Genomic DNA, 57,671 nt, shown 5'->3' on the forward strand with positions numbered 1-57,671 from the left:
TGCCAAAAACTTAACTGTGGTTTTTCTCTCATTTTATACTCAACATTTCATTAATTATTATTATCTGAGTTTATCTCAGCCACTATGCATCATTCTTTTGATAAAAAATACTGAAAAAAAAAGCACACGAAAATGGTGTGCTTAAACAAAACGTATACAAGGGGAAACAGTAATCATTCACTACATGCTTCTGATGTTATAGTAATCTTAAATGCTGTTTTACAACAATAGGCTGCATACGTATTCAAACATTAGAGCGGGGAGTAATAGATCGTAGTAACCACATTAGCTATGTGATTATTTCTACTCGTTAAAATAACACGCAGTAGTTGGCCACCTCCCTGCCTATAAAGGAGATCGTCTATATAACTAAGATTGAGGTGTAAAATCTGCAGGCGAAAAAAAACCAGTCATAAGACTGGTTTTTCTAGCAAAAGCTAATGTGGCGGACGCGGCAGGAGTCGAACCTGCGACCGCCTGGTTCGTAGCCAGGTACTCTATCCAGCTGAGCTACGCGTCCGCGGTCTAAAAATTTCTTTATTCAGCCTTAATAGTAGCTGCTCTTCTTAAATAAACCACTTTCTGCGAAGAAAAGAAAGTGGCGGACGCGGCAGGAGTCGAACCTGCGACCGCCTGGTTCGTAGCCAGGTACTCTATCCAGCTGAGCTACGCGTCCGCAATAAAGTTGTTTTTTACATCGTTACTTAACCGATACACAGCCATTAAATAAAATTAATGGCGGAGAGGGAGGGATTCGAACCCTCGATCCGGGATAAACCAGATACTCCCTTAGCAGGGGAGCGCCTTCGGCCACTCGGCCACCTCTCCAGTGGGTGCGAATATTAATGGATCTTAAAAATAAGTCAAACGATTTTTACCCTTTTATTCGTCTTTTTGAATTGTTTGGTGACAAATCAAACAACAAGTGTACTTTTCAGACAATTCTTTTATAACTTGCGCTACCTAATTATTAAATCACCCAGCGCTTAAAGCAAAAAAAACCGGCTAGTCGCCGGTTATTTCTAAACAATTTATTTATACATTGCCTGTAGATTCATCATCGCCTTTTTCAGCTTGAATACGCATGTATATTTCTTCTCGGTGAACTGAGATTTCTTTCGGTGCATTAACACCAATACGCACTTGGTTACCTTTAACTCCTAACACAGTTACAGTAACTTCATCACCAATCATTAAAGTTTCACCAACTCGGCGCGTTAATATTAACATTATATGTTCCTTTATTTAAAAATTGACTTCCACTAAACTTTTACAAACACCTACTAACTATAAAGTTAGCTTAGTTTTTAACTAAACGCACGAAAAATAATAATAAAGTTTGTAAAAATAGTGACTTATAGTAAAGGTTCTACATAAAAGTACGATGTAAGCAGCGTACGCCTTGTGTAAGAAATGGCTCGTCTATAAGTACAGAAATATTAATCTCTGAAGTTGAAATTAACAGTATTTCGATGTTTTCATCGACTAAGGCAGTAAAAAGCTTTCCTGCTATGTCCGCATGAGATTTCATCCCTATACCAACTACTGATAGTTTAACAACCTTATCCTTGTATTGAATAGCCCTAATGCTGTTTTTTTGTGTCATTTTATGTAAAAGATCATCAATTTTACAATAATTTTGTTGAGAAACTGTAAATTTAACATTGCTGTTACAAGTACCTGGCATTGTCTGTGTAATCATATCAAGCTCAATGCCAGCCTCACCCAAAATTAAAAATATCTCAGCAACTGATTGTTGATCTTTAATTCCTTGAACCTCAACTAGCACTTCTGAATCTTGGTGAGCAATATTTGTTACTGCTTGTCTATTAAACGATTCAGACACTAAGGCATCTTCATTCATTACTTGGGTTCCTTCTCCAGGTTTAAAGCTACTTAAAACTCTTATAGGCATATTATGACGAATGGCATATTCAACCGCTCTATTTTGCAATACTTTAGCGCCTAAGCTTGCCATTACATACATTTCAGTAAAGGCTATTTTCTCTATTTTTTTAGCTTGAGGTTCAACACGAGGATCTGCGGTATATATTCCATCAACATCGGTAAAAATTTGGCATTCAGACGCTTTTAGTGCAGCAGCAATTGCAATGGCTGAAGTGTCTGAGCCACCCCGCCCTAAAGTGGTTACATTATTATCATCATCTTGTCCTTGAAAACCAGCGACAACAACCACCTGCTCTTGCTCTAGTGATTGTAACAATCTTTTATTACACACAGACTTAATCCGTGCACGACCAAAATTATTATCAGTACTTATACCAATTTGATGAGCCAATAACGAAACAGCTGAAAAGCCACGTTTAATCAATGCAATTGTAAGTAAAGCAATACTTACTTGCTCTGCTGAGGCGAGGAGCATATCCAACTCGCGAGTTGCGGGTTGTTGATCTATCGAAGTTGCTAAGGAGAGTAATCGATTAGTTTCACCAGACATTGCTGATAAAACGACCACCACTTGGTGGCCTTTTCGGCGAGTTGCAACAATATGATCAGCAACCGCTTCAATACGAGAAAGGGAACCTACTGAGGTTCCCCCGTATTTCTGAACAATAACAGCCATTACAGAATAACCATCACACTAGTTAAAGAAAAAAATGCGAGTGATTAATGTCATATAGACTTGCCTAAGACAGTTTGTCAGTTAACCAAGGAGTTACGCTAGCAAGCGCTTGGCCAATATTTTCTGGTTGGCTACCGCCAGCTTGCGCCATATCAGGGCGACCACCGCCTTTACCACCAACTTGCATAGCGACCATGTTAACTAATTCACCCGCTTTAACCTTACCAACAAGATCTTTAGTTACACCAGCAATTAAGCCAACTTTTCCTTCATTGGCAGTCGCTAACATAATAATAGCTGAACCCATTTTATTTTTAAGCTCGTCCACCATACCGCGTAATGCTTTAGACTCAACACCGTTTAGATCAGCAATAAGTACTTTGAAGCCATTAATATCTACTGCTTGGCTCACAAGATCAGAGCCTGCTTGTGCTGCTAACTGCTGTTTAAGTTGATTAATTTCTTTTTCTTGTTGTTTACCACGGCTAATCAATTGCTCAACTTTATCAGTAACGTTACTAACATCAGACTTCACCAATGCTGCAATATCAGTTAAAGACTGTGATTGTTGCTCTACAAAAGTTAATGCACTGTTGGCAGTTACTGCTTCTATACGACGGATCCCAGCGGCAATACCAGCCTCAGCAGTAATTTTAAATAAACCAATATCACCCGTACGCTCAACATGTACGCCACCACAAAGCTCAGTAGAAAAACCACCTAAGGTAACTACGCGTACTTCATCGTCGTATTTCTCACCAAATAACGCCATTGCGCCTTTTTCTTTAGCATCGTCAATCTGCATTAACTCGGTTTCACGTAATAAATTACTACGGATTTCTTCGTTAACCATTTGTTCAACTGCTTTTAATTCGTCAGCGGTGACACCTTCAAAATGCGAGAAATCAAAACGCAATTTATCAGCTTCGTTGAGTGAGCCTTTTTGAGTGACATGCTCGCCTAACACTTTACGTAATGCTGCATGTAATAAATGCGTTGCCGTATGGTTTTTAACAATAGCGGCACGGCGCTCTTTATTGATGCGCGCTTTAACACGTCGATTTACGCCTATAGCAACGCGAGCAATACCTTTATGAGCAAAAGCATTACCTAATTTAACAGTATCATGAACTTCAAATATACCGTCATCAATTTCTAATACACCCGTGTCGCCCGCTTGACCACCCGATTCAGCATAAAATGGAGTTGAATCAAGAATAACCATACCTGGTTCATCAACAGCCAATTCATTTACCGACTCGTCGCAATTAAATAGTTCAACAACCGTTGCTGAGTAATTATCTGAGGTATAGCCTTTAAATGATGTTTTATGATCAGACTTTAATTGTTCGTTATAATCGGTACCAAATTGACTGGCTTTTTGCGCACGTTTTCGTTGTTCGCTCATCGCGAGATCAAATCCGTCTTTATCAATTTGTATATCTCGTTCGCGAGCAATATCTGCAGTTAAATCTGCTGGGAAACCATACGTGTCATAAAGTTTAAAGACATCATCGCCCGCGATAGTATCGCCAGATAAATTCGATAAGATGTCTTCAAGTAACAACATGCCGCGATCTAATGTACGACCAAATTGTTCTTCTTCAATGCGAAGCATTTTTTCGATAATGCTTTGTTGTTGAACAAGTTCAGGATAAGCATCCCCCATTTGAGTCACTAATGACGAAACTAATTTGTGGAAAAAGTGCCCTTTTGCTTCTAATTTATGACCATGGCGAATAGCACGTCGAATAATACGGCGCAGCACATAACCACGACCTTCGTTTGATGGCATCACACCATCAACAATTAAGAAACTACATGAGCGAATATGATCGCTAATAACACGTAAAGATTTATGCGCTAAATCATCGCATGAAAGTAATTTTGCGGTATCTTTAATCAACGCCTGAAAAATGTCTATCTCATAATTACTATGCACATTTTGCATGATCGCTGAAATACGTTCTAAGCCCATACCTGTATCAACAGAAGGCTTAGGAAGTGGAAGCATCTCACCGTCACTTTGACGATTAAATTGCATGAAAACTAAGTTCCAAATTTCAATGAATCGATCACCGTCTTCCTCTGGAGAGCCTGGAGGACCACCCCAAATTTCTTCACCGTGATCATAAAATATCTCAGAGCACGGACCACAAGGGCCAGTATCACCCATTGACCAGAAATTATCAGATTCATACTTTTTATCAGCAGATTTATCACCGATACGAATTATTTTATCAACTGGAATACCAATTTCGTCTCGCCAAAAAGCAAACGCTTCTTCATCGCTTTCATAAACAGTTACTAATAGTTTATTTTTGGGTAAGCCTAAAACCGTAGTTAAAAACTCCCATGCCATACGCATAGCGTCTTCTTTAAAGTAATCACCAAAACTAAAGTTACCCAACATTTCAAAAAAAGTATGGTGGCGAGCGGTATACCCTACATTTTCTAAATCGTTATGTTTACCACCTGCGCGTACACAACGTTGAGAAGACGTTGCACGATTATAACTACGCTTTTCAGCACCTAAAAAAACATCTTTAAAAGGCACCATTCCCGCATTTGTAAATAATAAGGTGGCATCGTTTCCGGGAACTAAAGAGCTACTTGCAACAATTTGATGCTGTTTGGCAGCAAAGAACTCTAAAAATGCTTGGCGAATTTCAGCGGTGCTTTTAATCATGTAATATCCAAATAATCTATTATGTAATCGGTAAAAAAATAAGGCGCAATAGACTCATTCTGTTAACAACAGATTTATACTCTGTCAAACCTTGAGTTAGTCTAGGTTCAATACTGTCATGATCTGATCAGGAGAGAAACCACGATATTGAAGAAAACGCATTCTTTTTGCCTTTTCTTTAACGGCTGCTTGGTAGGCTTTATTTTTTGATAAAGCATTACGATCATCATTTTCATGAACATAATAATCAACAAGCGGCGTACTAAAACGCTTATTATACGCAAGCTCAGCTTGAAGATACCAATCAATTTCATCATTTTTATTAAGTTCATTAATAATCGTGGAACAAACGCCCTTTTGATTGAGTTCATTTTTGATGTATAACCAACCAAATCCTTTGTCAACTCTAACTCTTAGAGTACTTTGAGCAAACCGTTCATCACTCAAATAATCTTTTTCTATAAGGTAAGCTAAAACGGGTAAAATTTCATCGCTAGCAAAATCTTTCTTCATTAGCTTTTGATGCAGTTCTTTATGGGAATGTTCGCGCCTTGATAATAAGTCGACAGCACGATGTAGAATTTCTTTTTTCATGAACGAACTAAAAGTTAATCAGATTTATTAATATTGAAGGCTATAGGATAAAGGAATTTAACGTCAGAGTATATCTAGGCGAATAACTCTAATTGCTGGCTACTCATCTCATTGGAAAAGCCTATCGTTAAACCAACTAAACGAATACTTCTATTATTACTTCGCGCTATTGCAGTTGCGAGTAATTTTACAAACGTAGTTCTATCACAATGCAAGCTTTGCTGCTCGACAGTGGTTTGATTAAAGTCTGAAAACTTTAATTTAATGCCTTGGCGAACAATTTGCCTTTGTTGGTGTTTTTCTAGCCGCTGTTCCAATTTAGGAAAAAGCTGATTAATCACAGAAATACACTCGTCTTCTGAGCTAAGATCTTGAGCTAATGTAGTTTCTATGGCTAACGATTTTCTTTGTCTACTCACCTCAAGTTCACGGCTATCTTCGCCAAAGCTTCGTTGGTATAAAACATTAGCAAATTTTCCAACTACAAACTGCAGTTCAGCAATAGAGCTTGCTCTTACGTCTTGGCAAGTTTCAAAGCCTTTATTTTTAAGTTTTTCCGCTGTTTTAGGACCAATACCAGGGATTTTTTTTAATGCTAGAGTGTCAACAAATGCCGATACAGACTCTGGCGCTATAACACATTGACCATTGGGTTTATTTTCATCGCTCGCTATTTTTGCCAAAAATTTATTAGGTGCAATACCCGCCGATGCTGTTAGCTGTAATTCATCATAAATTTGTTGTCGAATTTTCTGTGCGATTAAGGTTGCGCTACCACCCAACAAGGTTGAATTACTTACATCAAGGTAAGCTTCATCAAGAGACAGTGGTTCAACAATTTGAGTGTACTGTGAAAAAATCGCCCTTATTTTTTGGGAAACTTCTTGATAAACGGACATGCGCCCATTAACAATTAACAAGTCAGGGCAAAGTTGCAAAGCTCGCTTTGAAGACATCGCTGAGCGAACGCCAAATTGCCGTGCAATATAATTGCAGGTACACAAAACACTTCGCGGACCTGAACCTCCTACGGCTAAAGGAATATTACGATATTCTGGAAAATCACGCATTTCAACGGCGGCGTAAAAACAATCCATATCTATATGTATTATTTTGCGCATTTTCTCTCCAACATGACGTTGAGTTGCATCAGTCGACACAACAACTGTATATAACAACAGTTAATTTATCATATTAAAAGAAAATAGCAATCTAGTGATATATTTTTAATTAAATGAGGCTTTTGTTGTTGCAGCAAGTTTAGAAATAATGGCGATATTCTAGTTTGTATTCTTGAAAGTCGTATTGTTCGGTAAGTTTGTTTTCTACTTTATGGTAACTTGCTGAAAGCCTTAAGCTATGATTGGTCGCCAATTGCCAACTTTGTTGAATGCCTACTCGTGTACGCTCCGTTTGATCAAATAAAAACTGATAGTACTGCGCATCAATAAGTAACCCAGCATTTTGCCAATTATATAGAAAACCTATATTTATTCCGGGTGCTAGTGAAATAAAACTGTCTAAGTTTTTGTTAAATTCAACTCTTGCAGTGCCTAATAAATAAACATAACTGTTATCAATAGGCTGGTAGCTTACACCGCCGCCGCCAGAGCCTTGGGTAATTAACCTTTCTTTACCATTTGTCCATTGTTGCTCGAGGCTAACATTAGCTTTCCATGACCATGGCTTAAAAAAGTCATTTCTGGGAGTTAGCGAAATAATATCGAGTAACTCTGCTTTTTCTAATTTTATTTTGTCATCGTGATAAACACGCACAATAGCATTCACCATATTCAACGACATGCCAGAGTAATAACCCGCTAACGGATCAAGTAAGTCATGGTAACTGCCTCTGTATTGTAATTGTAAATATGATTGCTCATCTCGTTGTCCTGCACCCAAGCCCCACATGGTGGTTTTGTGCCCTTTATCAGGCCTTGCTGGAACAATATTATCTATGGCTATTGTTACGGGATTTTTGCTCATGTGTCTTAACAACAAAAAGCTTCTTCTTGTTACTGCTTGTTGACGACCATTAAAAGTGTTTTGATAACGTAAATACCGATAAGCACTATCGACAATTAACTGCTGTTTGTTAGAGGTTAAAGTTGCAAACTGCTGGCTTGTTAATAAGTTTTCATCTTCTGATAAAGCGAGCACTAATTGGCGCTCAGTATCAGATAATTGTAATAATTGATTTTCTAATTCCGTTAATATTGACTGTCTGTAAAACACATCATCAACGAAGCCTGCATCGTCAACAACACGAATTGTATCAAGTGGCATAGTCGTTACTGGGAAATTATCGACTAAATTAAATCCCGGTCTTGCAACATCGAGTAGTTCTAATAATCGAAACGAGCAATTTTCGTCAAAGAAGTAATAATCAAAATTTACCCCTTTTAATTCCCACATGTGCGCTAACATAGTGTTGATTTCATCTTGAGTTAAATTAAGCCGATACTCCCATAAATCTCTATTTTCTAATTGGTTGTATTCTTTAATTTTCTCAAAATATGGGTTCGCAGCAAAATTGCCTGGATAACCGCCTGTTAAGCCTCTTGCAGCATAAAGAAAACCTTCATCGCCATCTGGTACTGTGGCACCAAAATTCAGTGCGTAAGATAAATAAGTAGAGTTTTTTTCTACATTATCAGGGTCAAACCTTAAAAAAGTATGCCCATACATTGATGAAGGACTATTAAGTTGTGCAGCAGCAAAAACTAAAACAACAGAGGTGGTATTAAGCTGTTCGCGCCAGTCATTATATTCACGACATTCTTGTGTGTTAACACGTTCAACCTCTTCGGCTAACCCCTTAACATTGTCTAAGAGAAAATTTGTTCTAGCAGGGTATTTACATTGGATCTTTACTTGTGTTTTAAGTGCGCTTATTGTCGATAACAGCTCATTTTTAGGGTTAATGGCGCCATCTGTCGCTAAAAAGAAACTATTGTCGTCGACATAACTGATTAAATCACTTTCAGAGGCTTGGGGTTTGATATGTAGTAGCGCCAACCATGGCTCACTATTAGCTAGTGCATTAATTGTTAGAAAGTCTTGTGCATTGCTCGCTTTGCTCAAAACGGTTAGTAAGAAAAAAATCGCTAAAGTAGACTTCATTGTCATCATCAGTAAATTAGGAGTAAGCATGATTTTTTATTGAGCTCTGAGCCCAATAAATTAGATATAATCAAATAAAAAAGGCTACCGAATAGCAGCCTTTATTTCAAAAATAATAGACGACTAAGCGGTGTACTTAACTAGTGCTTTATCATTTTTCATTAAAGTAAACATAGTGCTAACAACATGTTCAGTTGTTACATTTTCTGAAGGGAAAATAGAATTAAAGTTGTTATGTAATGTAGATTTAAACAATGCACGATCTTCTTCTTTTACGCCTAAAGAAACAGCTACAGCAGTTAATGCTTCACCGTCGCCACGCGCAACATCTTCACTAAACTCATCCATAATCATGCTTACGTCAACCATTTCCTTACCGCCGTAAGTCAATGTGCCTTTTGTTGAACAACCATTTGTACCGAACGTCATACCAAAAGTATTGTTACCAGTAGAACCGTTAGTTGTTGCAGCAAGCACATGGCTAGGAGTGCCTGACTGTCCTTTAAAAAGCATATTACCCCAACCACACGTTTGGCTACCTGGTGCATCAGCAAGTACCGAAGTCGACATTAATAAAGTTGAAGCAATTAGTAATTTTTTCATAGTAAATCCCTATAATATTTTATAAAACTTATACTTACCAATGTAAGTACCTGTTCGATTTTAATATAAATAGAGCGTTAACTCTATAGTGTTTTAGCAATTACTATACTTTTTATTCAATACTTTTCATTGTACTCGCACATACAAAAGCTCAGCTAAAAAAAACAATTAAGCTATTGATTTTTAATAAGTTGTGGAGTATAAAACCGACTAAGGCATAATTTATTGTGTTTCATTCTATCAAGGGTTATTTTCTGCCAAGAATTCTTAATATTCGTAGGAATAAATTTATGATGTCCATATAAAGTGCAGCGGCGCTGTCGATGGCATTATCGTAAGTTTTTGGAATAGCATTTGCTCTGGCCCAATCGTAGCCAATATAGCCACAAAATATTACCGCGACTATCCAATCGAGAATGCCGTGATGAGTATTAAAGATAAATATTTCAATTAGCTCTACAACAATCACACACAATAGTGCAATGGTTAAACCACCACTTATTTTCTTAAAAAAAGCAGGGTACATAGAGCCTAATAACATCATCACAAAAGTAACCATACCTGTAACTCTAATGGCTTCTAAGACAATATCAGGATTGTATTGGCTCACCACAAGGTTGATGATTAATCCAAAAGGCACTACAACAAAGTTATAACCAATAAAGCTCACTACAGGACTTTCAGATTTACTGAATAAATAAATCCCCAAAAAACACGAAGCAAAATATCCGATAAAAAATAAAATAGGATTAACACTACTAATAGACTCTACGGGAATATTTTCAACCATTAACCAATTTATGGCGAAGCCCCAGACCAATGTTAAACCTATCACTAAGTTATAAACTGAACCGCTAATTAGGGTATCGCTAGTTTCCCTTCGATCGAATACGTTTACTTCCATTTTCATTTCCTTATATACTAAAAAATTAACTTACTGTTACTGGTCAATATCAAGTTTGTCGATTAATGATGGATATCCCCAACCGTTAACGCCAACCTCAACGTGCTCGCCAGTTAGAAACTCGTACATTGTGGGTGCTAATGAGCCATTTTCTTCAATATTCAGTGGCACTGGATTATCGCCTATAGGTGTTCCCCAAAAACCGATAAAAGCATCTTTTTCAAAATAACTTTCGCCCGCATGTCGCCCTGGCACTTTTGTATTAAAGCCCATACCTAATTTAGGAAATAAGTTCACCGTACCTGCACGATCCTCGGCATATATATTAACAATTTGGTTAACTGAGTCAGGACGTTGAGTGATCATAGTGAGTTCTCGCCATTGCGAAGTATTGCACCAAGAATCCACCTCATTTTCTTTAGCTTTATTAATACACTGATCAACTAATCGATAATGGTCCTTCAACATTTTCTCTGATGGCTTTTCGCGATACTTATTAACAGAGTTTACCGCTAACAATGCTAAATCCTTACCTGATAAACTGGCGTAGAATAACTTATCCGCTACTTTCTCTACCGTTTCATCAACTCTGACTCCATCACGGTAACCAATGAGTCTTACCTTGCATTTTTCAATACTGCATTGTTGCTCTCTTACTACCATGTAATCTAAAGAATCTTTTAAACGCTCAACGGTTTCAGTAATAACATCTATTTTTTTGTCTGTTTTTTCATTCACGGGTTTCCAATGTATAAGCTCATGGTAAACAGGCTGAACTTGCCAACCTAACGCGGCATTAAAAAAATCAAACATCATATTACCGCCTGCAGTAGAAGCGACAACCACGTCAATATTTCTATTACTGGCATAGTTAAGTGCGTTAGTTATTTTAGGACCTTCGCCCTCATCAGAAGAAATTTTCTTTACTAATATGGGATAACCTAAATCTTCTGACAAAGCCTGAAATACAACTTTTTCAGGGTTTAACGATTGGTAGATTGGGGCTAAACCATGATCGCCTGCCATGCCCCATAAGGTATTGTGGTAAATTCCTGCGCGTTTATAAGCTTTTTCTGTTGCGCTTAACCAATAGTCCAGACGATTTAACTCCCCTGTTGGCATAATAACCTCATCACTGAACGGCCCAGCAAAGTGCGCAAAGTGATCAGGCCAAGGGTTATAAATCAAGGTAAAGTCAGGCATGCCTAAACTGTCTTGCTTAGCTAGCGCTTCAATGGCTTTTTCTATTTTCCATTTTTTAGTTAATTTCGTGAAAAAATCAAAATAAGACATTTGATTAAAACTTTTAATATCTTCAATCAACTTATCTCGATTAACTCTCAATTTAACTTCTTCATCGGCTCGTTCGTTAAGCTCTTTTATACAACGTTTTTCTCCGTAATCTCGTTGCACCTCCCCTAAACCTAAATTGACTAATCCATCATAACTAGTATGTGCATTCCAATCGTATTGAGCATTACAGTTCAGCGTATTAAGATAAACAAGGCGATCAAACATAGTTTTCACTTTGTTTTTATCAAGTAGACGATCAAGCTGAAGCGCATCATTACCGAAAAAGTAATAAGCCCTGTCTTCTTTTCTATCAATAAAATGAAAATTAGGTACGCCCGTCCCCGAGTCGCCAGACACTTTAGCGCCTGTTTTTATAATAGGTAAATTACGAACGCTAATAGTCGGCGTTGAAGAAATACCAACGCGCGCAATTGAGGTTGGATAATTTTTATATAATTGCTTAAAAAACGGCAAATAAGCACTATCTTGATAATTTTCATTAGCCAGCAACGAGAGAAATTGAGTTTGTTGGTTAAAATTTTCAGTCGCAGTAGCTTGTTGTTGCTTATGTTCAATAGCCACTCGATTAATAAAAGGCTTACTAGCGTCTACAAGACCCTCAATTAAGCCTTGCTGTAACCCGTCAACGGTTATTTGCACAGCATATCGGCGATTTTGTTGAGATTGTAAAAACGTCACTAAAAGTGATGGATTATCAGTAAAAGTATCCTGCATCCATTGGTTTAAACTCTCTTCACGCTGTGTTTTAAAAACAAATTGTCGGTAAGCTTTTAATACATTTAAGCGCACAAAATCGATTAAAGTAATCGTTAATGCTTGTGCTTTATTATTTATTTTATGCTTATGTTCTGCTTTTCCATCTTCGACAATAGCTTGTAGCATGGCTTTCATATCGCCTTCATCCATGCCTTTAATAGCTTGTTCAACAATGTTAATCACTATGGGTTGGATTTTGTTGACTAAAGCTAAATCTTTAGCGCTTTTTGTTAAGTAAGTGTATTTATCAGGCAAATTATCCATGGCTTGCCAGTGACCAATATTGACTAAAGCATCATAAATAATAACCATAGAGGCAATAAACTGGCGATCTGTTTTTATGCCTCCTGAATGACCGTTTTGTCCACTTTCTTTAGCGAGAACATCACTTTCTTTACCTTGTTGATATAAGCTATGTTCATAACTTTTTAATGTTTTTTCATCATAAACACTGCCAAGATATTCTTTAAATTCATCATCTTGGCTTAAATGATTATAACGATCATAATAGCTATAAAGAAAATGTCCTAATGGTATAGCATAACTAGGATTGCTGAGTTGGCTAATCACACGCTTTTTAACATCTCCTTCTAAAGGGAGCGTTAAAATGTATGCATCAAGCGAGACACCGGCTATTGTAAAAAGGGTTGCATCGCGAGTAAATTTTGACGAAAAATGCATAGAAGCGACGATTTCATCTCTCATTATTTCACTCGCATTAAAAATGCTACCAATAATAGGTGTATCGCCTAGTTCAGCATGACTAGTACAGCTTACTAACATGAGTAAAACTACGGTGTTTTTTCGAAAATTACGCAAATAACTTTTCATAACGTCCTTATTAAATATGCGCTTGGCAATGAAGATTTAAAATCGAAGGGCAAAACTTATCGGTTTAATAACATATTAAAAAACAAGCAAGTATATAATAAACGAATAAATAAGTCTGGGAAGTGTTAATCAATACAATAACGATATCCATTAATTTTTTAAAACCATTAATGGATAAATCGAAAATAATAACGGTTAAACTGAGTGCTTAACCGTAGGAAAGTTAAATATTTTTAATGGATATTTGCTCTTCTTTTAAAGCAGCAATACGTTCGCGTTCTTGTCGTTTTTCACATGGATTGTCACAATCACACGCTTTCTCAATACCCACAGAAGCTAAACCACCACAACTCCCCGCTAAGGTTTTACTTTGGAAAATATAACCAACGGCCATTGCCATTACTACCACAAGGAAAAAACCTAAAGTGACCATGAAAATCATCATTTTGAATAAGCCTACTATTTTATCTACGGGGTTAACGTCAAATACAATCGAATTTTACCGCGAATTCTTCTTTAATGCCATTAACAGTTGTAGAAATTGTGTAACAATGACGAAAAGCATTACACGTTAAAGAAGGTCGACATGGTAAATCTTATCAGCACAATTAAAAACACCATTGAGAGTGCAGAGCAAGAGCATATTGATTTACCTTTTTCAGTATATTCTTCGGTAAAAGAACAAAAGTTACTCAATGTCCCTATCGTCAAACCGTTATTAATTCTTGTGTTAAGTGGTAAGAAAGCATTAGGCAAGCAAAATGAGTTAACATGCCAAGCAGGAGACTTTATCTTTTTGTCGGCGAATCCTGCGTTAGATATGCGCAATATTCCTAAAGACAACGAATACTTTGCTCTTTTAATAGACTTTGAAGAACAAGACTATAAAGGACTTCAAAAAGTGTCCGACAAAAAACACCATTACTGTGTAGGCAAAAGTACGCTTACTTTAGAAAGATGTTTACAGCAATTTGTTGAAAGTTCACTTTGGGCGCCGAAAGCATTGTGGTCGTCACGAAAAAGAGAAATTATAACCTTGCTATGCCATATAGGTTATCACGAAGTACTTTCTTTAATTGATAAACCAACATTAGTGCAGCAACTGCATGATTTATTTATAGAAAAATCATTACAATGCAATCAAGAAAGCCCTCTTACTATTGGTAATATTTGTATTGATTTAGCAATGAGTGAATCCACTTTACGCCGCAAGCTTAAAGCGCAAGGCACCAGTGTACAACAGATAAAAGATCAGGCGAGACTAGGTTTAGGCTTGCATTTATTACAAACCAGTCATTATTCAATTGGGCTGATTGCCCAAAAATGTGGTTACCTTTCTCAATCACGCTTTTCCGATCGCTTTAAAAAACTATTTGGTTTAACGCCCTCTGAACTTAGAAAAACCAAAATGATGGGTTAGGGCGAAAACTTGACGGTTTTAAGCCTTTAAAAACCAATATAACCCGCTAATATATTATTTATAAATTTTTACATTTGATAAAACAATAAGGATTATTATGCGTTACACACTTACATTACTTTCAGCCTTATCGCTTAGCCTCTCAAGTTCTGTATGGGCAGATTCATTTACGTTATCTAGTACTGATATTACACAAGGAGAGCTTATGACCAAAGCACAGGAATTTGAAGGCTTTGGTTGTTCAGGTGAAGACTTGTCACCTCACCTTAAATGGTCGAACGCCCCTACAGGGACCAAAAGCTTTGCCATAACGGTTTATGATCCTGATGCACCAACAGGTAGCGGTTGGTGGCATTGGCAAGTCGTTAATATTCCTGTGTCAGTAACAGAAATAACTGCGGGATCAGGCAACACTCAAAATAACAGTATGCCAGTCGGCAGCCTGCAAATAGAAAACGATTATGGCAGTAGAGGTTACGGTGGCGCTTGCCCTCCTAATGGGCATGGTGTCCATCATTACCGTTTTACTATTCATGCACTTTCTGTAGAAAAGCTCGATTTGCCTGAAAATGCCTCAGGTGCTTTAGCAGGTTATATGATTAATGCTAACACGATAGAATCTAGCACGATAGAAGCGTTATACATACGAGATTAACTATAACGGACGTCTATAAAATGTAGTCTATAGAGGTAGGTTACTGATATTTATTAATATTAATTATTTACCTCGCTTAAGGCTTAATTTTACAGCAATACTTTTCATTTCTCCCTTCTTTAACTTTCATCCTATTTAACTATCGTCATAATTTTGCAATAACCACCGACTAACATTTACTTTCTACTCAGTCATTCAAATTTACCACATTTACTATACAAGCAATGACAAAAGCGATTATTAATTATGGAGTAATACTTAGATGAAAATTCTCGAAAAAGAACTAAGTTGGTTATCTTTTAATCATAGAGTATTGCAAGAAGCACAAGATGAAAGTGTGCCTTTATTAGAACGGTTCAGATTTTTAGGCATTTACTCAAGTAATATGGATGAGTTTTACCGAGTAAGAGTCGCGAGCGTTCGTCGTAAAGTATTATTATCAAAAAATAAAATACAAAAAAATCACGCCCTAAGTTTATTCGATAAAATTCAAAATAAAGTGATTGCTTTACAGGCCATATTTGATGAAACCTATTTACTATTGCTTCAACAATTAGATGGTGAAAACATTCACTTGATCAATGAGATGCAGTTATCTCACTCTCAACAACTTTGGTTAGAGCAACATTTTAACGATAAATTACGTCGCCATATTTTTCCGTTAATTTTAAATGACAAAGTGAATTTAACCGATCATATCAATGATGATGCAACCTACCTTATGGTGTCTATGTGTAAAAATGGTGATGAGCAATACGCACTCGTTGAAGTACCGAGTAACAATGTTCCTAGGTTTGTTATTTTACCTGAAAGTGAGGTAACTCAAAGCTACGCCGAAACTAACACTGAAAAGGACATTAGTATTATTTTGCTCGACAACATTATTCGCCACAGCTTAACGCAAATATTTAGCGGATTTTTCGACTTTGACAGCATTCATGCTTACTCAATGAAACTGACACGCGATGCTGAGTTCGACTTAAGTAACGAGTTTAGCCAAAGCTTATCGGAACAAATGTCATCGAGTTTAAAACAACGCATTAACGCTGAGCCTGTCCGCCTAGTTTACGATAAAAAAATGCCTAAGGTTATGTTAGAAAAATTAACACAACAGCTAGCAATAAGCTCTAATCAAGGCGTCATTTCTGGAGGACGTTATCATAGCTTTAAAGACTTTATCGAATTTCCAAGTATTGGCGATGCCAGATTAGAACATGAAAAACTCCCTTCATTAGAGCAACACGATTTTACGCGTTATAACAATGCGTTTTCAGCGATAAAAGCTCGAGATATATTACTCTACTACCCTTATCATAAGTTTTCATACTTCACAGAATGGTTACGCCAAGCAGCCTACGATCCTAAAGTAAGTAAAATTGAAATTTCCTTGTACCGTGTTGCAAAAAAATCACGTGTTATTGCCGCACTTATTGAAGCCGTTAAAAACGGAAAAGAAGTCGCGGTAAATATTGAGTTACGCGCTCGATTTGATGAGCAAGCAAACCTTCATTGGGCGGAAGTACTTTCTAATGCTGGCGCGAATGTCACCTTTGGTATTTCCAGTTTAAAAGTACATGCTAAAATTTGTTTGATCAGCCGCAAAGAGCAAAATACGATCGTACAATATGCCCATATTGGCACGGGAAATTTTCATGAAAAAAATGCTAAAATTTATACCGACTTTAGTCTCTTTACTTGCCAAAAAGAAATTACTGATGAAGTCGCACAAGTATTCGAATTTATAAAATACCCTTATCTACCTTTTACCTTTAATCACCTAATTGTGTCGCCTGTTAATGCTCGCAATGCTATAGAAACTTTAATCGATGCAGAAATAATAGCAGCGAGTAATCAACAACCTAGTGGTATTATACTAAAAGTGAATAATTTGGTAGATCGCTGCCTCATTAAAAAACTTTACCAAGCCAGTAATGCTGGCGTTAAAATTCAGCTGATTGTTCGCGGAATTTGTTCTCTCGTTACCGGCATCGCTAATCAAAGTGAGAATATCAGCTCGATAAGCATTGTTGATCGCTACTTAGAACACCCAAGAGTGGCTATTTTTGAAAACGAAGGTCAAAAAAGCGTGTATATCTCTTCTGCTGATTGGATGAGTAGAAACTTAGATCAGCGCGTTGAAGTAGGTTGCCCGATATATGATCCGGTCGTTAAACAAGAAGTAATTGATATTATCAATATTCAACTAAGCGATAATACCAAAGCAAGAGTGGTCGATACTGAGCAGAGCAACCAGTACCAAATTAATAATGAACAACCTAAAATACGCGCACAAATTAGTATTTATCATTACCTCAAAGCTAAAGAGTTGGTCAAAGTATCACAAACCTTAAATGTAAGCATATTAAAGCCTCAAGAAGAAGTGGAGCCTAATTTAACTTCGATAGATGAAGTACCCCCTGTGCTTAAAATGATTAAAAATTTGGCGACTTCGCATTATGAGTAACAATGCCTTAATACTTGCTAAAACCAAGCAATTGTCTGTAACCGAACAAGCCAAACATTTAGTCGCGATCGATCTAGGATCTAATAGCTTTCATTTAATTATTGCACGAGAGCAAGATGGCTGCCTACAGGTACTGCACCGACAAAAACAATCTATTGCTATTGCGGCAGGTTTAAATAGTGCTGGCTTTTTAAGTGATGAAATTATTGAAAAAGCGGTTGATTGTTTACGTGAATTTAATTTAGCGATTACTGGATTACCCTGCTGTATTAGCCGCATTGTCGCCACCTATGCTTTAAGAACAGCAAAAAATATTGAGTATTTTAAAGAAAAAGCACAACAAGTACTTCCTTATCCTATAGAGGTTATTTCTGGCAAGCTTGAAGCTGAATTAATATACAAAGGTGTTGCTCATACTCAACCATTACACGGCACTACATTTATTATCGATATTGGTGGCGGAAGCACTGAGTTAGTGGTTGGTCATAAATTTTCAATTTTTTTAGCTGATAGCATGTCAATGGGCTGCATTAGTTTTCAACAGCAGTTTTTTTTAAATGGCGAAATTACCGCGACAGCCATGAACAATGCACAACTTTACGCTACACAGCAATTAACAGGCATTGCTGATCGTTATAGAGTAGCTAATTGTAAAGTAACGCTTGGCACTTCGGGATCAATTAAAGTCATAAGCCAAGTTATGCTTGAACTCTATGGTGATAAAAAAATAACCTTTAAGCGATTGAAGCGCTTAGTTAAGCAGCTTATTCAATGGCAACATTGCGACAATATCCCATTGCATTCATTAGAAGATAACAGACGGCCTTTATTGGCAGGTGCTGTCGCTATTTTATCAAGTTGTTTTAATCTGCTAGGTATAAAACAAATGCACTTTAGTTTAGGCGGCTTACGCGAAGGGGTTTTGTACGATTTAAGCCAATCTAGAACAGACATTGATACCCGTGAAAGAACGATTCAAAACTTAAGTCATTTGTATCATGTTGACCAAGCATTTAATCAAGGTGTTTTACAGCAAATTATTTTCATGAATCAGCAGTTACCTCAAAAGAAGTTATTAACTCAGGATGAACTTTCGTTTTTAACTTGGGCGGCACAATTACATGAGATTGGCATTTCAATAAACTCTAAAAAAAGACAGCGTCATAGTGCATATATTATTAAACATAGTGATATGCCCGGTTTTAGTGAAAGTGAACAACTAACAATTGCACAACTGGTTCGTAATCACCGAGGTAAAATTAAGTTTAAAAATCCCCATAACGATGCTGAAAATAAACAGAAAGCTATAAATACAGTACGCATTCCTTTATTAACTCAACTACTGCGACTTGCTATTATTTTTACACATGGTCGCGTACAAAGTCAGATCACACCTATAACAGTCAATCATATAACAAATTCTGACGACGATGAACGTCTTGAAGTTAACATAAATAGTCAAACACATTTGTTAGACACTTTAATCGCAGAGGTCGAGGTACAAGCAAGAATAGGGTTAGTTTTAATTATTAAGTAATCATTAAACCACTTTACAGTGTTATGCTTGCTGCCATAAGTCTGCTTTAATTTTAGAAAAATGCTGCCAGTTGTCATTGACTATCAGTTGACTAATCGCAAGAGCAACATCTGGCCAAGGTTTTAATAACTTATTGCTAGTGCAGCTTAGCCATGAATTTATATGTGCTACTGATAGCTCATCCACTACGCTTGCATACGATAGTTGACGCAAAGCTAGCGCGTTTGAATGCTGCTCCATCTGCCCGCCCAATGCTTTAGTTAATATGGGCAAACCAAGGTGTAAACATTCACTAACAAGCTCAAAACCTGAATTACAAATGACCCCACTTGCCGCTGATAAATCACGCTTAAAGCCAATATAATTGGTTTTATACACGGTTACATTAGTATATTCCCCTTCTTCATAATCGGGTGAATAAAAGATAAACTCATACTCGTCTATCTCATTTAATAAGCTAATAACACCTTGCTGATCTTCAAAAGGCAAGTAGACAATAATATGTTTTTTTCTTTTGCTCGCTCGAAGTTGTGTATCAATAATAGGGGGAAGAATGTTGTCATTATAGTCACTCCAGTGCAGCCCGATACTTTTTTTTGCTGGCGCGAAATTTTTTAAAATTAATCGACTAATAAAGCTGTCACCAGCTAACGGAGTTGCGCTGCCAAAAGCATACTGATGACCAATACCTATACACGGCTTATTTCGCAGTTTAGCAGCCCAAGCCGTGATGGGTTCAAAATCTGTAATCACCAAGTCATACAGGCTTAAATCTAAACTAATCACATCCTTGATATAACTGATAATATTATTAGAAAGTAATGATTTACTATAACTTACCTCCCCGTTTTCACTGATAAAAGTTAACCCCCGCCTATGGAGATACTCTCCAAATTCTTCCATATCAAATAATTGAGACTTATCTCTACCAGAAAAAAGATAGGTAATTTTTACCCCTTGTTTAAGCAATGCCCGCGATAAAATTCGTGAACGAGAAATGTGTCCGTTCCCCGTGGCTTGAATGCCATACAAAATGTGGTTCATATCAGATAAACTCCATGCGAAATAATAACGCCCAAAAATGCGCCAGCGATGATATCTGTTGGAAAATGTACACCTAGAATCACCCTGGAAGCTCCTACCGCACTTGCCCATAAATATAATAGATAAGCCCAACTACCAAAATGAAGTGTGCACAAGGTTGCTAGCATAAACGCTGCCATGGTATGCCCAGAAGGAAAGCTAAAATGATCTGATGGGGTAACTAAACTTGAAAAGTGTGGAATAATTTCAGGAGGCCTACGTCTTTTTAAACTATTTTTTAACAGCAAATAAAGACTACGTTCAATGGCAAAAGCCGTTAATATTAACACGAGAAAGTCATTCGCATCACTCCCGCCAAAGAGTAAGTAAACACAAGGGAATAATACCTGCAAGTAACCATCACCACTGCGTGACAATAAACGAACAGTATAAATAAACCCTTGATAGTCACGTGATTTCATACACCACAAAAGTAATTGCAGGTCACGTTTATAAGCAATATTAAGTGTGTTCATATAGCCACGTTAAGTGACTTATATGAACAAGGCATGACAAAAAAATGTCAATTTAAATAATACTAATCGCTGCGCTTATCAAAGGAGAATTGTGCAACTTGTTCAGCACGACCAGAGCCATCTCGTGGAGTGGTAAAAAATTCTACACTCAATTTATCTTGTTGGTTATCTAACTCAACATGCGCAAAGCCCCAAACAAAGCTTTTTGACCAAAGCAATTGATATTGTGGGTATCGCTTAGCTTGCTGCTGGGCAAATGGCGTATGTTTACCGCGCATTTTGGCTGCAGCACCACTAATAATAAGCGGTAACGGTGGTCGTTTTTTAGTTAAGTTTAACGTAGAACAATCGTCGGTTAGCAACTCTAAGTCATGCTCATGTCCTGCAATATAAGCATCTGCGTATTCACATAACGAAGGCAATAATAACTTTCTTAGCACATGCCCTTCGCTGTATTTACTGCCACCAATGGACCAGAGAATATGATGCCCATAAACAACTTTCCATTTGGCCGTCGAGTCTTTTAACCCTTTTGCCAACCATGCGAGTTGCTGCTCATCTTCGTTTTTAATCGGTAATTCGTGCTGTTCAGGCTGCTCTAATTCAGCGGTGCCATTTTTTAACGCGGGAGGTAATTCGCCTTCACTGCCATCAGGATTAAGTGGTACTTCATAAAACACTTGTCCAGACAGTAACATATTGGTATCTAGGACAAAAAACTCAACATCATTGCCTTTCTCGCCGATTGTATAGCGATAATATCCTTTTTCATCCAACGTGAAATTTTTCTGCTCTTTCATCCATTGTGTTTGCAGTGCAACCCCATGACGAGAGGTTTTCCAATCATGATTTCCCAAAGCTGAATACATCATTAAATCGGGGTTTTCGTCAAACAAAGGTACTAATGGCGAAAGGATCAAATCATCCATACGCTTTTGATCGTCTTTACCATCATCATCACCTGCACCATCAGGGTAAATATTATCGCCAAGTTGAATCGCAAAATCACAAGGTTTATTGCGACAAACTTCAGTCATTGCTATACCAACAGCTTGTGCGCCACCTTGCTCTGTAGCAATATTGGTATTGGGATACACATAAATAGGTGCGTGATCAAACTCAGCCTCAGGGCGGTGTTCTTCTAACCAATCCTTTTTTTCTTTGGCTATAAATTCCTTTTTATTTCTCGGATTTTTTATATGCTTTTTCTTTGGGTAATCGACATGATAGCCTCCATCACCAAAAGCTAGGAAGTTAATATTTTGCGTTCTGCTATGCTTGCTATCATCTACTGAAGGCGTACTACTGCAACTGCTAAGCACAGCTAAACCCAGTAAGCTTAATGTCAATACAGTTATGGTGCGTTTCTTTAAAATTGCACTATTATATTTTGTAATATGTTTCATATTTAACTCATTTTAGAAATAGATAAAGTTAGTCCGCGATTAACGGACTAACTTATGCTCTTAATTATTCACTTTAACTTGCGAGCAACTACAGTGAAGTGATGGTTACACCGAGCTCAAAGCTGCGACCGTATTCTTCATATTGGTAGTTGTATTGAGAGTCACCGTGATATAAATAATACGGTTCGTCATTCATATTAATGGCGTTAAAATAAAATTGAATGGTATTGTTTAAGTAATATTTGGCACTAAAGTCGATCTGCATATGCGCATCTTGATACACATCAACATCGTTATCTTCAAATTGGAAATTCTCACTTTTATAGGTTGAACTCAATCGTAAGCTAATCGTGTTATTTTCAAAACCAACCATAATATTACCAACAGTATCAGCTTGGTTTGGCAGTTTTTCGTCTGCATCAACAAAGGTGCCGTTAGCCCCTAATAATAAGCCTGATTTGAACGTTTTATTCCAAGCAAGCTCAACCCCAGTTAATGAAGCACTACCGCCATTTTGAGGCTGAATCACTTCTTCAAAACCATCCCATTGACCGTTATCTTGTACTTCTTTTTGGAGAATATAATTTTCAATATCTTTATAGAAAAGCCCTGCCGATAACACACCAATATCACCTGGGTAATACTCTAAGCTTAAATCAAGGTTATTAGCCTGATAAGGTTCTAACTCTGGGTTGCCAACTTCAGCTTTGCGCTCTACAACAAGTTGTCCATTATCTTCACTTAATTCAGTTTCAATTAATTGATAGGCCGCACTATCACCAAAGGTAGGGCGAGCAATAGTTTGCGTAAAAGCAAAACGACTGATTAATTTTTCACTGAAACTATAACGCACATTTAAACTAGGAAAAAAATCTGAATAATCTTTCTCGCCCTGCCAAGGTGATATATTGACTATTTCATCACCATTACCCGCAGGGGAATCATCGACAATTAAATCAACTTTATTACCTGTTGTACTAAAACTTGTATCCTCATAGCGAACACCCGTCACGATATTCCAGTTATCAATATCAAAGCTTACCATGGCATAAAGTGCTAATACGTCTTCATTACTTTTATAGCTGTTGGCCTTACTTTCAATATCCGACTCTAATTGGTTTATATCAAAGTTGCCCATATTGGCCAACACGTAATCACTTAACTGGTGTTGTGATAACCCAGCACCGAATTGCCCTAAAGCATAATCAACTTCTCCGCTGTTAAATAACTGCGCTGTTACGTCATTTCCAGAGCTATCGGTAAATCCGCCATCATAGATTGTTGAGTCATTTCGCGTATTTTTTTCACGACTTCGATATTTGCTACCAAACTTCAGTTGACCATTATTATTTTTCCAAACAAAGTCTTTACTAATGTCAACGGCAAGGGTTATTTCTTCGTCTTCAGCTAAATTATTCGCATATAACACCTCGTCAAAATCAAAGTTGGTTAAGTCTTGTGAAGCGGTTGCCAAATTAAGTGTAGGTACAGGGCCTGAACTTAAGTAACCTAAATCTAAATCTTTAGCGGTAAAGGTACTATCAATACGATCAGGCTCTTCTTCACTTGCCTTTGAATAACCTAAACTATATTCAATTAACCAGTCGCCTAACTGATTTTCACCTCCAGTAATAACAGAAAATATTTCCTGAACCTCATATCTGTCTTTTGTGTCACGATCCATTTCCGCATCATAAAATTGCGCACTTGTCAGCGTATTTGACGTTAAATCAATTTGACCTTTATCGTATTTGAACTGATTTCTTAAGCGATATTCATCATCTGAAAACTGACTATAAAGTGTTCTCAAATAATATTTATCCGTTGCAGAGGTATATAAATCAAAATTCAATGCTGCGCCTAAACGCTCTCGTTCAATGGTATAAAGACGTTGCTCTATTTCTTCAGCGCCGAAAGCTTCTACATCATCTCCAGTGTTGACATCTTCATATTCAAACTCACTCCAACCACCATCTGTTTCCATGTTTTGCGATCCAAAATCACGCTTAAACCAAGAAACAGCACCGGCTACCCCTAATTGATTACCGCCTGAAAGTTGAAAAATATCGGTATAACTGCCAGAAAGTTTAGGGCTTGTTTCAGAGACCATTTCATTGTGGGAGGCTTGTGCAGTAAAGCTATAGCTTCTGCCATTTCGATCAAAGGCTGATAAACTTTTAACCTCAATAGAACCACCAATCGCACTTGCATCCATATCAGGTGTTACGGTTTTACTAACTTCTAGTGAGGAGATTAATTCGCTAGGGATAACATCTAACGCCACACTACGAATACCTGCTTCAGGCGATGGTACATTCAAACCATTAATCGTTACGTTATTTAAGTTTGGATCAATGCCTCGAATACCAACAAAACGCCCTTCGCCTTGGTCACGTTCAATAAATATTCCTGGCATGCGTTGTAATGCCTCTGCAGCATTTTGATCGGGTAATTGGCCAATACCGTCACTACTAATGACAGAAACGACTTTGTTTGAATTTTTCTGGCGATTAATCGCACTCGCCTGTCCGGCTCTTTGACCATAAACAATAATGTTATCTAATTCTTTTTCATCTGGAACCGATGCACCAATAACATAATTTTTCGAAATCACTTCGCCATCAATCACTGCAATTTTTTGTACAACATCTGGACTACCGATGTATTTAATCACTAAGGTATATTCACCTTCAGGCAATTTAGCAAAACGAAAACTACCATCTCGCTCACTTACTGTGGTTAGTCCTAACTCTTTGATTTGGACCTGAGCACCTTGAAAGTAAACTTTATTAGTTGCGTCAGTCACTCGGCCTTCAACAACGCTATCAGCCCATGTATGCGATGTTGTTAATAATGCTAAACTGCCAACTATTGCCAAGGTTGTTTTATTCAGTCGAAAATCAAAACGGTTAAAATTTGTTAAAGAAAATTTCATGCTACTTAATGCTCTCATTTTATTGTTAGATTTTTTTCATCAGTAAAAACAAGATATGTTCCTGTTAAAAACCAACGAGTAAAATAATGTCGGCGTTAAAGTAAATAAACAATATGACAGCGCGATGAACGCAAGATGACTGCAAGGTGACACAAAGATGACAGAGTGACCATTCACTAGCTCTTAGGATTGGGAGTAACGACGTTGTGAGGTGTTTTAACCAGCGCAAGTGAACAATAACTTAATGCGATAGGTAATCAAGAGAGTAATGCTTGCCGTGAACAATAATGTGTTCACGGCTAAACTGAACTATGGCTTTTATAATAATCCTTACTTTAAATAAGGCATAAATTTTTCAGTGACTTGTTCTCTAAAACCATCGTCTGTTTTAGAAATAATATACGCAGCTACTCCATGTTCTGTAGCAAATTGATAAGCTTTGTCTTCCCCCATCACCATCATAGCGGTAGATAAACCATCAGCTGTCATTGAAGATGGATGAATAACGGTTACTGACACTAATTTATGATGAATGGGTTTGCCCGTATCAGGATCAATAATATGAGAGAAACGTGTACCGCTCTCTTCAAAATAATTACGGTAATCGCCTGATGTTGCCACTGCATTATCTTTAGGAACTAAAATTTGATAAACACTTCGCTCATTACTCATGGGTTTTTCAATAGCAACATGCCACAACTCTCCCGAAGATTTAAACCCCTTAATGCGCATCTCACCACCAATTTCTACCAAGTAATTATTAATGCCGCGTTGTTCAATAAGTTCTGCAACCACATCAACACCATAGCCTTTGGCTGTAGTAGATAAGTCAACGTACAGCTCAGGAATAGCTTTGGTGAGCTTGTTGTCATTTAACGATAAATAGCGCAAACCGATTTTCGCTTTAGTGCTAGCAAGTAACTCATCACTCGGCACGTTATCAGGTCTATGCTCAGGCCCAAACCCCCAAAGGTTAACTAGCGGGCCAACTGTAACATCAAGCTTACCTTGGCTAATTTTTCCAATCCGTATTGATTCTTTAATCACACGTTGCAACCCTGTCGAAATTTCTACTGGCTCAGTTGATGTGTTTTGATTAAATAACGACAATTCAGACGTAGGAATGTAAGTCGACATTTCTTGGTTAATTTGTTTGAGTATGCTGTCGATATCACTTTGTAATTGATCAATTTGTATCGAATCGTCTTTAACAACGATTTTGATATTATAAGTCGTTCCCATAGTACGTCCCTGAAGAAGCACTTCTTTTTTACTAGGGTCTTTACTAGGAAAACAAGCAGTTAAAAATACTGTAATGGCAATAAAGAAAATGGCATTCAATTTATTCATCTTTAAATCTCTTAAAAGTTTTATTTATCTAAATATTTTCAATTAAAAAACACTTAGATAAATAGAATAATAAAAACAATAAAGGCGACCTAAGTCACCTTTATTTATAATGTTCAGTCTTTCGAACTCAGGAAAGCATATTTGCATTTAGCTGCAACATGCTGGCTTTAGTTCAAGGAGAATGCGCGGAGTTGACGGTAGTCAATAAGCACAATCGACGCAAAAATTAAACCAGCGGGCAAGTCTAAATCAAATATTAGCCACCGAAGTCATCCAGCATGATATTCTCGTCTTCTACACCTAAATCTTTAAGCATATGAATAACAGCTGCGTTCATCATTGGTGGACCACACATGTAGTATTCACAATCTTCTGGTGCTTCATGATCTTTTAAGTATTGCTCATGTAACACGTTGTGGATAAAACCGGTTAAACCGTCCCAGTTATCTTCAGGTTGTGGGTCTGAAAGTGCGACGTGCCATTCGAAGTTATCATTATCAGCGGCAAGGCCGTTGTAATCATCTTCGTAGAACATTTCGCGTAACGAACGAGCACCATACCAGAAACTCATTTTACGTTTAGATTTTAAACGTTTGAGTTGATCGAAGATATGAGAACGCATTGGCGCCATACCAGCACCACCACCGATAAAGACCATTTCGTTATCAGTCTCTTTAGCGAAGAACTCACCAAATGGACCTGAGATAGTTACTTTATCACCAGGTTTTAGACTGAAAATATACGATGACATTTTACCAGCAGGTAGATGTAACTTTCCAGGAGGCGGCGTAGCGATACGCACGTTAAGCATAATAATGCCTTCTTCTTCTGGGTAATTAGCCATTGAGTATGCACGTAATGTATCTGTGTCTACTTTTGACTCTACATCGAAGAAACCAAAATGGTTCCAATCACCTTTGTACTGTTCGTCAATGTCGAAGTCGCTATATTTAACATGATGCGCAGGCGCTTCAATTTGAATATAACCACCCGCTTTAAACGGTACTGACTCGCCATTTGGAATTTTAAGCTTAAGTTCTTTGATGAAAGTTGCTTTGTTATCGTTAGAGATAACTTCACATTCCCATTGTTGAACACCGAAGATCTCGTCTTCTACTTCAATTTCCATGTCTTGCTTAACAGCAACTTGACAGGCTAAACGACAGCCTTCTTTGGCTTCGCGTTTTGTAATATGCCCTTCTTCGGTAGGAAGAATATCACCACCACCTGAATGCACTTCAACACGACACTGGCCACAAGTACCACCACCACCACACGCTGATGGAATAAATATTCCTTGGTCAGCTAATGCGCCTAACAGCTTACCACCAGCGGCAGTTGTTACTGCTTTTTCTGGATCGCCGTTAATATTAATCGTTACATCACCACTTGATACCAACTTAGATTTAGCAAATAAAATCACTAATACTAAGGCAATAACTATCGCAGTAAACATCGATACGCCGAGTATAATTTCCATCGACTTTTCCTTATTTATTTATCTAAATTGTTACAGTGAAATACCACCGAAAGAAAGAAAGCCGAAAGCCATCAAACCAGCAGTGATAAACGTAATTCCTAAACCTTTCAAACCGTCTGGTACGTCAGAGTATTTCATCTTTTCGCGTAAACCGGCTAATAGCACAATAGCAAGTGCCCAACCGATACCAGAACCAATACCATAAACAACACTTTCACCAAAGGTTAAGTTTTTCGCTACCATGAAAGACACGGCACCAAAAATTGCACAGTTTACGGTAATTAATGGTAAAAATATCCCTAATGCTTGATAAAGCGCAGGGAAGTATTTATCTAATACCATCTCTAAAATTTGAACTAAAGCAGCAATTACACCGATAAAAGTAATAAAAGACAAAAAGCTTAAATCAACTGATTCATTAGGGTCAGTAATGCCTAAAACAGCATCAAGAGCACCCGGTGCCAGTATTGCTTGATAGATAACTTGGTTCATTGGAACAGCTAAACCAAGTACCACAACAACAGCAACACCTAAACCAATAGCCGTATCAACTTTTTTCGATACCGCTAGGAAGGTACACATACCTAAGAAAAACATTAACGCGATATTTTCTATGAAAATAGCTTTAATTAAAATTGCAATATAATGTTCCATGCTATTAATCCTTCTCTACTTGTTCTGGTTTCCATTGACGAAGCGCCCAAATGATTAAACCAATAACGAAGAATGAACTAAATGGTAATACAAGTAAGCCATTACCTTGATACCAACCACCATTTTGAATCAAAGGTAATATTTCGACACCGAAAAGCGTACCAAAACCCAATAACTCACGGAAAAAAGCAACGATCATTAAAATAGCGCCGTAACCTAAACCGTTACCAATACCATCTAAAAAGCTTAGTCCTGGTTTTTCTTTCATTGCAAAGGCTTCAGCACGACCCATAACAATACAGTTAGTAATAATTAAACCAACAAATACTGCAAGTTCTTTAGATAATTGATAAGAGAACGCTTTTAATACTTGGTCAACAACAATTACTAGTGAAGCAATAATCGCCATTTGTACGATAATACGTACACTTGATGGGATTTGATTACGAATAATTGAGATAAATAAGTTAGAGAATGCCGTTACAAATATAACCGCTAAACTCATTACTAAAGCATTCGCCATAGAGCTTGTTACAGCAAGTGCAGAACAAATACCCAGTACTTGTAATGCAATCGGGTTATTGTCAGCAATAGGACCCGTTAAGACTTTTTTAGCATCTGAAGACATTATTTAACCCCTTCTGCACGATATTGAGTGATAAAAGGCTTATAACCTTCGTCACCAAACCAAAATTGTAAAGTATGCGTAACACCATTACTTGTTAGCGTAGCACCTGATAATGCATCAACACCGTGAACATCATTAGGTTTAGCACCACCCTTAACAAGACGTATTTCTACGTCACCGCTATTGTCATACACTTTCTTACCTGGCCATAACGCTTTCCATTTAGGGTTTAGTACTTCAGCACCTAAACCAGGAGTTTCACTATGGTCAGAATAAATAACACTTTTTATGGTGTTCAAGTCTGACTCTAAACCAACATAACCAAACATTAAGTTCCATAAGCCAGAACCAACGATTGGCAATACTATTGTGTTAACAGCACCCGCGTCATCTTTAACTAAGTAAACAACAGCCGTATTTGAACGGCGATTGATACCTGCGATATCGTTTTCAGGCTTCTCTGATAACTCAGGATCACGAGCATTACGACGTTCGTCAAAGTTAATTACATCACCTTCAATAAATTCACCAGAATCTAAATCAATCATGCGTGCATCAACAAACTCATTGTAAGTACCAACAACATCTTTACCTGCTTGCTCTAAAAGTCCAGCAGCTTCAAGAATTTTAGTTTGTTGATCAAGTAGCTTATTTGCTTTTTGTAAAGGTTTTAACTGCACCGCAGAAAAAGACACTAACAACGCACATACAACACAAACAGCTAGTACAAAGCCAACCGTTTTACCGAATGTTTCTTTCTTTTTTGTATCGGAATTAGACATTGCGTGCAATCCTCCGTTTAATGTTGCCCTTAACCACAAAGTAGTCAAACAGTGGTGCAAACAAGTTAGCGAATAAAATAGCTAACATCATGCCCTCTGGGAATGCAGGGTTCACTACGCGAACTAATACCACCATTATACCAACTAATGCACCAAACCAGTATTTACCTGTATTAGTGAAAGAAGCTGAAACAGGATCAGTTGCCATAAACATCATACCAAATGCAAAACCACCTACCACTAAATGCCAATGCCAAGGCATAGCGAACATTGCATTAGTATCGCTACCAATGGTGTTAAATAGTAATGAAGTCAACACCATACCGCCAAACACACCTAGTACGATGCGCCATGAAGCAATACCTTTGTAAAGAATGTAAGCACCACCTAATAAAATAGCGAAAGTTGATACTTCACCTACAGAGCCAGGAACGAATCCCCAAAACGCATTCCACCAATCAGCATTCATTGAGTAATCAACTAAACCTTGGTTTGCAGCACTTAATGCCGTTGCGCCAGAAAAACCATCAGCAGCAACCCAAACAGTATCACCTGAGATTTGTGCAGGATAAGCGAAGAATAAAAACGCACGACCCGCTAATGCAGGGTTTAAGAAGTTTTTACCTGTACCACCAAATATTTCTTTAGCGATAACAATACCAAAGGTAATACCAATAGCGACCTGCCATAAGGGAATAGTTGCCGGTAAAATTAATGCGAAGAGTATAGAAGAAACGAAGAAACCTTCATTGACTTCATGGCCACGCACGGCAGCAAATAGTACTTCCCAAAAACCACCAACAATAAAAGTGACCGCGTATATAGGTAAGAAGAACATGGCGCCATAAAGCATCATATTAAACCAACCAGAGTCAGCCGTTAGCGTGCCACCTAGCATAGCAAACAATGCTGTCTGCCAAGTGTCAGGGATAGCATAACCTGCCACCAAAGCATCTACTGCTTGATAACCAATGTTATACATACCAAAGAACATAGCAGGGAAAACCGCTAGCCATACTGTGATCATGATGCGTTTTAAATCGATGCTATCACGTACATGAGTTTTGCCTTTACTGACGTAACCAGGAGTAAATAACCCTGTCGCTACCGCTTCGTAAAGTGCAAACCACTTTTCATGTTTACCGCCTTTTTCAAAATGCGGTTCTATATCTTCAATAAACTTTTTCAAGCCCATGACTAACCTTCCTTCTCAATTGTGGTTAGGCAATCACGAAGATATACGCCGTAATCTGTTTTGCCTGGGCAAACAAATGTACAAAGCGCTAAATCTTCTTCGTCTAGCTCTAAGGCACCAAGCTGTTGTGCAGTGTCGGTATCACCGGCAACTAAATCACGCAATAACATGGTGGGTAAAATATCTAAAGGCATTACACGTTCAAAGTTACCAATTGGCACCATTGCACGTTCACTACCGTTTGTCGTTGTAGTCATGTTGAATAATTTATTCGAGAATAAATGAGACATGTAAGCACGAGTTACAGAGAATTTGTTAGGTCCTGGGTACATATAACCCATAAATTCTTTGTCACGCCCTTCTAATACTAAAGACAACTGCACGTGGTAACGGCCTAAATAACCAGTAACCTTGCTTGCTTTGGCGCCAAGAAGAACAGAGCCTGAAATAACACGTAATTCACCCTCTGTAGCTTCGTCAGCTGTTAACTCTTCAGTGCTTGCACCTAAAACTGTACGAATTAAACGAGGATTTTTCGCTGCAGGACCAGCAAGCGAAATAACACGTGAATTATCAATTTCACCTGTGGTAAATAATTTACCGTAAGCAATAACATCTTGGTAACCTAAGTGCCAAACAAATTTATCAGCACTAGCAGGCTTTAAGAAGTGAATATGAGTGCCTACTAGACCAGCAGGGTGTTTACCAGCAAACTCAGTTACAGTAACATCGCCTTCAACAGGGATGTCTGCACCTGGCGCTTTACTGACAAAAACTTTACCTTCGGTTAAACGAGCTAATACAGCTAAGCCTTGTTTAAACGCTTCTGCTTGCTCCTTGATGATAACCTCAGGATTTGCTGACAACGGATTAGTATCCATCGCACTAACAAAAATAGCTTCTGCTGTACTATCAATAGCAGGAATTTTGCTAAATGGACGTGTACGTAACGCAGTCCATAAACCAGAATCTACTAAGTTTTTAACCACTTTTTCTCGTGGAATTGAACTAAGTTCATTGGCAGCATAGCTTTTGAATGTTTCTTGGGCTGAGCCATCGACTTCGATAACTACAGACTGTAAAACACGTTTTTCACCACGGTTAATTTCGGTAACAACACCGGCTGCTTGAGCTGTGAATTTAACGCCAGGATTTTTTTTATCTTCAAAAATCACCTGACCTTTTGCTACGCGATCACCCACTTTTACAAACATGGTAGGACGCATACCCACAAACTCTTCACCTAGTGTTGCAACGGTTTTGATGGTCGGACCATCATGGATTACCTGCTGGGGCGAACCAACTACAGGAACATCCAGACCTTTTTTTATTGTAATCATAAACACATGCACTACTTTTGATGGGAGTAATAAAATCTAAGGAATAACTAATTTTGTTGACTAAGCTTTACATATCAACAAGATAGCTAAACTATCGACTTCAGTGTATTTCAGTAAGAAGCTTAATTTTTTAATACCAACACGAATGAAAGTATTACAAAATAAAGACCCACTGGCTCTAAGTTAAAATTTCTGGCGCGATTCTAGCACAAAACAGGGTTTTCATTCTACGGTACATAGTAACTTTTCATTACAATTTAGACGATTAATTTTGGTTTTTCCTGTAATGAGTTAAAAATAGGCAAAAACAATGCTTACTCAAAAAGAAAGTCAGTCGAACATATAATTTAAACAATACATTAATCTCGACTATTTCAAGGTATTTAAAACAAAAAAAGGCGCTAAAGTAATCATACTTTAGCGCCTAGTAATATGGACTAGCCATTTAACTCAACCAGTTACATTGAGGTTAATCTAAATGGTTAATGTCTGCTAATGGAGAAATATCCGCGTCATAATCGACACCTTCAACACCAAAGCCAAATAGTTTTAAAAATTCATTATGATAGCTAACATAATCGGTTAACTCGTCAATTGAATCAGTATCAACGGTATTCCAAATATCTGTTACCCGTTGTTGCACACTGTCTTCTAGCTCTTTATAGTTTTGGCGATAGCGATTTTGCTCATCTAACCGTGGAGTTTTGCTGTATATATTTTCAACAAATAAATTTTGAATTTGCTCAATACAGCCTTCATAAGTCCCGTCGGCTTTCATAACTTTAAACATAGCTGAAATGTATAACGGCATAATTGGAATTGCAGAACTAGCTTGTGTAACCACTGCGTTCAAAGAAGTAACGTGTGCTTCACCATTAATTGTTTCCGTCATTTTATTAATTTCACTGGCAGCACGATCTAAATCTTCTTTTGCTTTACCTATGGTCGCTTTGCCGTAAATTGGCCAAGTAAGCTCTTTACCGATGTAAGTATATGCAACTGATTTAAAACCTGAAGATAATACGCCAGCATCGTTTAGTGCTTTTATCCATAACTCCCAGTCAGCACCACCCATAACGTCAATGGTGCCTTGAATTTCTTCATCGTTGGCAGCTTCAACTGACACTTCATCAATAATGCGCTTAGATGTGTTTAAGTTTTTAGTGGTAACGCTTTGACCAATAGGTTTTAACGTTGAAGAATAAACTTCACCAGTATCTGGATCTGTTCTTCGTGGAGACGCTAAGCTATAAACCACTAAATCAATTTCACCTAATTCTTCTTTAATAGTTTGAATCGCTTTCGCTTTTATTTCATGAGAAAAAGCATCGCCATTTATATTTTTCGACCAAATGCCAGCTTCATCTGCTGCTTTTTGAAAAGCAGCCGTGTTATACCAACCTGCAGAAGCGGTTTTTTTCTCTGTTGGCGGTTTTTCAAAGAAAATACCTAAGGTTTTCGCATTATTACCAAATGCAGAGGTAATACGCGTTGCTAATCCGTAACCGGTAGAAGCGCCAATAACCAACACATTCTTAGGCTTTTTATCGGCTTGTTTTTGACTTTTTACATAAGCAATTTGCTCATTCACATGGGCTTCACAACCTGCAGGGTGAGCATTAGTACAAATAAATCCACGAATTTTTGGCTTAATAACCATAATATTACCTTATGTATTTTGTTGAATACCGCAAAATTTAAGCGATATCAAATTAATCTTTAATGATTGTTACTGTTATTTAGCCATGCTAAAAGTCAGTAACAACTCAATTTTGTGCGTAGTTTACTACTGCTCGCACCTTAAAGAGGTACGAGCAGTTAATTTTTTTGTAATTGAAGATTTATTCTGCGGCTGGAATAGTGGTAATTAATTCCTTTGATACCATTTTAGCAATTTCAGACTGGTGGCGTCCCATTCTATCCTTCACTCTCAAATACTCACTACGCGCACGTTGAGATGAATAACTTGATTTTTGTAACGTCATTAAATCAAAGTCTGATGGAAAATTAGGTTTAATATTAGGCTTAGCAACGGTATAGCTATATTCCCATGCTGGTAGCACTACATTGCTATTCATTGTGCTATTTAATTGAGTTAATGCTGCATTGTATTGGTTAACTCTAGAATTTTGTGTCGCTTTATCTAAATCTGCAGCTTGTGTACTATAACCAAGTCGTTTAGCAGTTGCGGCTTTCTGTTGAATATCACTATTTCGTGCATTAACAAAGTTTTGAACTTGTACTTCATTTGATACTTGGCGAGACATTGTCAATTTCACATCAATATCTTCAACATTAATGGACTCAACTCTGTGTTCCCCTACCCATACTATTGCGCCTGTTTGTACATCAATAAGTTTAGCATTTAAGTAACCAAAGTAGCCCGGCTGTACTATCGTTGCGACACCTGAATTATACATGGCATCGATTAAATCAGGGTGCTCAACAAATAAAGCCCGAACTTCATCATGTTCAACAATATCAAGTTGTCTGTCGGAAATTGGCCCTATATTGAAGCTATTTACTTGTAAAATGTAATCGGCTTGATTTTTACCTTCTTGAGCGGCTCTAATAAGTTCTGAAATATCAACCAGTTCATTTTCACCTGCTTTACGCGTATTGCTTTGTGATCTAACATCATATTTGCTTTCTACTTCTTTAAGCTTTTCTATTTCTTGTTGAGGTGTAATTTGATTCGTTTTTCTTAAGGCTTTAATTTCCTTAATTTCAGCATCTCTAGCTTCACTCTCATTATCGCCACTTTGCTCTTCTCTTCTGTCACGCAGTTCGGCTTCAAATTTTGATCTGTCCATTACGGTAAAGTTTTTACGTAATAACGATTTCTCTATCTCTTGTTCTGCTTTGTTAAAATACTCAGCAGTACTAAAAGCATTTTCATCATTGGTGTTTTGCGAAAGTTTATCGCTCGCCGACAAATCTCTTTCATGCATTTCTTTACCACCAGCAAAATAACCTCTATTTCTGATCGTTTCATCCAAAGCTCTTTTTTGTTCTTGGCGCTGTTGATCAATAGGCACACTAATCACAACCCTAGCATTAGCTTTTACATGGAAGTTCTTCTTCGAAATAACATTATCTGCGAGCTTATTAAAATCTGTGGGAGTTTTCAGCATTTTAAACTCTGTTGATAAATCTTCATTTGCCGGAGCTTGAGGCGCTTTTATTGTAGAAATTTGCGGTAAAGCGGCAATTTTAGGTGGTGTAGAGCCACACGCGCTAACCATTAAAGCAACGGGAATAAGGGGTAACAATGTCTTTTTCATGTTTCTCATATTTTTTCCTAATAATGTTATTAGTTTGATTAAACGACTTATCTATTTTTATAGTATTCTTGCAAGGTTAAATCATTATAATCACGCATTTGCGTCATAAATTGACTATACGACGCCCAAACTTTAGCAAAACCTGTATCTTCTTTTGCTTTTTCTTTCATAACTTGTGCCGTGTGTTTTTTTAACTCTGCCAGCACTTCAGGTGGAAATTGGCGAAGTTTAACCTTGTGCTGATCAATTAATGTTTTTAATGCATTATTATTACGCGCGTTGTATTCATCAAGGGTGTCCTCATTTACTGCTCTAGCAGCGACTTCAATAATTTTTTGTAAGTCTTTAGGTAATTCGTCATAAGCTTTTTCATTGATCAAAAACTCCAAACCTGCTGAAGGTTCGTGCCATACAGAGGTGTAATAATATTCTGCTGCTTGATAAAAGCCAAAGGCTAAATCGTTATAAGGCCCTACCCATTCAGAAGCGTCAATGGCACCACTTTGCAGTGATGAAAAAATTTCGCCACCGGTTAAATTTACCGGTATTGCGCCAGCTTTTTTAAAGACATCGCCTGCAATGCCCGGAATACGCATTTTTAGACCTTGTAAATCAGCCATGCTATTAATTTCTTTTTTAAACCAACCGCCAAATTGAGCACCCGTATTACCGCCAGCCATTGGAATAATACCAAAAGGTTTATATTGCTCACGCCAAAGCTCTAATCCACCACCATAGTGAAGCCACGCATTTAACTCAGTAGCTGTCATACCAAAAGGCAATGCGCCAAATAAAGGAGCTGAAGGGATTTTTCCTTTCCAATAATAAGAACCGCTATGTCCCATTTGAACCGTGCCCTGCGACACATTATCAAAAACCTCAAAGCCTGGTACTAACTCGCCAGCACCATAAACTTTTATAGTTAATCGCCCACCACTCATTTCATTCACATAGTTAGCGAACTTTTCAGGTGCCATGCCCAAGCCGGGAAAGTTTTTTGGCCATGAGGTAACCAACTTCCATTGAAATGTTTGTGCAGGCACTACTTTGCTAACACTCGTATTTGTTTGTTCATCACCACAACCGCTAATAAAAAAAGCGATTGAAACAAATAGAAACGCAGTTGTGCTGATTAACTTTATTTTCATTAATATTTCCTTGTAAATTCTTAAAATCAATAGTGTTTACAACTAAGTTAAGCACTATTAACCATAAATAACCTCAGGTAGCCAAGTGGTTAATTGGGGCCAAATAGCTAATACAACTAATAACATTAACTGCATAATGATAAATGGTATAACACCACGATAAATATCAGCAGTACGTACAGCTTTGTCAGCGACACCTCGCAAATAAAAGAGTGCAAATCCAAATGGCGGCGTTAAAAAGGATGTTTGTAAATTAAGCGCTATCATAATACCTAGCCAAATTGGATCAAGCCCCATAGCTAATAAAATAGGCGCAACAATAGGCACGACGACAAAAGTTATTTCAATAAAATCTAAAATAAAACCCAATAAAAAAATAACTAGCATTACAATAATAGTCGCACCAACAACACCACCAGGCATTTTATCAAAAAGCCCTTGAATCAATTCTTCGCCGCCAAAGCCCCGAAATACTAGCGAGAACAAACTTGCGCCAATTAGGATCAAAAATACCATTGAGGTAATTTTAGTGGTGTTTTGCATAACAGCAGTTAAGTTTTTTAAAGTAAGTTGCTTTTGAAAAACAGCTAATAATGTCGCGCCCATTGCACCTACGCCTGCAGCTTCTGTCGGCGTCGCAAACCCAAATAAAATAGAGCCAAGGACGATAAACATTAATAATAAAGGCGGAACTAATGCCGTTAACATTAATCGCCACTTATCGTGTCCTGCTGATATATTTTCAATATCGTCAACACTTAGTTTAGGCACACTTGTCGGTTTAAATACCGCCATTGCAATGCAATATAGTAAGTAAAGGCTAACTAACAACAATCCTGGAATAACAGCTCCAGCAAATAAATCGCCTACTGTAACGGTTTTAGGGGTGAAGATTCCCATATTTAATTGCGCCTTTTGATAGGCACTCGAAAGGACATCGCCCAGAAGTACTAACGCAATAGAAGGAGGAATTATTTGGCCTAATGTACCCGTAGCGCAAATAATGCCTGATGAAAAAGATGGACTATAACCTCGCTTTAACATCGTTGGTAAAGATAACAACCCCATGGTTACAACCGTCGCTCCAACAATACCAGTACTTGCCGCCAGTAACATGCCCACTAAAGTAACAGATATGGCTAAGCCGCCATTTAATCGACCAAATAATAGTGACATGGCGTTTAACAAATTCTCAGCTATCTTTGAGCGTTCAAGCATAGCTCCCATAAAAACAAATAAAGGTACAGCCAGTAACGTTTGGTTATTAATAGTGCCAAATATTCGACTGGGAAATGCGCCTAAAAAAGAAAGGTCAAAAGCATTAAATAAGCTGCCAACACCTGCGAATAAAAGCGCAGTGCCAGCTAAAGATAAAGCAACGGGATAGCCCATTAGCAAGACTAAACAAACCACAACAAACATTAAAATTGAGAGGTATTCCATTATTTCGCCTCTCCTTCAGTATTGACTTGATTCGCAGAAAAATTAGACGCTTGAGTCGTTTTCTCACTAGCGATTATTAGCAAGTTCCGACCAACTTCAGCAATTCCTTGTAGCAATAAAGTCAGCGCTAACAATAATAAGTAACTTTTAAGTAAATAGACAAACGGCAAACCGCCAGCTTCAGGAGATTGTTCAAGAATGCGCCAAGCTGTAATCACATAATCGAAACTAATAAGAAAAATAAAAATACAAACGGGGAATAATAGGAAGACACTACCCATTATATTGACTAAGGCCTTATTTTTTTCTGAAAAACGCTGATAAAAAATATCAACTCTTACGTGGCCATCTACTTTTAAAGTGTATGCAGCACCAAGCATAAAAACCAAACCATGAAAATATAATACCAACTCTTGCAATGCGACAGAGCCCATATTAAAACCATAGCGCATTACTACTATAGCAAAGGTAAGTAATACCATGAGTAAGGTTAACCATGAAATAGTCTTACCGATAAAACCAGTAATAGTATCAATTACCCTGACAATATCGCCAACAAGAGTGAAAAGGCCACTTTTTGACATCTGAATGCTCAACGTTTTTTAATTATTTTTTTTATAGGCTGATAAATAACAGAATTACCATAAAATGAACATACTTCATTTGGACAATATAAGCATTAAAATATGTTTTTATACCAATTGCATTAATTAACGCCTGTTCTGATACGAATTATTTACCGCCACCTAGGCAGTTTGGTGATAATGGCGTATTTTCCGCATAATAATCGTGCCACTCTTTTTCTGTGTATGTGTGCAAAGCAAGTGCATGAATTTTTTCAGCAAGCTCTTCAGACAATACTTTGTTAACTGCTCTGTGGCGTTTAATTAAACGCTCTTCTTCAAAACTGTTAGCAACAATAATTACTTTAAAGTGGGATTCACTTCCCGGCGGCACATTATGGTTATCGCTTTCATTAATTACATCGAGAAAAAGAGGGGAAAAAGCGTCGAGTAGTTTGTTTTCAATAAGTGCTTTGATCGTCATGATATTCCTTAATAAGCGAATTTATTTCGCTGTTAATGCTGTAGAAATATTAACATGAACAAAGTGGCTAATGCGCAAAAAAATTGAAAATATAAATAATAAGGGGATATAAAAAAGAATAAGAAATCGAGCAATGCCTATAGATTTACGGCAGGCATTGCTCTTATTACATTTTGTCAGTTAACAATTAGCTGACATTGCTCATCAATCCGTGAAACTGTTTATGTTGAGTTAATGATTTATACTTTTGCCATAAAAGCTCTATCCTAGTTTGTCCCAAGGTTTGTAAATGGCACATTTGGACAAACTGTTCTTCTACAGAGTTTTCAGGCATACAAATCGCTTGTTCAAGCAAAAACAATCGTTTACCTACCTCAGTTAACAGCTCTGCTTCGGCAATATTAAAATCACCTGACTTTCTAAACCCTCTTGGAAAATGGGCATCATCATAAAATTGATCTTCGAAACTAAATCCGTGTATTAACGTCATATTCATCTCTGTTGACAGGCTATTGGTTTTCGCGGATTATGCGGCTATCTTTCAATGCTGTAAAACAAATAATAATTATCGTATCGATAAGAGAATTAGCCATGGATATTGAGTTAATTAAAACTTTCTTGGAAGTTAAAGATTGTCGTCACTTTGGTAAAGCTGCCGAAAATTTATACCTAACGCAAGCGGCCGTTAGTACCAGAGTAAGGCAGTTAGAAAGGTATTTTGGTGTTACTTTATTTCATCGGGCAAGAAATAATATTCAGTTAACTTTAGCTGGAGAAAGGTTAATTCCTCATGCTGAAAATATGCTCAATACTTTACGCATGGCAAAACAAGATGTCTCACTTGCCACAGAACAAGTTGCACAAATATCTATTGCAGGTACCCCAAATACTTGGGATGTTTACATTCACGGTGCCATTTCAAAAATTTATTTAGATCAGCCACAAATCAGCTTAGTCGCTGAAATATTGTCTCGTGAGCAACTAACTCGCCAACTACTTGAACGGACACTTGATGTTGCGATTTTATTCGATCCCCCAAAAGTAGAAGAGTTAAAAATTGAATCTTTGCACATGTTTAATTTAGTGCCTGTCACCACCTTTGAAAACAAAATAGAAACGCCTTCCGATGTTCAACGCTACATTATGATTGATTGGGGCATGAGCTTTATTAATTGGCACGCCAAAGCCGTAAGTGGCATTGCAATTCCTGCAATTAGAACTAGCACCGCACGAATCGCCCTTGATTTAATGTTACAGTGCGGTGGTAGTGCTTATTTACCTGACATGTTAGTTAAACCATTTATTGAACAAGGTAAGCTATTTGAGGTGCGTAAATTGCCTGTTTTTGAACGTGAATTATTCAGCGCTTTTCATAAAGAAAATGAAAATGAAGAACGAATAAAAGAAATTAAAAATTTACTGAGAAAAGATCACCCAGAAGCTCCTGCGATTATGAGTCCGCAGTAATGCTATGCTCGAGATAAAGCTTAAAAGTTGACTTAACTCCTAGAATAAATTAACTTCTTTGTTTCTGTTGTGCATACAATAATAAAGGGTTCACTTTGATTTTTGTCAATTTCATCGCCCGATATACCTTCACTTTATTTTGCTTACTACTCACTATAAGTTGTTCAAATACAACCATTCACGTAAATAAGCTCTATTTAACTCAAATCGAATCTAACAAAATCGAGGTTGCACTCGAAAAACTAGGGTTTAATGTTGAGTTTAATACATTAACTTATCCCATGAACATCTATAACAACAGTATTCTCTACTCTCCATTTGTCAAAAATAAAAATGCAATAGACACCTTAGAAAATACGCTCGTTGAGTTAGGTTACCCTATTGCCACTATCAGTGAATTAGTTGCTGCTAACCACTGGTATACAAAAGATACAATCGGTGTGTATTTAATTCCTCCAGGAGTAACTCCCAACAGTGGTAAAAATGTCGAAGATATTGCTTTCACATACCACTCTGAAGAATGCGTGAGTAACAGTGAATTAGAGCTAAACAAAAATGGTAATTTTAATTATATAACGACAGGAAAAAAAAGAATTTCAGGAAAATGGTCAATCACTCAATATCCTTATATCCTTTTAGAAAATGCAGACCCATATCTTTACTTTTATTACGAAATAACTAAAAGCAACAGAGTTGATCGTATTGGTAAGATTGACATAACCGAGCTTCGACCTTTAGAAAGCTCAAAAATAATTACCGAATGCAAAATGATACATGGTTTTAGGAGCGGGACCTGAGGTTAACAAAACCACGCATTTTAAATAAATTTTTTTTATCGTTAAATTAAAAATATTTTACTTCTCTTATAAGTGAAAAACAGAGATTATCCGATTTTAACGTGATGTCTTTGGATAACTGAGAAATGACCATTGATCCTAACTATGAATTAGCCTCCTCAAATGAGTTGGACTTAGATGATGATGAAGCGGCAAACGACTTCGATAATGATTTTTCTGCTTTTGAAATGAATACAAACCCAAACGAAATGAAAAGTTCAAGAAAAAATAATAAGCGCAATTTTCAAGCAAAACGTAAAATTGAGCAGCTGCAAGAAGCACGTCGAATGAAAAAACTCGAAGACGATTATTATGATGATTGGGATTAAAGTAACAAGCTAACTTCTTAGTGTTATCTGCTTATTGAAATACTTGATGACGCTATTTAATTAAATTAACGACGATCACTTTTCTATCGTTCAATAAAATAACGTTGCCTTTATACAAAGCCATACTCAACGACTAAATATTAATTGAGTATGGCGACTATTTTTTAACAATCGTATTCCTGTTATATATTTTTAAACTACTGCAGGTAATTAAATTTAGCGGTTTGTTTAATATTATTAATTGCCGTACCTAGCATCACTTCAAAATCGCCTGATTCTGCCAACCAGTTATCGGTGTTTACATCCCAAAACGATAAGTCTCGCTGAGTTAACGTAATGCTCACTGTTTTACTTTCACTGGGCGAGAGGTAAACCTTAGCAAAACCTTTCAGTTCTTTTAGCGGGCGTTCGACACTTGCTTCAACATCATGAAGGGATAAAATCTTTTTTAACCAATAAAAGTCACTTTACAGCGTTAGTGTGTGGCAATGATGAAATGGCATCAGGAGCAATGACTTACGCAAGAGAGCACGGTATATCACTTCCTGAAGATTTATCGATTATTGGTTTCGATAATATCATTTTTTCTCGACATATTTACCCTAAACTGACCACCATTGATAACCCTATTTATCAAATGGGTCACATGGCAGCAAAACTTGTGTTAAAACAAGTTTATCAACAAGATAACATTGAAGTGCAACACTCTTTTGAGCCTACGGTAATCGTGAGAGATTCAGTTAAAAACATCGGTTAAGCTAAATAGCATTTAATATTCTAGCTTGTTGTACAGCAGTTATCGCCTAATTTTTTAACGCACTTTAAACGCTGTGAGTAATGCCTATACCTTAAAATTAGTAAAGTAACGTATAAAGCTTACGTCTAAACTTTAATGCTAATGGATCACCATCTGGTAATACTTTTAATATATCTAACAGTAATTCTTTGCTTGTAGTATCTGAGCTATCTTTTTGCATCAATCTAAATAATAACGTTAGCGCTTCTTCAGAGCGATTAACTTGATTGTATTGCGCAGCTAATTGATGTTGCAGCGCGATATTGTCAGGTTCATTAACGAGTTGTTGTTCTAATGCTTGAATTTCTGGGGAATTGGCTGCTTGATTAGCCAACTCTAACTTGGCTATTAGCGCATGGTAAACACTGTCTTGATCAATCATTTTAATGCTGTCTAACAATGCTTGCGCTTCTGCTGTTTTACCCGTTTGAATATATACATCAATTAATACGCATTTAATATCAGCACGTTCACTGTCTAGCTGATAAGCCTGTGAAATAACCGTAAATGCTTCACTTACCTTATTATCCACTAGTAATTGTTGTGCCTTTGCTAGCATATCGTCTTCAGCTTTAGGTAAATATTTAGCTAAAAACTCATTAATAGACTCATCCGTTTGAGGACCTGTTAAGCCATCTATCGGTTGACCATCTTTTACTAGCACAGCCGTGGGTAAACCTTGAACACCAAACTGTTGCGCAATTTGTTGTTCCGTTTGACAGTCAACAGTTGCCAAAATAATGGTGTCGGCAACAGAAGCTAATTTGTCAGCAAGTTTGTTTTTTAGCTCGACACTTTCTGGCACTTGCTCTGCCCAAAAATCGACAAGAATAAGCTTCGTTTTAGAGTCTTCTAAAATTACTTGCTGAAAGTTTTCTAAAGTAATAGCAACCATATTTGAATTCACACGCAGTCCAGTTAAATAACGTTTATCTTAATGTATATTTTGGGATCTTTTGCTCACATGCAAGGGGTTAAGCCAAAATAAACCATAACAAGCCAATACCTAATAATAAGCGATAAATAACAAATGGCATCATGCCGACTCTTTCAAGCAAGATAAGAAAATAATGAATACAAGCATAAGCACAAACAAATGAAACTGTGCCACCTAAAGCCATAGAAAACCAATCAACACCTTCTGCTGAAAGAATAAGCTTTAACGTTAGGTAACTACCTGCCATAGCAATAGCGGGAATTGACAATAAAAAAGAAAAACGTGCAGCATTATCACGGCTTAACCCCAACATTAAACCGATAGTCATGGTGATCCCCGAACGTGATGTCCCTGGAATTAGTGCTATGGCTTGTGCTAAACCAATCAGCATAGCGCCTTTAAACCCCAGTTTTTCAATGCTTTTATTTTCTTCTGGCTTTCTTTTACCTGCTTTAATATCGGCATAACCTAACAACACACCAAACAACAATGTGGTAATTGCAATAACGAGTGCGGTGCGTAAATGCTCTTCAATTAAATCTTTGCCGAGTAAGCCAAAAAGCCCTGCTGGAATAGTGGCAAATAATATCCACCAGGCTAATTTACCTTCAAAAATTTGTGCTTTGGTTTTGCTACTGTCTTGACGACTTGCTGCTGTTAATGTACCCAACCAGGCCACAGCCATATTGCCGACTTCTTGTCTAAAATAAAGCATCACTGCTAATAAAGTACCAACATGTACAGCAACATCAAATGCGAGCCCTTGATCATGCCAACCTAAAATTGCAGAAGGCAAAATTAAATGAGCTGAACTTGAGATAGGTAAAAACTCAGTCAATCCCTGTAATATCGCTAAAATAAATATTTCAATTGTGGTCATGTTATTGTTGCCAAGTTAACGGCACTTTCCTTAGTTGTTGGCTTGATTTATCGTAGTCTTGCCATAATTGTTGATAGCTCATTTGCAAATGAGGGTGAATTAATCGAGGGGCTATTTCAGCTAATGGCCATAAAACAAAGGCATTCTTAGTAATTTCGTCTCTGGGTAATTGCGCTGGTGTATCAATAATTAAATCGTCGTATAACAACAAATCTAAATCTAGTGTTCGTGGGCTATATTTTTTAGCATCAAGTTCACGGCCATGAGCAAACTCAATCTTTCTTAATTGTTCAGCTACTAACTCAACGCTATCAGACGTTGTAATCCCAACCACTAAATTATAAAAAGCTGTTCCAGAAAACCCGACAGCTTCACTTTCAAATAACGATGATAATGTTAACTGGCCATAGACATTCGCTAAGGCGGTTAACCCAGCATTCACATTACGTTCACGATCAATGTTACTGCCGAGCGAGATATAAATTAACGCCATTAACTTTGTTTACCACGTTCAATTTCAACGCCAACGGTAAACGCGTTATGCACGGCACCGGGTTTACCTATTTTCAATTTAAGCCAAGGAATGTGATAGCGCTGAATAAGAAAGTCAGCCATGCGCTCGGCAAGTGTTTCTAATAAATCAACAGGATTTTGATTAGCAAAAGTTGCGATTTCGGTAGAAATTTCAGCATAATCTAAGGTTTTTGCCAATTCATCATTTTCTGCAGCCTTTTGTGTATCCCACCCCATAACGAGGTCAATCACTAATGTTTGCTTAATTTCTTTTTCCCACGCAAAAAAGCCTATGGTCGTTTGAATACGTAAACCTTCTATAAAAACCTTATCCATTTCATTCTTCTTTTTTGATTATTTTATTGCGAATATATCAATTTTTACAAATTAATTGGCGAGTTTACCTGTGCAAGTTCATTAAGTACACGATACAATAATTAAATGTAAAATATTTGAGCAACTATTTAAGTCATATTAGGGTCTGTTGTTCAATGACTTAAATTAACACTATAGGTATTGCAGTCTTATGACATTGTTATTGGCATTTGCCATGACTATTCTCGCATATTTGGTCGGTTCAATCTCTAGCGCTATATTAATTTGTAAGCTGCTAGGCTTACCTGATCCTAGAACTACAGGCTCTAAAAACCCTGGCGCAACGAATGTCTTAAGATTAAGTAATCCGCCAACAGCTGTGGCCGTTTTACTCTTTGATGTTCTTAAAGGCGGCTTACCCGTTTGGGGCGCTTACTTTTTAGGTATTCCCCCCTGGGCTCTCGGCATTATTGGTGTGGCGGCTTGTTTGGGACATATGTACCCAATATTTTTTGACTTTAAAGGCGGTAAAGCGGTAGCAACGGCTTTAGGTGTATTGCTTCCTATAGGTTTTAGCTTAGGTGCGCTGTTGGTACTCACTTGGGTAATTATTGTTAAAATCACCCGTTATTCGAGCCTTGCTGCTATTATTACTGTATCAATTGCTCCGTTCTATACTTGGTTATTAAAACCTCTTTATGTCTATCCGGTGATCATGATCTCTGTTTTGATTATTTTCCGGCACAAAGACAATATTTTTAGATTGATTAAAGGTGAAGAAAATAAAATATTTTCATCTAATAAGACACAAGGATAATCATGACACCGTCGAATAAAACTTTCTTTTTACCGCTTATTTTATGTGGCTTATTACTTACTCAGCTTACTGTGCCGTCGAGCTTTGCCAGAGAATTCCCCCCTGCCAACGTGAATGTTGTTGCCGCAGAAATAAAAACCTTAACCCCCGTAGTTTGGGTATCTGGCACAACAGTGAGTCAAAACGATTCAAATATTGCTTCAGAGGTTTCTGGACGATTAATTAGCTTGGCTGCTATTGGCGCAAACGTTAACAGGGGCGACGTTATAGCTAAAATTGATGACAAACATTTAAAAATACAAGTAAGAGAAGAGCAAGCAAGCTTGTTAAATGCACAAACTTTACTTACTTTTTTAGAGGATGAAGTTACCAGAAAAACTGGATTAGTAAAGAAAAAATTATCACCCAAAACTGAGCTAGATAAAGCAATATCAGATCGTGACATTGCTAAAGGCGAAGTAATTGCCGCTCAGGCGAGACTCGATAAAACACAACAAGATTTAGACTACACCTCAGTAAAAGCACCATTTACAGGCATTGTTGCTGCCCGCATAGCTAATTTAGGCGAATATATTAATAGCGGTAACGCGATTGTTAGACTCGTTGAAATAGCGAACAGTGAAGCGTCGGTATTTTCCCCCATTATTGCTTATCAATTTTTATCGCAGTCAGATGTACTCGAAGTTGAATCTCCTTTAGGTAATGGAAGTGCGCCAATTAAAACTTTAATTCCGGTTGCTGATAGCCGCTCTCACTTAATGGAAGTGCGTTTAGATATGTCTGCCTTTAACTGGCCTATAGGATTAAACTTTAAAGCTAGAGTTGCCAGCGGAGCTAGTAAAGAAACATTAAGCATTCCACGCGACGCTTTAGTATTGCGCCGTGAAGGAACTAGTATTTTTCGCATTAATGATGACAATACCGCCCAACAAATCATGGTAAAAGTTGGCATGGCAATGGACGGGTTTGTTGAAGTCATTGGTGAAGTAAACGAAGGAGATCTAATTGTAATTCGTGGTGCTGAGCGTTTAGGCACTGGGCAAAAAGTCCAAATAAAAGATAACAATCAAGCATTAGTTTCAGGCTCTGCCCAAGCAAGCAGCCAATAATAAATGATTTATTAAACGAACAACTAAAGACCCTATTACCTTATGAATTTAACTTTATCTTCACTTAAAAACCCCACAGCGGTAGTTGTTGCTGTTTTATTGGTCATGCTTTTTGGTGCCATTAGTTTATTTAAGCTACCCGTGCAATTAACTCCTGATATTAGTAAACCAGAAATTAGCATTTCTACAGGTTGGCGCTCAGCAGCACCTGAAGAAATGGAAGCTGAAATTATCGAACGCCAAGAAGATGTTTTAAAAGGGTTACAAGGGCTAGAATTATTAACGTCATCTTCTGGACAAGGCAGAGGCAACATTACTTTAAGATATAACTCTGGTATTAATTTAGAGCGTGCATTAATTGATGTGATGAGTGCGCTTAACCAAGTGCCTAACTATCCTGCTGATGCTACTGAGCCAGTTATTTCAGTCGGCGGCGACAATACTTTTTCTGCTATTGCATGGTTCGCCTTAAAGCCTTTAGCAGGTAACGATACTGATATTGTCAGTTACCAAGACTATATTGAAGAAGTGGTACAAACTCGGCTTGAACGAGTAGCTGGTATTTCAAAAACCAATGCCTTTGGCGGTGTCTCAAATGAATTACGCATTACCTTTGACCCGTATAAAGCTGCATCTTTAGGGCTAGACTTACCCTTTTTATCTTCTACGTTAGCAGGTAATCACGACACCTCTGGTGGCTTTAATGAAGTAGGTCGCCGCAAATATACCCTGCGATTCTCAGGAAAATATGACGCGTTGCAATTACAAGACATGGTATTAGATTGGCGAGACGGCCGCCCTATTCTACTCAAAGATGTTGCTCACGTTGATCTTACCTTACAAGACAGAACGGGGATTTTAACCCTCGACGGCGAACCTGCAATTGCGATGAATGCTCAAGCTGAGCAAGGTGTTAATGTAATTGAAGTCATGAAAGGACTCAAATCCGCTGTTGCAGAGCTTAATGAAGGTCCTTTAAAAATAGCTGGCTTAAAGATGATTCAAATGTCAGATGAAACCATCTACATTAAACGTTCAATGAAACTCGTGCGTAATAACCTGTTGCTTGGTGTTGTGTTGGCAATTATTGTTTTATGGTGGTTTTTACGAAAATTTAGAGCCACATTAATCGTCGGTTTATCGATTCCGATAGCGCTCATCGTTACCTTAATTGTTATGTACGCGACAGGCCGAACATTAAACATAATTTCAATGGCAGGTTTAGCATTTGCTGTGGGGATGGTGTTAGATGCGGCAATTGTTGTTCTTGAAAATATTGTTCGTTTGCGCGAGAAAGGCGAAACGCCTGAAAAAGCCTCATTAAAAGGAGCAACTCAAGTATGGGGAGCATTAATCGCTTCTACTATTACAACCGTTGCAATATTCCTCCCAATCGCCTTTTTAGATGCCGTGTCGGGTCAATTATTTGCCGATTTAGCCATAACAATTGCCGTAGCTATTGTTGCTTCATTAATTATTGCCGTTACCGTGTTACCCACCGCCGCTCGACAATTGATGAAAGAAACCAATGATCAAGATCCTCACTCTCATTGGTGGAAAAATATTACCAAAGGCATTATGAAAATCACCAGCACGCCAGCCAAACGATATTTGTGGATATTTGGCCTAATGCTCACCTCATTTGTTGGTTCTTGGTTTTTATTCCCTAAAATTGATTACCTACCCAAAGGTAATCAAAATCAATTTAGAGCCTTTATTATGCCGCCTCCAGGTTTAAGTTACCCTGCGGCTCGCTTTGAAATGAGTGATGAAATCAACCGTCGTTTAATGCCTTATATAACTGGCGAGAAGTCCCCTAAAATTGAGCACACTTGGATGGGTTTTTTTGGCAGTTTTGGCTTTATGGGCGGAACTGCTGAAAATGCAGATCATATTGGCGAAATTATTCAAGTTATTAATACTAATTTCCTTAGCGGTTTCCCTGACACTATGGCCTTCGCTTCTCAGGCAGAAATTTTTGGAAACTTAGGTGGTGGCCGAAAAATTGATGTTGATATTCAAGCAAACGATATAGATGCGCTACTCAGTGCAGCGCAAGCCGGCTATGGTGCAATAAGTCAAGCATTACCTGGCGCAAGCATTCAACCAACGCCAGGTTTAACATTAGCAGAACCTGAATTGAGAATGATCCCCAATGAACGTCGCATGGCTGAAGCGGGCTGGACCAGACAACAAATTGCTGCAATTACTCGTGCTTTAGGTACCGGCCTTTATGTCGGGGATTTCTTTAATGGTCAAAAACGGTTAGATGTATTTTTACGTTCAACTGATTGGCAGTCCCCCGAAGAGTTAGCTGCTATTCCATTATTTACACCCAATGCAGGCGTACAACCTGTTGGTGAATTAATGGATATAGTCCGCACTGCTGGACCTAGTTCCATTCGCCGTGTTGATAGACAACGAACCATTACTTTACAAGTAACTCCGCCTGACAATTTAAGTTTAGAAGAGGCAATTACGTTAATTACAGAAAAAGCCCAGCCGACAATTTTATCGATTCTTGCTCAAAAATCTACCGACGGTTTAGGTGGCAGTATTGCATATAGAGGCTCTGCTGAAGCACTAACAGAAGCTTTAGCGAGTATGAGCCAGAGCTTTATCTTGGCATTAATCATTTTATTTTTATTAATGGCGGCTTTATTTAGATCATTTAAAGACAGCTTGTTAGTTGTGTTAACTATTCCGCTCGCAACGATTGGCGGTATTGGCTTTTTACAATTAACTAATTTAGTGATTTTTCAACCCCTTGATCTATTAACTATGATTGGGTTTATTATTTTACTTGGATTGGTAGTTAACAATGCGATTTTATTAGTGTATCAAACACGCATTGGCGAACGAGAAGGCAAATCACGTCATGATGCAGTTGAGCAAGCTGTTAGGTTAAGATTAAGGCCGATACTCATGAGTACCTTAACCAGTATTTGCGGCATGCTACCTTTATTATTAATCCCAGGCGCTGGGGCTGAACTATATCGAGGAATTGCCGCAGTGATTGTCGGTGGAATGAGTGTTAGCACAGTATTTACGTTGATTTTCTTACCAAGCCTTTTACAAATCGGTAAGAAAGCTAAAACAAGCACAGAAAGTTAAGTTCTTACTTCTGTGCTTACTTTAATACTTAGGGTTTTGAGTTAAATAATAAAAACTAAATCGCTGGTAAAGAGTCTAATGGCCAGCGAGGTTTTGCTTTAAACGTGAGTTCAGTTTCAGTACCAGCTTTTAAGCGCTGCAAGCCTGCATAGGCGATCATCGCCCCATTGTCAGTACAAAATTCAGGGCGCGGATAAAATACTTCTCCACCTAATTTTTTTGTCGTTATCTCAAGCTTTTCTCTTAATGAGGTATTTGCACTAACTCCCCCAGCTATAACTAAGCGATTTAACTGACATTGTTGTAATGCTCGTTTACATTTTATCGCCAAGGTATCCACAACGGCTTGTTGAAAAGCTAAAGCAATATCAGCATAAGTTTGTTGGCGTTCAGATTCTGACAACTCAACCCCATCGCCAGTTTTTTTGCGAATAAGTGTGCCTGCTGCAGTTTTTAAACCACTGAAACTAAAATCTAAACCCGGTCTGTCCGTCATTGGTCGAGGTAATTTAAAGCGTTTAGCCACACCAGACTCCGCCATTTTAGATAAAGCAGGGCCCCCGGGGTAATCAAGCCCCAATAATTTCGCCGTTTTATCAAAAGCTTCACCTGCAGCATCATCTACAGACTCACCCAGCAATTGATAGTGACCAATTCCATCAACTCGCACCAACATTGTATGTCCGCCAGAAACTAATAAGGCGACAAAAGGAAATTCTGGCACGTTATCTTCTAACATAGGCGCAAGTAAATGCCCTTCCATGTGATGCACAGGCACAGCAGGTAAATCCCAACCATAAGCTAAGCTTCTACCGATAGAACATCCCACTAACAAAGCCCCAACTAAACCAGGGCCTGCTGTATAAGCAACACCATCTAAATCTTGAGGGGTTAAATTGGCTTGAGCTAATACTTCTCTAATAAGTGGGATAGTTTTACGCACATGATCTCGAGAAGCTAACTCTGGCACTACGCCACCGTAATCGGCATGAACAGCGATTTGACTATATAAACGGTGCGCCATAATACCTTGCTTATCATCGTAAATAGCAATTCCTGTTTCATCACAAGAAGTTTCAATCCCCAAAATGCGCATAATGTTTTAATATCCTAGTGAACTTACCTAAAATAAACCTAAATCAGTTAACTTTAGTAAGTATAATTACTTATTTTGGCAGATTTTACCTGCGATAAACGAAATTCACTACCTTTATCCACCTTATCTGCAATAAAACTTTACAAGCACTACGGCTTCGCATTAGAATACGTCACCAATTTTTAATAGAGTGGGTTTTTAATTTTTACGTGATAGAGATTAAAAACATATTATATAGATACAAGACTAAGGTTATAAAAAGATATGCCAGTAATTAAAGTAAGAGAAAACGAACCGTTTGACGTTGCATTACGTCGTTTTAAACGTTCATGTGAAAAAGCAGGGATCCTTTCTGAAGTTCGTCGTCGCGAATGTTACGAAAAGCCAACTTGGGAACGTAAACGTAAGAAAGCTGCTGCTGTAAAACGCGCTGCTAAAAAAGTTTCTCGCGAGAATGCACGTCGCATTCGCATGTACTAAGCATTTACTTAACGTAAATAGTACTATTTAAGTCAACTGAGCACTCTTAGAGAGACATATGAGTCTACTTAGTCAACTAAAAGATGAAATGAAAAATGCTATGCGAGCCAAAGACAAACTTCGTCTTGGTGTAATTCGCATGGCATTATCAGCTATCAAGCAAGCTGAAATCGATCATAACACTCCAGCAACAGACGATAATGTCATTGCGGTTTTAACCAAAATGGTTAAACAGCGTAAAGAATCTATCAAAATGTTTACTGACGGTGGTCGTGATGAACTTGCTGCTAATGAAGCTGCTGAAGTTAGCGCATTGGAAGATTTTCTTCCTCAGCCACTTTCTGCAGACGAAGTTAATAAAATGATAGCTGACGCAATTACTGAAACCGGTGCAGCCTCTATGGCTGACATGGGCAAAGTAATGGCGATATTAAAACCTACTATGCAAGGTAGAGCAGACTTAGGCGCAGTAAGCGGCCAAGTTAGAGCAGCTTTAAACAGTTAGTTTTTAATAATTAATAACCCATTTAAAAAACCGTGAAAGTGAAAACTTTCACGGTTTTATTTTATTTAACACTCGATCAAAATACACATTACTCCTTTTTTTTGTGTAGAATATTCTCCCCTCGTAAAATATATAAGAGAAGTAATGGCAGGACGAATTCCCCGACAATTTATTGATGATTTGCTTGCTCGTGCCGATATTGTTGAGTTAGTAGAATCTCGGGTGCCGTTAAAAAAAGCAGGAAAAAATTATCAAGCCTGTTGTCCTTTTCATACTGAAAAGTCTCCTTCATTTACGGTTAGCCAAGACAAGCAGTTTTATCATTGCTTTGGTTGTGGCGAACACGGTAATGCTATTTCATTTTTAATGGAGTTTGATCGATTAGACTTCCCCGATGCTATTGAAGAGTTGGCATCACATTATGGTATGGAAGTACCACGAGAAGAAAATAAAGCCAGTCCTGCTGAACAAAGAAAACAGCAAAAAGCCTACCAACAAAAACAAGACGATTACCAATTAATGGAGCAAATCAGTCGATTTTATCAACAGCAACTCAAAGAAGCTGACGATAAAGATACCGCGATTGATTACTTAAAAGGCCGAGGTTTAACGGGTGAAGTTGTTAAGCGCTTCGCCGTTGGCTACATTAGCGACGCTTGGGATGGCATGATGAAAGTGTTTGGCCAGTCCTATGCCAGTAACACACAACTTGTCGATTTAGGCATGGCTATACAAGGTGATAAAAACAAACCTTATGATCGGTTTCGTGGTCGGATCATGTTTCCCATTAGGGATAAACGTGGCAGAGTTATTGGTTTTGGCGGTAGAGTATTGGGAGACGGTACGCCAAAGTATTTAAACTCTCCTGAGACTCGTATTTACCACAAAGGCCAAGAACTTTATGGTTTGTATGAGGCGAAACAAGCTAATAAACAGTTAAACCGATTAGTGGTTGTTGAAGGCTATATGGATGTTGTCGCCTTGGCACAACACGGTGTTGACTATGCAGTAGCTTCATTAGGCACAGCAACAACAGAAGAGCAATTACAAACACTTTTCAGAACCGTTAAAGAAGTTATTTGTTGTTACGATGGTGATCGCGCAGGTAGAGATGCCGCTTGGCGTGCCATGAACAATGCACTTCCGATGATTCGTGACGGCTATACCATGAAGTTTGTATTTTTGCCTGACGGTGAAGATCCCGATTCTCTTATTCGCGAACAAGGCCAAGCGGCTTTTGAAAAAATATTAGATAACGCAGCCCCTCTATCAAAATTTATTTTTGATCACTTGCTTGCCCAAGTGAATATGCAAACACTTGAAGGCAGAGCTGCATTGGTCGATTCATTTCAGCCTTATTTAGCAAAACTCCCTTCCGGCGTATTAAAAGACGCCATTATAATTGAACTTGCTAATAATTTTGGCACCGGAACTGAAAACCAACTTGCTAAATTTAAAAAAGAAAATGCCGATAAACCCGAAAAAATAAAAGCCAAACCTAAAAATAAAGTCACTCCCGTGCGACTTGCTATTGCATTATTACTAGAGCATCCCCATATTGTTAATGCACTACCTGACGCCGCTGTTTTGCATCATGTCGATTTGCCCGGCATTAGCTTACTCAATCAGCTTTTAGAGCTATGTAAACAAGCTTCAGATATAAAAAGTGCACAACTATTAGAACACTTTAGAGATACAACAGAAGGCAAACAGTTAGCTAAACTCTTATGTTGGCAACATCATGTAGAACCTGACGCCGCTGAAGATGTATTTTTAGATTGCATTGAAAAAATGCTCAACAGTTTTGTTGAACAAAGAACAGAAGTGCTGTTACAAAAAGCACAAATGGGCCAAATGAGCCAACAAGAAAAACATGAATTACAAGCTTTACTCAATGCTTAGCATGAGATGCTATAATAAATAGCAACATTATTAATAGTGAAGATTATTATTGCTGGAAGTTTAGTCGCTAACTTGCTAAAATTTCCTGCTTTACTGTTTTCAATTTACAGCCAAATTTTTATATAAATAGGTGGACCCTCGTCAATGGATCAAGCCCCACAATCTAGACTTAAAGAGCTAATTACCAAAGGTAAAGAGCAAGGTTACTTAACTTTTGCTCAAGTAAATGATCATCTTCCTCAAGATATCATCGACTCAGATCAAGTTGAAGACATTGTAAGAATGATCAACGACATGGGTATTCAAGTATTTGAAAATGCCCCTGATGCCGATACCTTGATGATGACCGAAGGTAACACCGATGAAGATGCAGCTGAAGCTGCTGCTGCGGCATTAGCAACCGTTGAAAGTGAAATTGGTAGAACCACAGATCCTGTGCGCATGTACATGCGTGAAATGGGTACGGTAGAACTTTTAACACGTAAGGGCGAAATCGTTATCGCCAAACGTATTGAAGAAGGCATTAAAGAAGTTCAACGTTCTGTATCTGAATTTCCTCCTGCAATTACTTACTTGTTAGAACTTTGGGACGGTTATGAAGCCGAAGAAGTTCGTTTAAGCGATATTATTGTTGGCTTTTTAGATCCAAACGCTGAAGAAGAAGAAATTCCTGTAGCGGCAACACACATCGGCTCAGAACTTTCAAAAGAAGAACTTGATAGTGAAGATTCTGAAGACAGTGACGAAGATGACGAAGAAGAAGAAGATACAGGGCCAGATCCTGAGTTGGCGAGAGAAAAATTCGCAGAACTTCGTATGCTTTATGAAAACGCTAATAAAATTATTCAAGCAAAAGGGCGTGGCCATAAAGACGCCATTGAAGCGATTGACGCTGTTGCCGATATTTTTAGAGAATTCCGTTTAATTCCTAAATTATTTGATAAATTAGTTAAAAACATGCGTAATGTAATGGATCGTTTACGTGTGCAAGAACGTTTAATAATGAAACACTGTGTCGTTGGCGCAGGTATGCCCAAAACCACTTTCATTAAAATCTTCCCAGGTAACGAAACATCTAAAGAATGGTTTGACGAACAAAAAGCAGCTGGCCTACCTTACTCTGATAAACTAGAAGAAGTTGATTTAGATGTTACCCGCTGTATTACTAAGTTAAACAATCTTGAAGAAGAAACTTTCTTAAAAGTTATTGCAATAAAAGACATCAACCGTCGTATGTCTATAGGCGAAGCAAAAGCCCGTAGAGCGAAAAAAGAAATGGTTGAAGCCAACTTACGTTTAGTTATCTCAATTGCGAAAAAATACACTAACCGTGGTTTACAGTTCTTAGATTTAATTCAAGAAGGTAACATTGGCTTAATGAAAGCGGTTGATAAATTTGAATACCGCCGTGGTTACAAGTTTTCAACTTACGCTACTTGGTGGATCAGACAAGCAATAACACGTTCAATTGCCGACCAAGCACGTACTATCCGTATTCCAGTGCATATGATTGAAACGATTAACAAATTAAATCGTGTATCTCGTCAAATGTTACAAGAAATGGGGCGTGAACCTACCCCTGAAGAATTAGCTGAACGCATGATAATGCCTGAAGATAAAATTCGTAAGGTATTAAAAATTGCCAAAGAGCCAATTTCAATGGAAACTCCTATTGGTGATGATGAAGATTCGCACCTAGGTGACTTTATTGAAGATGGTAGTGGCGAACTGCCAGTAGATTCTGCAACATCTGAGAACTTGAAAAATGCGACTCATGAAGTACTTGCTGGTTTAACTGCCCGCGAAGCTAAAGTATTACGTATGCGTTTTGGCATCGACATGAATACCGATCATACCTTAGAAGAAGTAGGTAAACAGTTTGATGTAACACGTGAGCGTATTCGTCAAATTGAAGCGAAAGCGTTGCGTAAATTACGTCACCCTTCTCGTTCTGAGCAACTTAAAAGCTTCTTAGATGGTGAATAACATTTAATTTAAGTAAGCAATAAACTAAAATCCAGCAATTACGCTGGATTTTTTTTAAACACAATTCAGCAATCAACGAAACAATGAGCACCTTTATGTATCGCATATTCTTAATGATTACTTTGTTAGTTTTGCCAATAGTCGCAACCGCTAACAATCAATCAACCATAGACATTACACCACTGATTGGTTATCGCTTTGGTGGTAACTTCGACAATACTCAAACAGCAACGCGTATCAAACTCGCTAAAGATGTCAGTTACGGTTTACAAGTCGCATGGCCCATGACAACTAATCAACAAGGCGAAGTAGTCATAAGCCATTACGACACGGGTATCATTAACGCAGACGATGATTCTCCGAGTGACTTGATGGCTGATAATAATATTGGGGTTACCTATCTACATTTAGGCGGTAATGTAAAGCTCAGCGAAGGTAATCTACCAATATGGATTTCTGGTGGCTTAGGTGCTTCATATTTAGCCCCTAGCGACGATAACTTAGACGACGAACTTCGATTTTCAATGAATCTTGGCATGAATACACGATACACATTATCAAGTAACTTAAGCTTAACCTTAGGCGGGCGAGTGTACGCAACCTTTTTCAATTCTGATAGCGCAGCATTTTGTAATTCCGACATTTGTAATATTCATATTTCTAACGATGTATGGATTCAAAGCGAAGTAAACGCAGGATTAGTATTTTCATTCTAATGACAACATAAGCGATAAGCGCCAATGATAATAAGCTAAACATCTTTTTGATTAAGAAATCGACAAACAAACAATAAAACATAAAAATTTAATTTCAACGGGTGACAATAAAATAAAAAATGCTTATACTGCACCCGCTTTCTAACAC

51 protein-coding genes and 3 tRNA genes (1 of these 54 cut by a window edge) are annotated in these 57,671 nt (G+C 37.7%); 16 read left to right on the plus strand and 38 right to left on the minus strand.

The genetic code is table 11. The features are described 5' to 3' along the window. The 14 genes from AC27G3_RS07155 to nqrM all read right to left on the minus strand — a co-directional run. Positions 1–32 carry the start of an MFS transporter gene (locus AC27G3_RS07155; protein WP_487120147.1) on the minus strand. 1,420 nt of this gene lie to the left of the window's left edge, so the window shows 32 of its 1,452 coding nt (coding positions 1–32); it begins with the start codon at positions 30–32; its stop codon lies off the left edge, out of view. Between the two features lie 411 nt (positions 33–443). Continuing rightward, positions 444–520, minus strand: a tRNA-Arg gene (locus tag AC27G3_RS07160). A 79-nt stretch (positions 521–599) separates the two neighbouring features. Then, positions 600–676, minus strand: a tRNA-Arg gene (locus AC27G3_RS07165). 60 nt (positions 677–736) lie between these two features. Continuing rightward, positions 737–828, minus strand: a tRNA-Ser gene (locus AC27G3_RS07170). Between the two features lie 207 nt (positions 829–1,035). Continuing rightward, entirely contained in the window at positions 1,036–1,230 is a 195-nt protein-coding gene (gene csrA, locus AC27G3_RS07175; protein WP_487120149.1) for a carbon storage regulator CsrA, read from the minus strand. Positions 1,231–1,369: 139 nt separating this feature from the next. Next, the gene (locus AC27G3_RS07180; protein ID WP_487120151.1) at positions 1,370–2,584 is read right to left on the minus strand and encodes an aspartate kinase; all 1,215 of its coding nucleotides are present in this window, start codon (positions 2,582–2,584) and stop codon (positions 1,370–1,372) included. 64 nt (positions 2,585–2,648) lie between these two features. Continuing rightward, positions 2,649–5,273 (minus strand): alanine--tRNA ligase, encoded by a 2,625-nt coding sequence (alaS, locus tag AC27G3_RS07185; protein ID WP_487120153.1) that lies wholly within the window; start codon positions 5,271–5,273, stop codon positions 2,649–2,651. 96 nt (positions 5,274–5,369) lie between these two features. After that, positions 5,370–5,867 (minus strand): regulatory protein RecX, encoded by a 498-nt coding sequence (locus AC27G3_RS07190; RefSeq protein WP_487120154.1) that lies wholly within the window; start codon positions 5,865–5,867, stop codon positions 5,370–5,372. Between the two features lie 74 nt (positions 5,868–5,941). After that, positions 5,942–6,988, minus strand: coding sequence for a DNA polymerase IV (gene dinB, locus AC27G3_RS07195; RefSeq protein WP_487120155.1), 1,047 nt, complete (start codon positions 6,986–6,988; stop codon positions 5,942–5,944). 139 nt (positions 6,989–7,127) lie between these two features. Continuing rightward, a complete protein-coding gene (locus AC27G3_RS07200) occupies positions 7,128–9,020 on the minus strand; it encodes an Lnb N-terminal periplasmic domain-containing protein (RefSeq protein ID WP_487120157.1) in 1,893 nt (630 codons plus the stop codon). 93 nt (positions 9,021–9,113) lie between these two features. Then, positions 9,114–9,593 (minus strand): DUF3015 domain-containing protein, encoded by a 480-nt coding sequence (locus AC27G3_RS07205; RefSeq protein WP_487120159.1) that lies wholly within the window; start codon positions 9,591–9,593, stop codon positions 9,114–9,116. 247 nt (positions 9,594–9,840) lie between these two features. Next, positions 9,841–10,503 carry a Bax inhibitor-1 family protein gene (locus tag AC27G3_RS07210; protein ID WP_487120161.1) on the minus strand — a complete coding sequence of 221 codons (663 nt, stop codon included), beginning with the start codon at positions 10,501–10,503 and terminating at the stop codon, positions 9,841–9,843. A 30-nt stretch (positions 10,504–10,533) separates the two neighbouring features. Then, positions 10,534–13,398, minus strand: coding sequence for an alkaline phosphatase family protein (locus AC27G3_RS07215; RefSeq protein WP_487120162.1), 2,865 nt, complete (start codon positions 13,396–13,398; stop codon positions 10,534–10,536). A gap of 223 nt (positions 13,399–13,621) precedes the next feature. Beyond that, on the minus strand, positions 13,622–13,843 hold the full coding sequence (gene nqrM / locus AC27G3_RS07220; RefSeq protein WP_487120164.1) for a (Na+)-NQR maturation NqrM: 222 nt from the start codon (positions 13,841–13,843) through the stop codon (positions 13,622–13,624). 141 nt (positions 13,844–13,984) lie between these two features. Between nqrM and AC27G3_RS07225 the strand changes: the two genes are divergently transcribed. The 4 genes from AC27G3_RS07225 to AC27G3_RS07240 all read left to right on the plus strand — a co-directional run bounded on the left by AC27G3_RS07225 (position 13,985) and on the right by AC27G3_RS07240 (position 19,474). Continuing rightward, entirely contained in the window at positions 13,985–14,818 is an 834-nt protein-coding gene (locus tag AC27G3_RS07225) for a helix-turn-helix transcriptional regulator (protein WP_487120166.1), read from the plus strand. Positions 14,819–14,915: 97 nt separating this feature from the next. After that, positions 14,916–15,473, plus strand: a complete 558-nt coding sequence (locus AC27G3_RS07230) for a YbhB/YbcL family Raf kinase inhibitor-like protein (RefSeq protein WP_487120167.1) — start codon at positions 14,916–14,918, stop codon at positions 15,471–15,473. Between the two features lie 262 nt (positions 15,474–15,735). Continuing rightward, positions 15,736–17,937: a polyphosphate kinase 1 gene (gene ppk1, locus AC27G3_RS07235; protein ID WP_487120168.1), complete on the plus strand. Its 2,202-nt coding sequence runs from the start codon at positions 15,736–15,738 to the stop codon at positions 17,935–17,937. Next, on the plus strand, positions 17,930–19,474 hold the full coding sequence (locus AC27G3_RS07240; RefSeq protein ID WP_487120170.1) for a Ppx/GppA phosphatase family protein: 1,545 nt from the start codon (positions 17,930–17,932) through the stop codon (positions 19,472–19,474). Before ppk1 ends, AC27G3_RS07240 begins: the two co-directional genes overlap by 8 nt. Before the next feature lie 21 nt (positions 19,475–19,495). Here the strand turns inward: AC27G3_RS07240 and AC27G3_RS07245 are convergent, their stop codons facing one another. The 18 genes from AC27G3_RS07245 to maoP all read right to left on the minus strand — a co-directional run bounded on the left by AC27G3_RS07245 (position 19,496) and on the right by maoP (position 40,215). Then, positions 19,496–20,518: an MJ1255/VC2487 family glycosyltransferase gene (locus AC27G3_RS07245; RefSeq protein ID WP_487120172.1), complete on the minus strand. Its 1,023-nt coding sequence runs from the start codon at positions 20,516–20,518 to the stop codon at positions 19,496–19,498. Continuing rightward, positions 20,515–21,033, minus strand: a complete 519-nt coding sequence (locus AC27G3_RS07250) for a phosphatase PAP2 family protein (protein ID WP_487120174.1) — start codon at positions 21,031–21,033, stop codon at positions 20,515–20,517. Before AC27G3_RS07250 ends, AC27G3_RS07245 begins: the two co-directional genes overlap by 4 nt. Before the next feature lie 62 nt (positions 21,034–21,095). Beyond that, a complete protein-coding gene (locus AC27G3_RS07255; RefSeq protein WP_487120175.1) occupies positions 21,096–22,439 on the minus strand; it encodes a metallophosphoesterase in 1,344 nt (447 codons plus the stop codon). 88 nt (positions 22,440–22,527) lie between these two features. Beyond that, positions 22,528–25,374 (minus strand): TonB-dependent receptor, encoded by a 2,847-nt coding sequence (locus tag AC27G3_RS07260; protein WP_487120176.1) that lies wholly within the window; start codon positions 25,372–25,374, stop codon positions 22,528–22,530. 330 nt (positions 25,375–25,704) lie between these two features. Next, positions 25,705–26,724, minus strand: a complete 1,020-nt coding sequence (locus AC27G3_RS07265; RefSeq protein ID WP_487120178.1) for an FAD:protein FMN transferase — start codon at positions 26,722–26,724, stop codon at positions 25,705–25,707. 256 nt (positions 26,725–26,980) lie between these two features. Further along, positions 26,981–28,204 (minus strand): NADH:ubiquinone reductase (Na(+)-transporting) subunit F, encoded by a 1,224-nt coding sequence (gene nqrF / locus AC27G3_RS07270; protein WP_487120179.1) that lies wholly within the window; start codon positions 28,202–28,204, stop codon positions 26,981–26,983. 30 nt (positions 28,205–28,234) lie between these two features. Beyond that, on the minus strand, positions 28,235–28,858 hold the full coding sequence (gene nqrE / locus AC27G3_RS07275) for an NADH:ubiquinone reductase (Na(+)-transporting) subunit E (RefSeq protein ID WP_487120181.1): 624 nt from the start codon (positions 28,856–28,858) through the stop codon (positions 28,235–28,237). Positions 28,859–28,862: 4 nt separating this feature from the next. Further along, positions 28,863–29,486 (minus strand): NADH:ubiquinone reductase (Na(+)-transporting) subunit D, encoded by a 624-nt coding sequence (locus AC27G3_RS07280; RefSeq protein WP_487120183.1) that lies wholly within the window; start codon positions 29,484–29,486, stop codon positions 28,863–28,865. Further along, positions 29,486–30,268 carry a Na(+)-translocating NADH-quinone reductase subunit C gene (locus AC27G3_RS07285; protein WP_487120185.1) on the minus strand — a complete coding sequence of 261 codons (783 nt, stop codon included), beginning with the start codon at positions 30,266–30,268 and terminating at the stop codon, positions 29,486–29,488. Before AC27G3_RS07285 ends, AC27G3_RS07280 begins: the two co-directional genes overlap by 1 nt. Then, positions 30,261–31,463, minus strand: coding sequence for an NADH:ubiquinone reductase (Na(+)-transporting) subunit B (locus tag AC27G3_RS07290; protein WP_487120187.1), 1,203 nt, complete (start codon positions 31,461–31,463; stop codon positions 30,261–30,263). The genes AC27G3_RS07285 and AC27G3_RS07290 overlap by 8 nt, the downstream gene beginning before the upstream one ends. A 2-nt stretch (positions 31,464–31,465) precedes the next feature. Continuing rightward, positions 31,466–32,803, minus strand: coding sequence for a Na(+)-translocating NADH-quinone reductase subunit A (locus tag AC27G3_RS07295; protein ID WP_487120189.1), 1,338 nt, complete (start codon positions 32,801–32,803; stop codon positions 31,466–31,468). A gap of 469 nt (positions 32,804–33,272) precedes the next feature. Continuing rightward, positions 33,273–34,463: an enoyl-ACP reductase FabV gene (gene fabV / locus AC27G3_RS07300; protein WP_487120191.1), complete on the minus strand. Its 1,191-nt coding sequence runs from the start codon at positions 34,461–34,463 to the stop codon at positions 33,273–33,275. 181 nt (positions 34,464–34,644) lie between these two features. Further along, positions 34,645–36,096 carry a hypothetical protein gene (locus AC27G3_RS07305; RefSeq protein WP_487120193.1) on the minus strand — a complete coding sequence of 484 codons (1,452 nt, stop codon included), beginning with the start codon at positions 36,094–36,096 and terminating at the stop codon, positions 34,645–34,647. Between the two features lie 38 nt (positions 36,097–36,134). Further along, a complete protein-coding gene (locus AC27G3_RS07310; protein ID WP_487120195.1) occupies positions 36,135–37,235 on the minus strand; it encodes a TRAP transporter substrate-binding protein in 1,101 nt (366 codons plus the stop codon). 57 nt (positions 37,236–37,292) lie between these two features. Further along, positions 37,293–38,678 (minus strand): TRAP transporter large permease, encoded by a 1,386-nt coding sequence (locus AC27G3_RS07315; protein ID WP_487120197.1) that lies wholly within the window; start codon positions 38,676–38,678, stop codon positions 37,293–37,295. After that, the gene (locus tag AC27G3_RS07320) at positions 38,678–39,262 is read right to left on the minus strand and encodes a TRAP transporter small permease subunit (protein WP_487120199.1); all 585 of its coding nucleotides are present in this window, start codon (positions 39,260–39,262) and stop codon (positions 38,678–38,680) included. Before AC27G3_RS07320 ends, AC27G3_RS07315 begins: the two co-directional genes overlap by 1 nt. A gap of 148 nt (positions 39,263–39,410) precedes the next feature. Continuing rightward, positions 39,411–39,725, minus strand: a complete 315-nt coding sequence (locus AC27G3_RS07325) for a BolA/IbaG family iron-sulfur metabolism protein (RefSeq protein ID WP_487120201.1) — start codon at positions 39,723–39,725, stop codon at positions 39,411–39,413. A gap of 187 nt (positions 39,726–39,912) precedes the next feature. Then, positions 39,913–40,215: a DUF413 domain-containing protein gene (gene maoP, locus AC27G3_RS07330; RefSeq protein WP_487120203.1), complete on the minus strand. Its 303-nt coding sequence runs from the start codon at positions 40,213–40,215 to the stop codon at positions 39,913–39,915. 38 nt (positions 40,216–40,253) lie between these two features. On the opposite strand from maoP, the gene AC27G3_RS07335 reads away from it, so the two are divergent. The 3 genes from AC27G3_RS07335 to AC27G3_RS07345 all read left to right on the plus strand — a co-directional run bounded on the left by AC27G3_RS07335 (position 40,254) and on the right by AC27G3_RS07345 (position 42,357). Beyond that, on the plus strand, positions 40,254–41,192 hold the full coding sequence (locus AC27G3_RS07335; protein WP_487120204.1) for a LysR family transcriptional regulator: 939 nt from the start codon (positions 40,254–40,256) through the stop codon (positions 41,190–41,192). Positions 41,193–41,287: 95 nt separating this feature from the next. Continuing rightward, positions 41,288–41,989, plus strand: coding sequence for a hypothetical protein (locus AC27G3_RS07340; protein WP_487120206.1), 702 nt, complete (start codon positions 41,288–41,290; stop codon positions 41,987–41,989). A gap of 125 nt (positions 41,990–42,114) precedes the next feature. Then, positions 42,115–42,357 (plus strand): PA3496 family putative envelope integrity protein, encoded by a 243-nt coding sequence (locus AC27G3_RS07345; protein WP_487120208.1) that lies wholly within the window; start codon positions 42,115–42,117, stop codon positions 42,355–42,357. Positions 42,358–42,554: 197 nt separating this feature from the next. Here AC27G3_RS07345 and AC27G3_RS07350 read toward each other — a convergent pair whose 3' ends face one another. After that, the gene (locus AC27G3_RS07350) at positions 42,555–42,800 is read right to left on the minus strand and encodes a fibronectin type III-like domain-contianing protein (RefSeq protein WP_487120416.1); all 246 of its coding nucleotides are present in this window, start codon (positions 42,798–42,800) and stop codon (positions 42,555–42,557) included. On the opposite strand from AC27G3_RS07350, the gene AC27G3_RS07355 reads away from it, so the two are divergent. Then, entirely contained in the window at positions 42,773–43,114 is a 342-nt protein-coding gene (locus AC27G3_RS07355) for a substrate-binding domain-containing protein (protein WP_487120210.1), read from the plus strand. The genes AC27G3_RS07350 and AC27G3_RS07355 overlap by 28 nt on opposite strands. A gap of 97 nt (positions 43,115–43,211) precedes the next feature. On the opposite strand, the gene AC27G3_RS07360 is transcribed toward AC27G3_RS07355, so the two are convergent. From AC27G3_RS07360 to folB, 4 genes are all read right to left on the minus strand, one after another. Further along, complete coding sequence (locus tag AC27G3_RS07360; protein ID WP_487120212.1) at positions 43,212–44,060, minus strand: tetratricopeptide repeat protein; 849 nt, start codon at positions 44,058–44,060, stop codon at positions 43,212–43,214. 67 nt (positions 44,061–44,127) lie between these two features. After that, positions 44,128–44,970, minus strand: coding sequence for an undecaprenyl-diphosphate phosphatase (locus AC27G3_RS07365; RefSeq protein ID WP_487120213.1), 843 nt, complete (start codon positions 44,968–44,970; stop codon positions 44,128–44,130). A gap of 1 nt (position 44,971) precedes the next feature. After that, a complete protein-coding gene (folK, locus tag AC27G3_RS07370; RefSeq protein WP_487120215.1) occupies positions 44,972–45,463 on the minus strand; it encodes a 2-amino-4-hydroxy-6-hydroxymethyldihydropteridine diphosphokinase in 492 nt (163 codons plus the stop codon). Further along, positions 45,463–45,819, minus strand: a complete 357-nt coding sequence (gene folB / locus AC27G3_RS07375; protein WP_487120217.1) for a dihydroneopterin aldolase — start codon at positions 45,817–45,819, stop codon at positions 45,463–45,465. Before folB ends, folK begins: the two co-directional genes overlap by 1 nt. Before the next feature lie 190 nt (positions 45,820–46,009). Between folB and plsY the strand changes: the two genes are divergently transcribed. Genes plsY through AC27G3_RS07390 form a run of 3 tightly spaced genes read left to right on the plus strand, consistent with a single transcriptional unit; the run spans position 46,010 to position 50,838 of the window. Next, positions 46,010–46,615 carry a glycerol-3-phosphate 1-O-acyltransferase PlsY gene (plsY, locus tag AC27G3_RS07380; RefSeq protein ID WP_487120219.1) on the plus strand — a complete coding sequence of 202 codons (606 nt, stop codon included), beginning with the start codon at positions 46,010–46,012 and terminating at the stop codon, positions 46,613–46,615. A gap of 2 nt (positions 46,616–46,617) precedes the next feature. Next, positions 46,618–47,724 carry an efflux RND transporter periplasmic adaptor subunit gene (locus tag AC27G3_RS07385; RefSeq protein ID WP_487120220.1) on the plus strand — a complete coding sequence of 369 codons (1,107 nt, stop codon included), beginning with the start codon at positions 46,618–46,620 and terminating at the stop codon, positions 47,722–47,724. 42 nt (positions 47,725–47,766) lie between these two features. Then, positions 47,767–50,838 carry an efflux RND transporter permease subunit gene (locus AC27G3_RS07390; protein ID WP_487120222.1) on the plus strand — a complete coding sequence of 1,024 codons (3,072 nt, stop codon included), beginning with the start codon at positions 47,767–47,769 and terminating at the stop codon, positions 50,836–50,838. A 55-nt stretch (positions 50,839–50,893) separates the two neighbouring features. On the opposite strand, the gene tsaD is transcribed toward AC27G3_RS07390, so the two are convergent. After that, on the minus strand, positions 50,894–51,934 hold the full coding sequence (tsaD, locus tag AC27G3_RS07395) for a tRNA (adenosine(37)-N6)-threonylcarbamoyltransferase complex transferase subunit TsaD (RefSeq protein WP_487120224.1): 1,041 nt from the start codon (positions 51,932–51,934) through the stop codon (positions 50,894–50,896). A 264-nt stretch (positions 51,935–52,198) separates the two neighbouring features. Here tsaD and rpsU point away from each other — a divergent pair, with 264 nt between their 5' ends. The 5 genes from rpsU (at position 52,199) to AC27G3_RS07420 (ending at position 57,523) form a co-directional block, all read left to right on the plus strand. Continuing rightward, positions 52,199–52,414 (plus strand): 30S ribosomal protein S21, encoded by a 216-nt coding sequence (rpsU, locus tag AC27G3_RS07400; RefSeq protein ID WP_487052425.1) that lies wholly within the window; start codon positions 52,199–52,201, stop codon positions 52,412–52,414. Positions 52,415–52,472: 58 nt separating this feature from the next. Further along, the gene (locus tag AC27G3_RS07405) at positions 52,473–52,919 is read left to right on the plus strand and encodes a GatB/YqeY domain-containing protein (protein WP_487120226.1); all 447 of its coding nucleotides are present in this window, start codon (positions 52,473–52,475) and stop codon (positions 52,917–52,919) included. Between the two features lie 144 nt (positions 52,920–53,063). After that, a complete protein-coding gene (gene dnaG / locus AC27G3_RS07410; RefSeq protein WP_487120228.1) occupies positions 53,064–54,821 on the plus strand; it encodes a DNA primase in 1,758 nt (585 codons plus the stop codon). A gap of 144 nt (positions 54,822–54,965) precedes the next feature. Beyond that, entirely contained in the window at positions 54,966–56,807 is a 1,842-nt protein-coding gene (gene rpoD, locus AC27G3_RS07415) for an RNA polymerase sigma factor RpoD (RefSeq protein WP_487120230.1), read from the plus strand. A 95-nt stretch (positions 56,808–56,902) separates the two neighbouring features. Next, positions 56,903–57,523 carry an outer membrane beta-barrel protein gene (locus AC27G3_RS07420; RefSeq protein ID WP_487120232.1) on the plus strand — a complete coding sequence of 207 codons (621 nt, stop codon included), beginning with the start codon at positions 56,903–56,905 and terminating at the stop codon, positions 57,521–57,523. Positions 57,524–57,671 lie beyond the last annotated feature (148 nt).

The sequence above is a fragment of the Colwellia sp. SU-HH01217 genome, from assembly GCF_057543495.1.

What these genes read in the sequence shown, in the direction of transcription:
- csrA (WP_487120149.1), bottom strand. Translation starts at nt 1,230, where the DNA reads ATGTTAATATTAACGCGCCGAGTTGGTGAAACTTTAATGATTGGTGAT.
- AC27G3_RS07180 (WP_487120151.1), bottom strand. Translation starts at nt 2,584, where the DNA reads ATGGCTGTTATTGTTCAGAAATACGGGGGAACCTCAGTAGGTTCCCTT.
- alaS (WP_487120153.1), bottom strand. Translation starts at nt 5,273, where the DNA reads ATGATTAAAAGCACCGCTGAAATTCGCCAAGCATTTTTAGAGTTCTTT.
- AC27G3_RS07190 (WP_487120154.1), bottom strand. Translation starts at nt 5,867, where the DNA reads ATGAAAAAAGAAATTCTACATCGTGCTGTCGACTTATTATCAAGGCGC.
- dinB (WP_487120155.1), bottom strand. Translation starts at nt 6,988, where the DNA reads ATGCGCAAAATAATACATATAGATATGGATTGTTTTTACGCCGCCGTT.
- AC27G3_RS07200 (WP_487120157.1), bottom strand. Translation starts at nt 9,020, where the DNA reads ATGCTTACTCCTAATTTACTGATGATGACAATGAAGTCTACTTTAGCG.
- AC27G3_RS07205 (WP_487120159.1), bottom strand. Translation starts at nt 9,593, where the DNA reads ATGAAAAAATTACTAATTGCTTCAACTTTATTAATGTCGACTTCGGTA.
- AC27G3_RS07210 (WP_487120161.1), bottom strand. Translation starts at nt 10,503, where the DNA reads ATGAAAATGGAAGTAAACGTATTCGATCGAAGGGAAACTAGCGATACC.
- AC27G3_RS07215 (WP_487120162.1), bottom strand. Translation starts at nt 13,398, where the DNA reads ATGAAAAGTTATTTGCGTAATTTTCGAAAAAACACCGTAGTTTTACTC.
- nqrM (WP_487120164.1), bottom strand. Translation starts at nt 13,843, where the DNA reads ATGATGATTTTCATGGTCACTTTAGGTTTTTTCCTTGTGGTAGTAATG.
- AC27G3_RS07225 (WP_487120166.1), top strand. Translation starts at nt 13,985, where the DNA reads ATGGTAAATCTTATCAGCACAATTAAAAACACCATTGAGAGTGCAGAG.
- AC27G3_RS07230 (WP_487120167.1), top strand. Translation starts at nt 14,916, where the DNA reads ATGCGTTACACACTTACATTACTTTCAGCCTTATCGCTTAGCCTCTCA.
- ppk1 (WP_487120168.1), top strand. Translation starts at nt 15,736, where the DNA reads ATGAAAATTCTCGAAAAAGAACTAAGTTGGTTATCTTTTAATCATAGA.
- AC27G3_RS07240 (WP_487120170.1), top strand. Translation starts at nt 17,930, where the DNA reads ATGAGTAACAATGCCTTAATACTTGCTAAAACCAAGCAATTGTCTGTA.
- AC27G3_RS07245 (WP_487120172.1), bottom strand. Translation starts at nt 20,518, where the DNA reads ATGAACCACATTTTGTATGGCATTCAAGCCACGGGGAACGGACACATT.
- AC27G3_RS07250 (WP_487120174.1), bottom strand. Translation starts at nt 21,033, where the DNA reads ATGAACACACTTAATATTGCTTATAAACGTGACCTGCAATTACTTTTG.
- AC27G3_RS07255 (WP_487120175.1), bottom strand. Translation starts at nt 22,439, where the DNA reads ATGAAACATATTACAAAATATAATAGTGCAATTTTAAAGAAACGCACC.
- AC27G3_RS07260 (WP_487120176.1), bottom strand. Translation starts at nt 25,374, where the DNA reads ATGAAATTTTCTTTAACAAATTTTAACCGTTTTGATTTTCGACTGAAT.
- AC27G3_RS07265 (WP_487120178.1), bottom strand. Translation starts at nt 26,724, where the DNA reads ATGAATAAATTGAATGCCATTTTCTTTATTGCCATTACAGTATTTTTA.
- nqrF (WP_487120179.1), bottom strand. Translation starts at nt 28,204, where the DNA reads ATGGAAATTATACTCGGCGTATCGATGTTTACTGCGATAGTTATTGCC.
- nqrE (WP_487120181.1), bottom strand. Translation starts at nt 28,858, where the DNA reads ATGGAACATTATATTGCAATTTTAATTAAAGCTATTTTCATAGAAAAT.
- AC27G3_RS07280 (WP_487120183.1), bottom strand. Translation starts at nt 29,486, where the DNA reads ATGTCTTCAGATGCTAAAAAAGTCTTAACGGGTCCTATTGCTGACAAT.
- AC27G3_RS07285 (WP_487120185.1), bottom strand. Translation starts at nt 30,268, where the DNA reads ATGTCTAATTCCGATACAAAAAAGAAAGAAACATTCGGTAAAACGGTT.
- AC27G3_RS07290 (WP_487120187.1), bottom strand. Translation starts at nt 31,463, where the DNA reads ATGGGCTTGAAAAAGTTTATTGAAGATATAGAACCGCATTTTGAAAAA.
- AC27G3_RS07295 (WP_487120189.1), bottom strand. Translation starts at nt 32,803, where the DNA reads ATGATTACAATAAAAAAAGGTCTGGATGTTCCTGTAGTTGGTTCGCCC.
- fabV (WP_487120191.1), bottom strand. Translation starts at nt 34,463, where the DNA reads ATGGTTATTAAGCCAAAAATTCGTGGATTTATTTGTACTAATGCTCAC.
- AC27G3_RS07305 (WP_487120193.1), bottom strand. Translation starts at nt 36,096, where the DNA reads ATGAGAAACATGAAAAAGACATTGTTACCCCTTATTCCCGTTGCTTTA.
- AC27G3_RS07310 (WP_487120195.1), bottom strand. Translation starts at nt 37,235, where the DNA reads ATGAAAATAAAGTTAATCAGCACAACTGCGTTTCTATTTGTTTCAATC.
- AC27G3_RS07315 (WP_487120197.1), bottom strand. Translation starts at nt 38,678, where the DNA reads ATGGAATACCTCTCAATTTTAATGTTTGTTGTGGTTTGTTTAGTCTTG.
- AC27G3_RS07320 (WP_487120199.1), bottom strand. Translation starts at nt 39,262, where the DNA reads ATGTCAAAAAGTGGCCTTTTCACTCTTGTTGGCGATATTGTCAGGGTA.
- AC27G3_RS07325 (WP_487120201.1), bottom strand. Translation starts at nt 39,725, where the DNA reads ATGACGATCAAAGCACTTATTGAAAACAAACTACTCGACGCTTTTTCC.
- maoP (WP_487120203.1), bottom strand. Translation starts at nt 40,215, where the DNA reads ATGACGTTAATACACGGATTTAGTTTCGAAGATCAATTTTATGATGAT.
- AC27G3_RS07335 (WP_487120204.1), top strand. Translation starts at nt 40,254, where the DNA reads ATGCGGCTATCTTTCAATGCTGTAAAACAAATAATAATTATCGTATCG.
- AC27G3_RS07345 (WP_487120208.1), top strand. Translation starts at nt 42,115, where the DNA reads ATGACCATTGATCCTAACTATGAATTAGCCTCCTCAAATGAGTTGGAC.
- AC27G3_RS07365 (WP_487120213.1), bottom strand. Translation starts at nt 44,970, where the DNA reads ATGACCACAATTGAAATATTTATTTTAGCGATATTACAGGGATTGACT.
- folK (WP_487120215.1), bottom strand. Translation starts at nt 45,463, where the DNA reads ATGGCGTTAATTTATATCTCGCTCGGCAGTAACATTGATCGTGAACGT.
- folB (WP_487120217.1), bottom strand. Translation starts at nt 45,819, where the DNA reads ATGGATAAGGTTTTTATAGAAGGTTTACGTATTCAAACGACCATAGGC.
- plsY (WP_487120219.1), top strand. Translation starts at nt 46,010, where the DNA reads ATGACATTGTTATTGGCATTTGCCATGACTATTCTCGCATATTTGGTC.
- AC27G3_RS07385 (WP_487120220.1), top strand. Translation starts at nt 46,618, where the DNA reads ATGACACCGTCGAATAAAACTTTCTTTTTACCGCTTATTTTATGTGGC.
- AC27G3_RS07390 (WP_487120222.1), top strand. Translation starts at nt 47,767, where the DNA reads ATGAATTTAACTTTATCTTCACTTAAAAACCCCACAGCGGTAGTTGTT.
- tsaD (WP_487120224.1), bottom strand. Translation starts at nt 51,934, where the DNA reads ATGCGCATTTTGGGGATTGAAACTTCTTGTGATGAAACAGGAATTGCT.
- rpsU (WP_487052425.1), top strand. Translation starts at nt 52,199, where the DNA reads ATGCCAGTAATTAAAGTAAGAGAAAACGAACCGTTTGACGTTGCATTA.
- AC27G3_RS07405 (WP_487120226.1), top strand. Translation starts at nt 52,473, where the DNA reads ATGAGTCTACTTAGTCAACTAAAAGATGAAATGAAAAATGCTATGCGA.
- dnaG (WP_487120228.1), top strand. Translation starts at nt 53,064, where the DNA reads ATGGCAGGACGAATTCCCCGACAATTTATTGATGATTTGCTTGCTCGT.
- rpoD (WP_487120230.1), top strand. Translation starts at nt 54,966, where the DNA reads ATGGATCAAGCCCCACAATCTAGACTTAAAGAGCTAATTACCAAAGGT.
- AC27G3_RS07420 (WP_487120232.1), top strand. Translation starts at nt 56,903, where the DNA reads ATGTATCGCATATTCTTAATGATTACTTTGTTAGTTTTGCCAATAGTC.